Source organism: Massilia sp. Bi118 (assembly GCF_918697865.1).
Lineage (GTDB): Bacteria > Pseudomonadota > Gammaproteobacteria > Burkholderiales > Burkholderiaceae_D > Telluria.
On the sequence record NZ_CAKKMV010000018.1, the window covers coordinates 1 to 54,357 of the forward strand.

The 54,357-nt window shown below is 62.0% G+C and carries 62 protein-coding genes and 1 pseudogene (1 of these 63 only partly in view); 23 read left to right on the forward strand and 40 right to left on the reverse strand.

What is annotated here, in order from left to right:
- Window positions 1-81: 81 nt before the first annotated feature.
- Entirely contained in the window at window positions 82-639 is a 558-nt protein-coding gene (locus tag LQV39_RS22180; RefSeq protein WP_230029358.1) for an RDD family protein, read from the forward strand.
- Here LQV39_RS22180 and LQV39_RS22185 read toward each other — a convergent pair.
- The 4 genes from LQV39_RS22185 to maiA (LQV39_RS22200) are packed head-to-tail and all read right to left on the reverse strand — an operon-like array spanning window position 617 to window position 3,506.
- Window positions 617-1,108, reverse strand: coding sequence for a redoxin domain-containing protein (locus tag LQV39_RS22185; RefSeq protein WP_230029359.1), 492 nt, complete (start codon window positions 1,106-1,108; stop codon window positions 617-619). The two genes, LQV39_RS22180 and LQV39_RS22185, sit on opposite strands and share 23 nt — an antisense overlap.
- 1 nt (window position 1,109) lies before the next feature.
- Window positions 1,110-1,820: a cytochrome c biogenesis CcdA family protein gene (locus tag LQV39_RS22190; protein ID WP_230029360.1), complete on the reverse strand. Its 711-nt coding sequence runs from the start codon at window positions 1,818-1,820 to the stop codon at window positions 1,110-1,112.
- 10 nt (window positions 1,821-1,830) lie between these two features.
- Entirely contained in the window at window positions 1,831-2,853 is a 1,023-nt protein-coding gene (locus tag LQV39_RS22195; protein WP_230029361.1) for an alpha/beta fold hydrolase, read from the reverse strand.
- A gap of 17 nt (window positions 2,854-2,870) precedes the next feature.
- Window positions 2,871-3,506, reverse strand: a complete 636-nt coding sequence (gene maiA, locus LQV39_RS22200; protein WP_230029362.1) for a maleylacetoacetate isomerase — start codon at window positions 3,504-3,506, stop codon at window positions 2,871-2,873.
- A gap of 130 nt (window positions 3,507-3,636) precedes the next feature.
- Here maiA (LQV39_RS22200) and LQV39_RS22205 point away from each other — a divergent pair, with 130 nt between their 5' ends.
- Complete coding sequence (locus tag LQV39_RS22205; protein WP_230029363.1) at window positions 3,637-4,101, forward strand: MarR family winged helix-turn-helix transcriptional regulator; 465 nt, start codon at window positions 3,637-3,639, stop codon at window positions 4,099-4,101.
- A gap of 20 nt (window positions 4,102-4,121) precedes the next feature.
- Here LQV39_RS22205 and LQV39_RS22210 read toward each other — a convergent pair whose 3' ends face one another.
- The 12 genes from LQV39_RS22210 to LQV39_RS22265 all read right to left on the reverse strand — a co-directional run bounded on the left by LQV39_RS22210 (window position 4,122) and on the right by LQV39_RS22265 (window position 13,691).
- Window positions 4,122-4,823 (reverse strand): RNA pseudouridine synthase, encoded by a 702-nt coding sequence (locus LQV39_RS22210; protein ID WP_230029364.1) that lies wholly within the window; start codon window positions 4,821-4,823, stop codon window positions 4,122-4,124.
- Window positions 4,820-5,842 carry a low-specificity L-threonine aldolase gene (gene ltaE, locus LQV39_RS22215; protein ID WP_230029365.1) on the reverse strand — a complete coding sequence of 341 codons (1,023 nt, stop codon included), beginning with the start codon at window positions 5,840-5,842 and terminating at the stop codon, window positions 4,820-4,822. Before ltaE ends, LQV39_RS22210 begins: the two co-directional genes overlap by 4 nt.
- A gap of 21 nt (window positions 5,843-5,863) precedes the next feature.
- A complete protein-coding gene (locus LQV39_RS22220; protein WP_230029366.1) occupies window positions 5,864-6,757 on the reverse strand; it encodes an SAM-dependent methyltransferase in 894 nt (297 codons plus the stop codon).
- The gene (gene iscX, locus LQV39_RS22225) at window positions 6,744-6,938 is read right to left on the reverse strand and encodes a Fe-S cluster assembly protein IscX (RefSeq protein WP_230029367.1); all 195 of its coding nucleotides are present in this window, start codon (window positions 6,936-6,938) and stop codon (window positions 6,744-6,746) included. The genes LQV39_RS22220 and iscX overlap by 14 nt, the downstream gene beginning before the upstream one ends.
- Window positions 6,939-6,955: 17 nt before the next feature.
- Window positions 6,956-7,294: an ISC system 2Fe-2S type ferredoxin gene (gene fdx / locus LQV39_RS22230; protein ID WP_230029368.1), complete on the reverse strand. Its 339-nt coding sequence runs from the start codon at window positions 7,292-7,294 to the stop codon at window positions 6,956-6,958.
- 133 nt (window positions 7,295-7,427) lie between these two features.
- Window positions 7,428-9,317, reverse strand: a complete 1,890-nt coding sequence (hscA, locus tag LQV39_RS22235; RefSeq protein ID WP_230029369.1) for a Fe-S protein assembly chaperone HscA — start codon at window positions 9,315-9,317, stop codon at window positions 7,428-7,430.
- 105 nt (window positions 9,318-9,422) lie between these two features.
- A complete protein-coding gene (hscB, locus tag LQV39_RS22240) occupies window positions 9,423-9,938 on the reverse strand; it encodes a Fe-S protein assembly co-chaperone HscB (RefSeq protein WP_230029370.1) in 516 nt (171 codons plus the stop codon).
- A gap of 20 nt (window positions 9,939-9,958) precedes the next feature.
- On the reverse strand, window positions 9,959-10,282 hold the full coding sequence (gene iscA, locus LQV39_RS22245) for an iron-sulfur cluster assembly protein IscA (protein ID WP_230029371.1): 324 nt from the start codon (window positions 10,280-10,282) through the stop codon (window positions 9,959-9,961).
- Window positions 10,283-10,410: 128 nt separating this feature from the next.
- Entirely contained in the window at window positions 10,411-10,809 is a 399-nt protein-coding gene (gene iscU / locus LQV39_RS22250) for a Fe-S cluster assembly scaffold IscU (RefSeq protein ID WP_036168742.1), read from the reverse strand.
- A gap of 24 nt (window positions 10,810-10,833) precedes the next feature.
- Window positions 10,834-12,090 (reverse strand): IscS subfamily cysteine desulfurase, encoded by a 1,257-nt coding sequence (locus tag LQV39_RS22255; protein WP_230029372.1) that lies wholly within the window; start codon window positions 12,088-12,090, stop codon window positions 10,834-10,836.
- Window positions 12,090-12,605: a Fe-S cluster assembly transcriptional regulator IscR gene (gene iscR, locus LQV39_RS22260; RefSeq protein ID WP_230029373.1), complete on the reverse strand. Its 516-nt coding sequence runs from the start codon at window positions 12,603-12,605 to the stop codon at window positions 12,090-12,092. The genes LQV39_RS22255 and iscR overlap by 1 nt, the downstream gene beginning before the upstream one ends.
- A 318-nt stretch (window positions 12,606-12,923) precedes the next feature.
- Window positions 12,924-13,691 (reverse strand): uracil-DNA glycosylase, encoded by a 768-nt coding sequence (locus LQV39_RS22265; protein ID WP_230029460.1) that lies wholly within the window; start codon window positions 13,689-13,691, stop codon window positions 12,924-12,926.
- Window positions 13,692-13,855: 164 nt separating this feature from the next.
- Here LQV39_RS22265 and LQV39_RS22270 point away from each other — a divergent pair, with 164 nt between their 5' ends.
- A complete protein-coding gene (locus LQV39_RS22270) occupies window positions 13,856-14,314 on the forward strand; it encodes a CBS domain-containing protein (RefSeq protein ID WP_230029374.1) in 459 nt (152 codons plus the stop codon).
- Between the two features lie 25 nt (window positions 14,315-14,339).
- Here LQV39_RS22270 and maiA (LQV39_RS22275) read toward each other — a convergent pair whose 3' ends face one another.
- Complete coding sequence (maiA, locus tag LQV39_RS22275; protein ID WP_230029375.1) at window positions 14,340-14,984, reverse strand: maleylacetoacetate isomerase; 645 nt, start codon at window positions 14,982-14,984, stop codon at window positions 14,340-14,342.
- Window positions 14,981-16,006, reverse strand: a complete 1,026-nt coding sequence (locus LQV39_RS22280) for a fumarylacetoacetate hydrolase family protein (protein ID WP_230029376.1) — start codon at window positions 16,004-16,006, stop codon at window positions 14,981-14,983. Before LQV39_RS22280 ends, maiA (LQV39_RS22275) begins: the two co-directional genes overlap by 4 nt.
- Window positions 16,007-16,098: 92 nt before the next feature.
- Here LQV39_RS22280 and LQV39_RS22285 point away from each other — a divergent pair, with 92 nt between their 5' ends.
- From LQV39_RS22285 to LQV39_RS22295, 3 genes are read left to right on the forward strand one after another with little or no spacing between them, the layout of a single operon-like run.
- On the forward strand, window positions 16,099-17,028 hold the full coding sequence (locus tag LQV39_RS22285) for a LysR family transcriptional regulator (protein WP_230029377.1): 930 nt from the start codon (window positions 16,099-16,101) through the stop codon (window positions 17,026-17,028).
- Window positions 17,018-17,584, forward strand: coding sequence for a gamma-glutamylcyclotransferase (locus LQV39_RS22290; protein WP_230029378.1), 567 nt, complete (start codon window positions 17,018-17,020; stop codon window positions 17,582-17,584). The genes LQV39_RS22285 and LQV39_RS22290 overlap by 11 nt, the downstream gene beginning before the upstream one ends.
- A 31-nt stretch (window positions 17,585-17,615) precedes the next feature.
- Complete coding sequence (locus LQV39_RS22295; RefSeq protein ID WP_230029379.1) at window positions 17,616-18,152, forward strand: ankyrin repeat domain-containing protein; 537 nt, start codon at window positions 17,616-17,618, stop codon at window positions 18,150-18,152.
- Between the two features lie 6 nt (window positions 18,153-18,158).
- Here LQV39_RS22295 and LQV39_RS22300 read toward each other — a convergent pair whose 3' ends face one another.
- From LQV39_RS22300 to LQV39_RS22315, 4 genes are all read right to left on the reverse strand, one after another.
- Entirely contained in the window at window positions 18,159-19,484 is a 1,326-nt protein-coding gene (locus LQV39_RS22300; protein ID WP_230029380.1) for a GGDEF domain-containing protein, read from the reverse strand.
- Window positions 19,485-19,608: 124 nt separating this feature from the next.
- Window positions 19,609-20,175, reverse strand: coding sequence for an RNA 2'-phosphotransferase (locus tag LQV39_RS22305; protein ID WP_230029381.1), 567 nt, complete (start codon window positions 20,173-20,175; stop codon window positions 19,609-19,611).
- 9 nt (window positions 20,176-20,184) lie between these two features.
- Window positions 20,185-20,748 carry an AAA family ATPase gene (locus LQV39_RS22310; RefSeq protein WP_230029382.1) on the reverse strand — a complete coding sequence of 188 codons (564 nt, stop codon included), beginning with the start codon at window positions 20,746-20,748 and terminating at the stop codon, window positions 20,185-20,187.
- 100 nt (window positions 20,749-20,848) lie between these two features.
- Window positions 20,849-21,817 carry a PA0069 family radical SAM protein gene (locus tag LQV39_RS22315; protein WP_307727865.1) on the reverse strand — a complete coding sequence of 323 codons (969 nt, stop codon included), beginning with the start codon at window positions 21,815-21,817 and terminating at the stop codon, window positions 20,849-20,851.
- A gap of 405 nt (window positions 21,818-22,222) precedes the next feature.
- On the opposite strand from LQV39_RS22315, the gene LQV39_RS22320 reads away from it, so the two are divergent.
- Together LQV39_RS22320 and LQV39_RS22325 are read left to right on the forward strand one after the other, a co-directional pair.
- Window positions 22,223-24,355 carry an ATP-dependent endonuclease gene (locus LQV39_RS22320; protein ID WP_230029383.1) on the forward strand — a complete coding sequence of 711 codons (2,133 nt, stop codon included), beginning with the start codon at window positions 22,223-22,225 and terminating at the stop codon, window positions 24,353-24,355.
- A gap of 2 nt (window positions 24,356-24,357) precedes the next feature.
- Window positions 24,358-26,145 carry a UvrD-helicase domain-containing protein gene (locus LQV39_RS22325; RefSeq protein ID WP_230029384.1) on the forward strand — a complete coding sequence of 596 codons (1,788 nt, stop codon included), beginning with the start codon at window positions 24,358-24,360 and terminating at the stop codon, window positions 26,143-26,145.
- Between the two features lie 260 nt (window positions 26,146-26,405).
- Here the strand turns inward: LQV39_RS22325 and LQV39_RS22330 are convergent.
- Window positions 26,406-27,557: pseudogene (locus LQV39_RS22330) on the reverse strand (PA0069 family radical SAM protein); the annotation flags it as partial.
- A gap of 298 nt (window positions 27,558-27,855) precedes the next feature.
- Here LQV39_RS22330 and LQV39_RS22335 point away from each other — a divergent pair.
- Window positions 27,856-28,113 carry a GNAT family N-acetyltransferase gene (locus LQV39_RS22335; protein WP_230029461.1) on the forward strand — a complete coding sequence of 86 codons (258 nt, stop codon included), beginning with the start codon at window positions 27,856-27,858 and terminating at the stop codon, window positions 28,111-28,113.
- Between the two features lie 29 nt (window positions 28,114-28,142).
- Here LQV39_RS22335 and LQV39_RS22340 read toward each other — a convergent pair whose 3' ends face one another.
- Genes LQV39_RS22340 through LQV39_RS22350 form a run of 3 tightly spaced genes read right to left on the reverse strand, consistent with a single transcriptional unit; the run spans window position 28,143 to window position 31,173 of the window.
- Entirely contained in the window at window positions 28,143-28,460 is a 318-nt protein-coding gene (locus LQV39_RS22340) for a helix-turn-helix transcriptional regulator (protein WP_230029385.1), read from the reverse strand.
- Between the two features lie 37 nt (window positions 28,461-28,497).
- Window positions 28,498-29,712 (reverse strand): MFS transporter, encoded by a 1,215-nt coding sequence (locus tag LQV39_RS22345; protein ID WP_230029386.1) that lies wholly within the window; start codon window positions 29,710-29,712, stop codon window positions 28,498-28,500.
- 51 nt (window positions 29,713-29,763) lie between these two features.
- Window positions 29,764-31,173, reverse strand: coding sequence for an FAD-dependent oxidoreductase (locus tag LQV39_RS22350; RefSeq protein WP_230029387.1), 1,410 nt, complete (start codon window positions 31,171-31,173; stop codon window positions 29,764-29,766).
- A 232-nt stretch (window positions 31,174-31,405) separates the two neighbouring features.
- Between LQV39_RS22350 and LQV39_RS22355 the strand changes: the two genes are divergently transcribed.
- The 6 genes from LQV39_RS22355 to arsH all read left to right on the forward strand — a co-directional run bounded on the left by LQV39_RS22355 (window position 31,406) and on the right by arsH (window position 35,344).
- Window positions 31,406-31,918 carry an arsenate reductase ArsC gene (locus tag LQV39_RS22355; RefSeq protein WP_230029462.1) on the forward strand — a complete coding sequence of 171 codons (513 nt, stop codon included), beginning with the start codon at window positions 31,406-31,408 and terminating at the stop codon, window positions 31,916-31,918.
- A 61-nt stretch (window positions 31,919-31,979) separates the two neighbouring features.
- The gene (locus LQV39_RS22360; protein ID WP_230029388.1) at window positions 31,980-32,324 is read left to right on the forward strand and encodes a helix-turn-helix transcriptional regulator; all 345 of its coding nucleotides are present in this window, start codon (window positions 31,980-31,982) and stop codon (window positions 32,322-32,324) included.
- Between the two features lie 36 nt (window positions 32,325-32,360).
- Window positions 32,361-32,840 (forward strand): arsenate reductase ArsC, encoded by a 480-nt coding sequence (locus LQV39_RS22365; RefSeq protein ID WP_230029389.1) that lies wholly within the window; start codon window positions 32,361-32,363, stop codon window positions 32,838-32,840.
- Between the two features lie 74 nt (window positions 32,841-32,914).
- The gene (locus tag LQV39_RS22370; protein ID WP_230029390.1) at window positions 32,915-34,195 is read left to right on the forward strand and encodes an arsenic transporter; all 1,281 of its coding nucleotides are present in this window, start codon (window positions 32,915-32,917) and stop codon (window positions 34,193-34,195) included.
- Between the two features lie 13 nt (window positions 34,196-34,208).
- Window positions 34,209-34,631 (forward strand): arsenate reductase (glutaredoxin), encoded by a 423-nt coding sequence (arsC, locus tag LQV39_RS22375; protein ID WP_230029391.1) that lies wholly within the window; start codon window positions 34,209-34,211, stop codon window positions 34,629-34,631.
- On the forward strand, window positions 34,628-35,344 hold the full coding sequence (gene arsH, locus LQV39_RS22380) for an arsenical resistance protein ArsH (protein WP_230029392.1): 717 nt from the start codon (window positions 34,628-34,630) through the stop codon (window positions 35,342-35,344). Before arsC ends, arsH begins: the two co-directional genes overlap by 4 nt.
- 50 nt (window positions 35,345-35,394) lie before the next feature.
- Here arsH and LQV39_RS22385 read toward each other — a convergent pair whose 3' ends face one another.
- Together LQV39_RS22385 and merR are read right to left on the reverse strand one after the other, a co-directional pair.
- Complete coding sequence (locus tag LQV39_RS22385) at window positions 35,395-35,724, reverse strand: YnfA family protein (RefSeq protein WP_374199460.1); 330 nt, start codon at window positions 35,722-35,724, stop codon at window positions 35,395-35,397.
- Between the two features lie 153 nt (window positions 35,725-35,877).
- Window positions 35,878-36,276 carry an Hg(II)-responsive transcriptional regulator gene (gene merR / locus LQV39_RS22390; protein WP_230029393.1) on the reverse strand — a complete coding sequence of 133 codons (399 nt, stop codon included), beginning with the start codon at window positions 36,274-36,276 and terminating at the stop codon, window positions 35,878-35,880.
- A gap of 67 nt (window positions 36,277-36,343) precedes the next feature.
- Between merR and LQV39_RS22395 the strand changes: the two genes are divergently transcribed.
- From LQV39_RS22395 to LQV39_RS22405, 3 genes are read left to right on the forward strand one after another with little or no spacing between them, the layout of a single operon-like run.
- Entirely contained in the window at window positions 36,344-36,688 is a 345-nt protein-coding gene (locus LQV39_RS22395) for a mercuric transporter MerT family protein (protein ID WP_230029394.1), read from the forward strand.
- Between the two features lie 12 nt (window positions 36,689-36,700).
- Window positions 36,701-36,976 (forward strand): mercury resistance system periplasmic binding protein MerP, encoded by a 276-nt coding sequence (gene merP, locus LQV39_RS22400; protein ID WP_230029395.1) that lies wholly within the window; start codon window positions 36,701-36,703, stop codon window positions 36,974-36,976.
- Window positions 36,977-36,980: 4 nt separating this feature from the next.
- Window positions 36,981-37,193, forward strand: a complete 213-nt coding sequence (locus tag LQV39_RS22405; protein WP_230029396.1) for a GDCCVxC domain-containing (seleno)protein — start codon at window positions 36,981-36,983, stop codon at window positions 37,191-37,193.
- A gap of 235 nt (window positions 37,194-37,428) precedes the next feature.
- On the opposite strand, the gene LQV39_RS22410 is transcribed toward LQV39_RS22405, so the two are convergent.
- The 5 genes from LQV39_RS22410 to LQV39_RS22430 all read right to left on the reverse strand — a co-directional run bounded on the left by LQV39_RS22410 (window position 37,429) and on the right by LQV39_RS22430 (window position 45,347).
- Entirely contained in the window at window positions 37,429-38,364 is a 936-nt protein-coding gene (locus tag LQV39_RS22410; RefSeq protein WP_230029397.1) for a cation diffusion facilitator family transporter, read from the reverse strand.
- A 368-nt stretch (window positions 38,365-38,732) separates the two neighbouring features.
- The gene (locus tag LQV39_RS22415) at window positions 38,733-41,855 is read right to left on the reverse strand and encodes an efflux RND transporter permease subunit (RefSeq protein WP_230029398.1); all 3,123 of its coding nucleotides are present in this window, start codon (window positions 41,853-41,855) and stop codon (window positions 38,733-38,735) included.
- Window positions 41,856-41,866: 11 nt separating this feature from the next.
- On the reverse strand, window positions 41,867-43,090 hold the full coding sequence (locus tag LQV39_RS22420; protein ID WP_230029399.1) for an efflux RND transporter periplasmic adaptor subunit: 1,224 nt from the start codon (window positions 43,088-43,090) through the stop codon (window positions 41,867-41,869).
- Window positions 43,087-44,349, reverse strand: coding sequence for a TolC family protein (locus tag LQV39_RS22425; protein ID WP_230029400.1), 1,263 nt, complete (start codon window positions 44,347-44,349; stop codon window positions 43,087-43,089). Before LQV39_RS22425 ends, LQV39_RS22420 begins: the two co-directional genes overlap by 4 nt.
- 440 nt (window positions 44,350-44,789) lie before the next feature.
- A complete protein-coding gene (locus tag LQV39_RS22430; protein ID WP_307727866.1) occupies window positions 44,790-45,347 on the reverse strand; it encodes a cation transporter in 558 nt (185 codons plus the stop codon).
- A 143-nt stretch (window positions 45,348-45,490) separates the two neighbouring features.
- Here LQV39_RS22430 and cadR point away from each other — a divergent pair, with 143 nt between their 5' ends.
- A complete protein-coding gene (gene cadR, locus LQV39_RS22435; RefSeq protein ID WP_230029402.1) occupies window positions 45,491-45,922 on the forward strand; it encodes a Cd(II)/Pb(II)-responsive transcriptional regulator in 432 nt (143 codons plus the stop codon).
- 261 nt (window positions 45,923-46,183) lie between these two features.
- On the opposite strand, the gene LQV39_RS22440 is transcribed toward cadR, so the two are convergent.
- Together LQV39_RS22440 and LQV39_RS22445 are read right to left on the reverse strand one after the other, a co-directional pair.
- A complete protein-coding gene (locus tag LQV39_RS22440) occupies window positions 46,184-46,612 on the reverse strand; it encodes a DUF4440 domain-containing protein (protein WP_230029403.1) in 429 nt (142 codons plus the stop codon).
- A 122-nt stretch (window positions 46,613-46,734) separates the two neighbouring features.
- Entirely contained in the window at window positions 46,735-47,892 is a 1,158-nt protein-coding gene (locus tag LQV39_RS22445; RefSeq protein ID WP_230029404.1) for an acyltransferase, read from the reverse strand.
- A gap of 172 nt (window positions 47,893-48,064) precedes the next feature.
- Here LQV39_RS22445 and LQV39_RS22450 point away from each other — a divergent pair, with 172 nt between their 5' ends.
- The 4 genes from LQV39_RS22450 (at window position 48,065) to LQV39_RS22465 (ending at window position 51,593) form a co-directional block, all read left to right on the forward strand.
- Entirely contained in the window at window positions 48,065-48,445 is a 381-nt protein-coding gene (locus LQV39_RS22450; protein WP_230029405.1) for a hypothetical protein, read from the forward strand.
- Window positions 48,446-48,514: 69 nt separating this feature from the next.
- Window positions 48,515-48,838 (forward strand): hypothetical protein, encoded by a 324-nt coding sequence (locus LQV39_RS22455; RefSeq protein WP_230029406.1) that lies wholly within the window; start codon window positions 48,515-48,517, stop codon window positions 48,836-48,838.
- Window positions 48,835-50,205, forward strand: coding sequence for a TolC family protein (locus LQV39_RS22460; RefSeq protein WP_230029407.1), 1,371 nt, complete (start codon window positions 48,835-48,837; stop codon window positions 50,203-50,205). The genes LQV39_RS22455 and LQV39_RS22460 overlap by 4 nt, the downstream gene beginning before the upstream one ends.
- On the forward strand, window positions 50,202-51,593 hold the full coding sequence (locus LQV39_RS22465) for a copper oxidase (protein ID WP_230029408.1): 1,392 nt from the start codon (window positions 50,202-50,204) through the stop codon (window positions 51,591-51,593). Before LQV39_RS22460 ends, LQV39_RS22465 begins: the two co-directional genes overlap by 4 nt.
- Before the next feature lie 73 nt (window positions 51,594-51,666).
- Here the strand turns inward: LQV39_RS22465 and LQV39_RS22470 are convergent, their stop codons facing one another.
- From LQV39_RS22470 to LQV39_RS22490, 5 genes are all read right to left on the reverse strand, one after another.
- Window positions 51,667-52,161, reverse strand: coding sequence for a DUF305 domain-containing protein (locus tag LQV39_RS22470; protein ID WP_230029409.1), 495 nt, complete (start codon window positions 52,159-52,161; stop codon window positions 51,667-51,669).
- Window positions 52,162-52,248: 87 nt separating this feature from the next.
- Window positions 52,249-52,971 carry a DUF305 domain-containing protein gene (locus LQV39_RS22475; protein WP_230029410.1) on the reverse strand — a complete coding sequence of 241 codons (723 nt, stop codon included), beginning with the start codon at window positions 52,969-52,971 and terminating at the stop codon, window positions 52,249-52,251.
- Between the two features lie 31 nt (window positions 52,972-53,002).
- Complete coding sequence (locus tag LQV39_RS22480) at window positions 53,003-53,674, reverse strand: PEP-CTERM sorting domain-containing protein (protein ID WP_230029411.1); 672 nt, start codon at window positions 53,672-53,674, stop codon at window positions 53,003-53,005.
- 71 nt (window positions 53,675-53,745) lie between these two features.
- Window positions 53,746-54,084, reverse strand: coding sequence for a four-helix bundle copper-binding protein (locus LQV39_RS22485; RefSeq protein ID WP_230029412.1), 339 nt, complete (start codon window positions 54,082-54,084; stop codon window positions 53,746-53,748).
- Between the two features lie 85 nt (window positions 54,085-54,169).
- Window positions 54,170-54,357, reverse strand: partial view of a copper resistance protein B gene (locus tag LQV39_RS22490; RefSeq protein WP_230029413.1) — the end only. The gene runs 970 nt beyond the window's last position; the window shows 188 of its 1,158 coding nt (coding positions 971-1,158); the start codon falls outside the window, past its right edge; it ends in the stop codon at window positions 54,170-54,172.

Genomic DNA, 54,357 nt, shown 5'->3' on the forward strand with positions numbered 1-54,357 from the left:
AGCCGAAACCGCCCGAACAGGAAAAACCGGTGCCGGCCAACTGGGGCATCAGTCCGAACAACGCCTGAGTAAGAACAGACCATGCCGGAAACCGCATTTTCGCCAGCTTCCCTTGCCGCGTTGTCCGGCACTCCCAGCGTGAAGCGCCGCCTGCTGGCGATGGTGTACGAAGGCTTCCTGCTGCTGGCCGTGGCCGCGCTGACGACGGCGCTGTTCATGCTGGCCACCCAGAACCGCCACGGTCCGCTCTACCATTACGGTCAGATGGCCGTGCTGTTCCTGACCATCGGCGCCTACTTCGTCTATAACTGGACCAATAGCGGCCACACACTGGCGATGAAGACCTGGCGTCTCTGCCTGGTGTCCGGCGCCGACGCGCGCGTGCCGCTGCGCACAGCGGCCCTGCGCTACCTGTTGGCCTGGGGCTGGTTCGTGCCCGCGTTTGCCGTGCGTACGCTATTCGACCTGCACGGCAAGGGCGAGATCGCAGCCCTCTACGCCATCGGCATCCTGGGCTGGGCCCTCACCGCCTTCCTCGACAAGGACCGCCAGTTCCTGCACGACCGCCTGGCCGGCACCCGTCTGGTGCAGCTGCCGAAGGCCGGCGCCGCTGCCGCTACTGCGCCAGCAGCTTCCTGATCTGCGCTTCGGTCTGGGCATAGTCGCCCTCGCCGAAGTGGCTGTACACCAGCTCTCCTTTCTTGTCGACCAGGTAGAAGGCCGGCCAGAACCGGTTCTGGTACGCGCTCCAGGTCAGATAGCGGTTGTCCTGGGCCACCGGGAAAGCGATCCCGTTGCGCTTCACGGCCGTCTGCAGGCTGTCGAGCTTGCGCTCGAACGCATACTCGGGCGTGTGCACACCCACCACCACCAGCCCCTGGTCCTTGTACTTCTGGTGCCAGCCTTTCACATAGGGCAGCACGTTCAGGCAGTTGACGCAGTCGAAGGTCCAGAAGTCGACCAGCACCACCTTGCCGCGCAGCTGCTGCATGCTCAGCGGCGCGCTATTGATCCAGTTATCGATGCCCGCGAATTCCGGTGCGGGCGCTGCGTAGGCCGGCGCGCCGACGAAAGCCGCGGCGGCAATAATGGGGAGAGCAAAGCGCATGTCAGAGTCCTTTCACGACAGGGAAGAGAAAAGCGATACGGGCGACCAGCAGGCTGTCGTATTGCAGCCAGATGAGCGCGGCGCTGGCGATCACCAGCAGGCCGAACACGCGCTGCAGGGCCAGCGCATGCCGGGCCAGCGCCCGCACCCGCTGGGCCGCCACGCGGCCGCCATGGATCAGGCCCAGCATCGGGATGGCGGCGCCCAGCGCATACAAGGCGATCAGCGCGGCGGCCCGCTGCGGCTCGCGCGCCTGCACGACCAGCGCGAGGATCGAGGCCAGCACCGGGCCGGCGCAGGGCGTCCATACCGCGCCCAGCGACAGGCCGAGTACGAAACCACTACCCTGCCCTTCGCGTTCGACGGCCGCTGCGGATGTGCCGCGCAGCCGCTCCAGCACGCCGCGCGACCAGGCCACCAGCCGGTCCCAGGGTTCGGGCCACAGGCGCAGCAGGCCGGATAGCGCCAGCAGGGCCAACGCCAGGTTCCGCAGCGTGTCCTGCGCCAGCTGGGCGCTGCTCGACACCGCGCCCAGCGCGAGCGCGAAGCCGGAAAAGGAGACGACGAAACCGGCCACGATCAATAACGGACGGCTGCGCTCCCGCCCGCCGGCGCCGGCGCCCAGCAGGATGGGCAGCACCGGCAGCACGCAGGGCGAAGCGACGGTCGCCAGGCCGGCCAGCGCGGCCAGCGGGAATTCGATGGCGTTCATGGCGCCTCCTTCACAGACGGTCGGCGTCGATCACCGCGTCGGCGAATGCGCGAGGCGCTTCCTGCGGCAGGTTGTGGCCGGCGCCAGGCACGATGCGGTGGATACGCTTGCCGGTGAAGCGCGCGGCATAGGCCTTGCCGTCGGTGGCCGGGGTCACGCCGTCGGCATCGCCGTCGAGCGTAATCGTCGGCACCGCGATCGACGGTCCCGCCGCCAGTTTGCGCTCAATCTCGTCGTAGCGCGCTTCGCCCGGCGCGACGCCGAGCCGCCAGCGGTAGTTGTGGATGACGATGGCGACGTGGTCGGGATTGTCGAAGGACGCGGCACTGCGTTCATACGTGGCGTCGTCGAAGGCCCAGCGCGGCGAGTTGGTTTTCCAGATCACGCGGTTGAAGGCGCGGCGGTTGACCTCGTAGCCGGTGCGTCCGCGTTCGGTGGCGAAGTAGTACTGGTACCACCAGCCGCGCTCGGCCTCGGGCGCCAGCGGCAGGCGGTTGCGTTCGAGGTTGTTGATCAGGTAGCCGTTGACCGACACCAGGGCCTTGCAGCGCTCCGGCCACAGGGCAGCGATGATGTCGGCGGTGCGCGCGCCCCAGTCGAAGCCGGCCAGCACCGCCTTGTCGATCTTCAGCGCATCCATCAGCGCGATGATGTCGAGCGCCACCGCCGCCTGCTGGCCGTTGCGCAGCGTGTCATTCGACAGGAAGCGCGTCGTGCCGTGGCCGCGCAGGTGCGGCACGATCACGCGGTAGCCCTGGGACGCCAGCAGCGGCGCCACCTCGGCAAAGCTGTTGATGTCGTAGGGCCAGCCGTGCAGCAGGATCACCGGCTTGCCGTCCGCCGGCCCGACTTCGACGTAGCCGACGTCGAGCAAGCCGGCCTTGATCTGGTGGACCTTTCCGAAAGCGGCGGGCGCGGCGCCTTCACGTGCCTGGGCGCTACCCGGCAGGGCAGCCTGGCCTGCAGCGAGAGCGATGGCGAGGGCGCCCAGCGAGAGCAGGCGGCGGCGGAAGGTGTTGAAGGATTCGAGCATGGCGGACTCCGTTTCGGTTAGCGGGGGATGGCGGGTGCGTTGCCGGCAAAGGCCGGGATGGCGCGCAGGGCGTCGACGATGGCGGCGATGTGCGGCCAGCGCGCCAGCGCCAGCCCTGCCCGTTCGGCATTCACGGCTTGCGGGAACAGGAAGACGTCGGCCAGGGTCGGCATGTCGCCGCTGCTCAGGCGTCCGGCCGGACGGCGCGCCAGCAAGGCTTCGAGCGCATCCATTCCCTCCGCTGCCCAATGTCGCTTCCAGACGTCGATGTCTTCCGTGTCCAGCCCCTGCGCCGTGCGCAGCAGGCCGGCAACGCGCGGCGTCACCAGCGAATGGATCTCGGCAGCCACCGCCAGCGCGATCGCCCGTACCTGGGCACGGGCCGCCGGCTCACGCGGCAGCAGCGGCGGTTCGGGATAGCGCTCGTCGAGGTATTCGACGATGGCCAGCGACTGGGTCAGCCATTCGCCCTCGTCCGTCAGCAGGGCCGGCACCAGACCTTGCGGATTCACGGACAGGTAGCCGGCGCTGCGCTGCTCGGCCTTGGCGCCGAGGATGGCAACCGGGATACGTTCGGCAGTCACGCCCTTCAGGACCAGCGCGATGCGCACCCGGGATGCCGCCGATGAGATCTCGTTGTCGTAGAGCTTCATGCTTCGCTTCTCCTTTATTTATCAAGATAATCGTTATCGCGATAACTAATTGAGCTGAAGTCTAGCACCGCTTTTTGGCCTTTTCAAGTACGATAACGATTATTGCGATAAGTATTTTTACGGAGGGATGATGGCAGAGCAGAACGACAGCAGCGCCAAGGCGGCCCGGATGGCCGATTTCATGTGTTTTGCGGTGTATTCGACCAACCTGGCCTATTCGCGGGTCTACAAGCCGGTGCTGGACCAGCTCGGCCTGACCTATACCCAGTACCTGACCATCATCGCGCTGTGGGAGGAAGATGGCCAGACGGTGAAGAGCCTGAGCGACAAACTGTTCCTGGAACCGAGCACGGTCACGCCCATGCTCAAGCGCCTGGAAGCGATGGGCTACCTGACCCGCGCGCGCGACGCCAGGGACGAGCGCAACGTGCGCATCTCCCTGACCGAGGCCGGGCGGGCGCTGCGCGAAAAGGGATTGGGATTCGGGAAGATCACAGTGGAGGCTTCGGGCCTGACGCCCGAAGAGTTCCCGGTGCTGCAGAAGGCGATTGCGCGGCTGCGCGACAACCTGATCAAGGCTGCCGGTTCGGACTGAGGATCCTCAGAAACGCGCGCTCAGAACTTCTCGATATCGCGCAGGTAGCGCCACTGCCCTGCCGGCAGGCCGCTCAGTGCGACACGGCCGATGCGCAGGCGGCGCAGGCCGGTCACTTGCAAGCCCACCTTGGCGCACAGGGCTTCGATCTGGCCGGGCACGATGCCCTTGCCGGCGAAGCGCAGCCGCGCCTCGCTCTGCCAGCTGGCCTTGATCGGGGCCTTGGGGGTACCGCCCGCGTTCAGGCGCGCGAGACCATCCTCGGCGATCGCGCCCGAGACCTCGGCCACGTATTCCTGCTCGATACGGTCGCTGTCCTGCGTAAGCTTGCGCACCACGCGCCAGTCCTGGCTGAACACCACCAGGCCGCTGGCCATGACTTCCAGCGGCATCGCCGGCGTCAGCCTGCTCAGGTGGCGCTTGAGGAAGCGCTGGCCGTGCCCGGTCTGGAACAGCGTGTCGGCTTGCAGCGAGTCGAGCGCCGCCTTGCCGTGCAGGCCGGCCGGCTTGTGCAGCAGGATGGTGACCGGCTGCGGTTCCTCGGCCGTGGCGCCGGGGAGCAGCGCGACCTGCTGTGCAGGCAGCACGCGCGTGGCCGGCTCGTCGACGACTTCGCCATCGACGCTGACCCAGCCGCCGGCGATGTAGCGCTCGGCCTCAGCGCGCGAACACGCCGCGATGTCGGCCACGCGCTTGGCCAGGCGAATACCGTCGTCGCTCACTTGAAGAAATCCTTGAAGGCGGCGATGGTCTTCTGCACGTCGTCGCGGCTCACGTCCAGGTGGGTCACCAGGCGGGTGTGGGCGCCGATCGAAGCGCGGATGCCGTGTCTGGCCAGGTGCTCGCGCAGCGCGGCCACGGACGCCTCCGGGATTTCGACATAGAAGATGTTGGTCTGCGGCGCGGTCACGCTGAGCTGTTCGATCTGGGCCAGGCCGCTGGAGAGGTCAGCCGCATTTTGATGGTCTTCCGCCAGGCGCTCGACGTTGTTCTCCAGCGCGTACTGGGCCGCCGCGGCGATCACGCCGGCCTGGCGCATGCCGCCGCCCAGCATCTTGCGCCAGCGCTTGCCCTGCTCGATGAAGGCCTTGGGGCCGAGCAGCACGGAACCGACCGGCGCGCCCAGGCCTTTCGACAGGCAGACCGAGACGGTGTCGAAGCCGGCCACCTGCGCGCGCAGGCTGATGCCGTTCTTGACGGCGGCGTTGCAGACGCGCGCGCCGTCGAGGTGGGTCGCCAGGCCCTTGTCATGCGCCAGCTTCGTCGCGGCGAGCACGTAATCCTGCGGCAGCACGCGGCCGCCGATGGTATTTTCCAGGGCTAACAGGCGCGTGCGCGCGAAGTGCATGTCGTCCGGCTTGATATAGGCCGCGATGTCGGAAAGTAGAATGCTGCCGTCCGCCTGGTTGGCGATCGGCTGCGGCTGGATGCTGCCCAGCACCGCGGCGCCGCCGCCTTCGTACTTGTAGGTGTGCGCTTCCTGGCCGACCAGGTATTCGTCGCCGCGGCCGCAGTGGCCCAGCAGCGCGATCAGGTTGGTCTGGGTGCCCGAGGGTGCGAACAGGCCGGCCTCGAAGCCGAACAGCTCGGCCGCATAGTCCTGCAGGCGGTTGACGGTCGGGTCATCGGCATACACGTCGTCGCCGACGGGGGCCGCGGCCATGGCGGCGCGCATGGCAGCCGACGGTTGGGTGACGGTGTCGCTGCGCAGGTCGATCCAGTGTTCGTGTCGTTCGCTCATGGTCTCACTCAGTCTCGGTCTTCATACGTAAAAGCGCTCGGCCATCTCTTCCAGGCCGACTTCGGCCAGCACCTGCTGCAGGCGCTCGGCGGGCCGCTTGCGCGGCAGATTCTTCCAGGTGGCGACGATCAGCTCGTTCTTCATCGAGTGCTCCCAGCCCACCAGTTCCGTCACCGTCACCTGGTAGCCGTGCGCCTCCAGCTGCAGGCAGCGCAGCACGTTGGTGATCTGGCTGCCGAATTCGCGGGTGTGGATGGGGTGGCGCCAGATCTCGGTCAGCGCGCTGCGGCCCAGGTCCTTGCCCTTGTTCTTGCGCAGCACGGACGCCACTTCGGCCTGGCAGCAAGGCACCAGCACGATATGCTTCGCCTTCTTCTTCAGTGCGAAGTCGATTGCGTCGTCGGTCGCGGTATTACAGGCGTGCAGTGCGGTGACCACGTCGATGGTCGGCGGCAGCTTGCCCGAACCGGTGGACTCGGCCACCGACAGGTTCAGGAAGGACATGCCCTCGAAGCCCAGGCGCGCCGCCAGCTCGGTCGATTTCTGTACCAGCTCTTCGCGGGTCTCGATGCCGTAGATGTGGCCGCCCTCGCCTGCAGGCTTCCCTTTGAAGAGCAGGTCGTAGAGGATGAAGCCGAGGTAGGACTTGCCGGCGCCGTGGTCGACCAGGCTCACGCCCTGCTTCTGTTCTCCCTGCTGCGCCAGCACGTCGTTGACGAGCGGCTCGATGAACTGCACCAGGTGGTAGACCTGCTTCAGCTTGCGCCGGCTGTCCTGATTGAGCTTTCCCTCACGGGTGAGGATGTGCAGCTCCTTGAGCAGTTCGATCGACTGCCCGGGCTTCACTTCCGGCAGGAGTTCATACACGGTCGGCGCAGGCTTCTTGCCCGCGCTGTCTTTTTTAACTTGCTTCATCTATCCAGGCCGTTTGTATGGCTTCCAGCACGCGCTCGCCGCCGCGTGTACGGTCGTCGTCGAAGCCATCGAGTTCGACGACCCAGTTATGCAGGTCCACGAAGCGCACCGTTGTGGGGTCGACGTCCGGGTACTTCTCGACCAGTGCTTCGGCGATGGCGGTGACGTCGGTCCACTTCATGGTTCTACACTCCGTGATCAGTGATTCTCGGCTGCGTGGTTGATCGTGTATTTCGGGATCTCGACGACCAGGTCTTCATCGGCGATGATGGCCTGGCAGGACAGGCGCGAGTTCGGCTCCAGGCCCCAGGCCTTGTCCAGCATGTCCTCTTCCTTCTCTTCCTGCTCGTTCAGCGAATCGAAGCCTTCGCGCACGATCACGTGGCAGGTGGTGCAGGCGCACACGCGGTCGCAGGCGTGCTCGATCTCGATGTCGTTTTCCAGCAGGGTGTCGCAGATCGACTTGCCGGTCTGGCCATCGAGCACGGCGCCTTCGGGGCAGAAGACGGGATGGGGGAGGATGACGATTTGTGGCACTTCTTTACCTCGTTTATATTGTTTGCTCTTGCTTCGTCATTCCCGCGCAGGCGGGAATCCAAGTTTGCCGGCGTTTCGTCAGCTCTAGCAGAACTTGGATTCCGCCTTCGCGGGAATGACGGGCTTGTGGCCGTTACACCTGATCCAGCGATTTCCCTGCCAGGACCTTCCTGACGCTCTTGTCCATGCGCCGCGCCGCGAAATCCTCGGTGCCGTGGGCCAGCGCCTGCACCGCGTCGTGCAGCTTGTTCTGGCGCTCGTCGACGCCGACCGCATCGTCGTTCGAACGGGCCAGCGCGTCGCGCACGCCCTGCTCCAGCGTCGCCACGGCCGCGCGTTCTTCACCGCTCAGCAGCTCGGCGTCGGTATCCAGCGCCGACTGCGTGGCCAGCAGGATGCGCTCGGCCTCGACCTGCTCTTCGCGCAGCGCACGGGCGACCATGTCGACCTGCGCCGAGTTGTACGAATCCTGCAGCATGCGCGCGACTTCGTCGTCGCCCAGTCCGTAGGACGGCTTGACGGTGATGTGCGCCTCGACGCCCGAACGCGTCTCGCGCGCCGACACCGCCAGCAGGCCGTCCGCATCGACCTGGTAGGTCACGCGGATGCGCGCCGCGCCGGCCGCCATCGGCGGGATGCCGCGCAGCTCGAAGCGCGCCAGCGAACGGCAGTCGGACACCAGCTCGCGCTCGCCCTGCACGACGTGCACCGCCAGCGCGGTCTGCCCGTCCTTGAAGGTCGTGAACTCCTGCGCGCGTGCGCACGGAATGGTCGAGTTGCGCGGGATGATCTTCTCGACCAGGCCGCCCATGGTCTCAATGCCCAGCGACAGCGGGGTCACGTCCAGCAGCAGCCAGTCGTCGCCGGCGGCGCGGTTACCGGCCAGCAGATTCGCCTGGATCGCGGCGCCCAGCGCCACCACCTTGTCCGGGTCGATGTTCGCGTGCGGGATGGTCTTGAAATAGTCGCCCACTGCGCGGCGGATAGTCGGCATGCGGGTGGCGCCGCCGACCAGCACCACGCCGTCGACGTCTTCGACCGACACGTCGGCGTCGCGCATGGCCTTGCGGACCGCGTTCATGGTCTTGGCGACCAGCGGCTGCGTGATCTCGGCGAAGGTCTTCGCCTGAATCGTCACCTGCACGATTTCGCCCGACTTCAGAATCGCCTCGACCGTCGTCTCTTCGTTGGTCGACAGCAGTTCCTTGGCCTGGCGCGCCTTGACCATCAGGGTCGCAGTGTCCTCATCCGACAGCGGCGCGAGGCCGGCCTGCTGGGTGATGTGGCAGAACAGGCGCTGGTCGAAATCGTCGCCGCCCAGGGCCGAATCGCCGCCGGTCGACAGCACCTCGAAGACACCTTTGGACAACTTCAGGATCGAGATGTCGAAGGTGCCGCCGCCCAGGTCGTAGACCGCGTAGACGCCCTCTTTACCGTGATCGAGGCCATAGGCGATGGCGGCGGCGGTCGGCTCGGACAGCAGGCGCAGCACGTTCAGGCCGGCCAGCTGGGCAGCGTCCTTGGTCGCCTGGCGCTGGGCGTCGTCGAAGTAGGCAGGCACGGTGATCACGGCGCCGACCAGTTCGTCGCCGAGGGCGTCTTCCGCGGTCTGGCGCAGGGTCGCGAGGATTTGCGCGGAGACTTCGACCGGGCTCTTTACGCCGGCGACGGTCTTGACCTGGACCATACCCGGAGCGTCCACGAAATCGTAGGGCATGTTCTCGGCGTGCGCGATGTCCTTCAGGCCGCGGCCCATGAAGCGCTTGACGGAGACGATGGTGTTCTTCGGATCGGTGGTGCGGTGGGCTTGCGCCTTGTAGCCGATGTTGGCGTGGCCGTTCGGCAGGTAGCGCACGATCGATGGCAGCAGCGCGCGGCCGTCTTCGTCGCTCAGCACTTCGGGAATGCTGGAGCGGACGGTCGCGACGAGGGAATTGGTGGTGCCCAGGTCGATGCCCACCGCCAGCCGGTGCTGGTGCGGCGCGGTCGACATGCCGGGTTCGGAAATCTGCAGTAGTGCCATGGTCGTGTTACCTGGGTTGTTTTTATTGTCGCGTGGGCACAGTGTGCCCACCCTACGAACGGCGGCGTTTCCCGTAGGGTGGGCACCCCGTGCCCACCAAAGCCGTCAATTTTCCAGCGCTTCGAACGCGTAGTGCAGCTCGTCCGCGAACTTATCGAGGAACATCAGCGCCCGCACGCCCTGCGCCGCCTGGGTGAAATCGCCGGCGTCGAGCAACTTGCCGACCTGCGCCAGCCGGCTTTTCTTCTCGCCGCGCACCTGCGCATCCAACTCGTCGAGCGCCTCGGCGTCCTTGGACGCGCGCGCATCGGACAGCGCCTCGCGCAGTTCCATCTGCTGCATCAGGAAGTCCATCGGCATCGCCGTGTTGGACTCGGTCTGCAGATCGACGCCATTCAGCTCGCACAGGTAGCGCGCGCGCAGCATCGGGTTGCGCAGGGTCTGGTAAGCCTCGTTGGCGCGGGTCGCCCACTGCATCGCGACGCGCTTTTCGGCGTCGCTGGCGTTGACGAAGCGGTCCGGGTGCACGCGGCCCTGGACTTCGCGATAGGCTGCGTCCAGCGCGTCCTGGTCGACGTCGAATTGGGCGGGCAGCTGGAACAGCTCGAAGTGATTCTGCATCGTACCGGCTTTACTGAGCGTCAGATGCGGAAGGATTCGCCGCAGCCGCAGTTGTCCTTGACGTTCGGGTTATTGAAGCGGAAGCCTTCGTTCAGGCCTTCGCGCGCGAAGTCCAGCTCGGTGCCGTCGATGTAGGCGAGGCTCTTCGGGTCGACGAAGACCTTCACGCCGTGCGACTCGAAGATATTGTCTTCAGCCGCCGGCTCGTCGACGTACTCCAGCTTGTAGGCCAGGCCGGAGCAGCCGGTCGTGCGCACACCGAAACGCAAGCCGACACCCTTGCCCCGGCGTTCGAGGTAGCGGGTGATGTGACGCGCGGCTTTTTCGGTCAGGGTGATTGCCATGTTCAGTTCTCTCCAGCTGTTTCGGTTGCTACGGTTTGCTACATCGTAGGGTGGGCACCCTGTGCCCACGCGCGACGCCCGATATGACGCGAACGTTGTGCGTGGGCTCGGGGAGCCCACCCTACGAATTACGCGGCTTTTTCTTCGGCTGCGTGCTTGTGCTTGTAATCGGCCACAGCCGCCTTGATCGCATCCTCTGCCAGGATCGAGCAGTGGATCTTCACCGGCGGCAGCGCCAGTTCTTCGGCGATCTGGGTGTTCTTGATGGACAGCGCTTCGTCCAGCGACTTGCCCTTCACCCATTCGGTCACCAGCGAGCTCGAAGCGATCGCCGAGCCGCAGCCGTAGGTCTTGAATTTCGCGTCTTCGATCACGCCGGCTTCGTTCACCTTGATCTGCAGCTTCATCACGTCGCCGCAGGCCGGGGCGCCGACCATGCCGGTGCCGACGTCGTCGGAGTTCTTGTCGAACGAGCCGACGTTGCGCGGGTTTTCGTAGTGGTCGAGGACTTTGTCGGAATATGCCATGGTGGTTCTCCTAGAATTCGTAAATTAGTGTGCGGCCCATTGGATCGAATTCAGGTCGATCCCGTCCTTGTGCATTTCCCACAGCGGCGACAGTTCGCGCAGCTTGCCGACTTTCGATTTCAGTAGGTTGATCGCGAAGTCGATGTCTTCCTCGGTGGTGAAGCGGCCGATGGTGAAGCGGATCGAGCTGTGCGCCAGTTCGTCGCTGCGGCCCAGTGCGCGCAGCACGTAGGACGGCTCCAGCGAAGCCGAGGTGCAGGCCGAACCCGACGACACCGCCAGGTCCTTGACCGCCATGATCAGCGATTCGCCTTCGACGAAGTTGAAGGACACGTTCAGGTTGTGCGGCACGCGGTGTTCCATGTCGCCGTTGATGTAGACCTCTTCGATCTCCATCAGGCCCTTGGCCAGGCGGTCGCGCAGCGCCTTCACTTTCGCGATCTCGGCGTCCATCTCTTCCCTGGCGATGCGGAAGGCTTCGCCCATGCCCACGATCTGGTGGGTCGGCAGCGTGCCCGAACGCAGGCCGCGCTCGTGGCCGCCGCCGTGCATCTGCGCTTCCAGGCGCACGCGCGGCTTGCGGCGCACGTACAGGGCGCCGACGCCTTTCGGGCCATAGGTCTTGTGGGCGGTGAAGGTCATCAGGTCGACCTTCAGCGCTTCCAGGTTGATGTGGACCTTGCCGGTGGCCTGGGCGGCGTCGCAGTGGAAGATCACGCCCTTCTTGCGGCACAGCTCACCGATTTCGGCGATCGGCTGGATCACGCCGATCTCGTTATTCACCAGCATCACGGAGACCAGGATGGTGTCCGGGCGGATCGCCGCTTCCAGCTGTTCCAGCGAGACCAGGCCGTTGTCCTGCGGCTCGAGGTAGGTCGCCTCGAAGCCGACGCGTTCCAGCTCGCGCACGGTGTCGAGCACCGACTTGTGCTCGGTCTTCACGGTGATGATGTGCTTGCCCTTCGTTTTATAGAAGTTGGCGGCACCCTTCAGGGCCAGGTTGTTCGATTCGGTCGCGCCCGAGGTCCAGATGATCTCGCGCGGATCGGCGCCGACCAGGGCGGCGACATTGGCGCGCGCTTCCTCGACGGCGGCTTCGGCGCTCCAGCCGTAGGCGTGGCTGCGCGAGGCCGGATTGCCGAACTGCTCGCGCAGGAAGGGAATCATCGCATCGGCGACACGCGGATCGATCGGCGTGGTGGCCGAGTAGTCCATGTAGATCGGGAAGTGCGGTGCAGTCTGGAAGCTCTGCTCGATTTTTTTGTCCAGGGGCGCGTTCATCAGTTCACTCCATTCAATATGCTGTGCGTTGCTTCGGTATTCTCGGCCGGCGCGTGGCGGTGCATCACCACCACGTTCTGTTCCTTCTGCTCTTTCTGTTTCTGCTGCTCGACCAGGTCATGCAGGGTGACCGAATCGAGGTAATCGACCATCTTCGCGTTCAGCGTGGCCCACAGCTCGTGGGTCATGCAGCGCGTGCCGCTGGCGGCATCGGCGCCGTGGCAGTTTTCCTTGCCGCCGCACTGGGTGGCGTCGAGCGGCTCATCGACGGCGATGATGATGTCGGCCACAGTCACCTTGTCGGCGCTGCGCGCCAGGCTGTAACCGCCACCCGGGCCACGCACCGATTCGACGATCTCGTGCCGGCGCAGCTTGCCGAACAGTTGCTCCAGATAGGACAGCGAAATGGCCTGGCGCTGGCTGATGCCCGACAGCGTGACGGGACCCTTGCCCTGGCGCAGGGCAAGATCGATCATCGCAGTAACAGCAAAACGGCCTTTGGTGGTCAGACGCATCACAACCCCGGGTTGGTTTCCAGACAGTGGTAAAATCTTGCTTCTCTTCAACGTCTTCAAGTGCATTTCCTGCATGAGCAAGAACTAAAACCTGATTAGTTGATTGAATTAGTCAAGTATAGCGCATCCGACGGGGTTTGTCTTGGAGGCCCCAAAAGTGGCCAGCTCTCCAAATTCGGGGTCAGAGCACTTTTTTGTGCAATAGCCGCTGCACAAGTTTCGCCCTGCCCATCACCTGTCTTCCCTCTGCCGCCATGCCAGCTGTTCATGACATGCTTCCGAGGATCAATTGATCAAAAAAGTGGTCTGACCCCGAATTTAGGGTTGCAGCAGTTGCATCGGGCCGAAGAGTTTGTGCATGCCCTGGTGGCCGATGAAGCTGAGGTTGTAGGGGTGTTCTGCGTGGATTTGCGGGAAGCCGTCGGTTTCGGGGACTTTTTTCAGTTGTTCGGCGATCTTGCCCCACAGGACCAGGGTCGGCTTTTCCTTGCACTCCCCCAGGGCCGCGAAGATGTCGCGCTGGAAGGGTAGCCAGGCGCGGGCGTCGACTACCGGGGCAACGTGCTTGCGGAATACCAGCGAGGCGTTCAACAGCAGGAAGCCTTGCGCGATGAGCTTGTCCTGCAGCGCCGGCAGGGTCTGGATGAATGCGCCTTCGCGCGCCGCCCTGGCGATCGGCGCCATGGCCGCGCCGCCGGTATCGGCTACGTTCAATCGGCCGTCGGCCACCAGCAGCATCTTCATGAAGTTGCGCAGCGAGGTCGCGCGGTTGACCGGCTTCGACAGGCCCGTGTCCGACCACAAATCGCCCACCGCGCCGTCCATGAAGCACACGCCGGTCGCGCTTTCCGGGCGCGGATACGGCCCCTCCCCCACCAGCACGTAGCGGACCTGTTGCAGCGGCAAGGAAAACGCCGCGAACAGGCGCCCGCCGTTCGGCAGGTAATCGTCGACGGCCAGCGCCGGCAGGTAGGCCGGGTCGGCCTCCATCATGGCGCGCAGGCCGGCTTCCAGATGCGGCCGCCAGGAGGCATCGGCCAGGTCCAGGGCATCGAGGATGGGAGCGGGGATCGAGGTATTCGGCATGGCTGGAATGGCAAGCTGAAAAGGACGCAGATTGTAGCCGACCGGGCCGTCCGCAAGGCCGCGCACGGGCTTTTTTTGCGGACTGTTCCGCGCGTCAAACTGGCGTCCGGCTTTCGCGAATCGGTGCATCATCAGCCGCATCTTGCAACCGACAGGAGACCCTCATGCAAACGATCCAGGATGTGATGACCCGCGACGTGCAAAGCATCTCGCCGCAGGAAACGATACAGCGCGCCGCCCAGATGATGGATGAGCTGAACGTCGGCTCCATCCCCGTGCTCGATGGCCAGAAGCTGGTCGGCATGATCACCGACCGCGACATCACCGTGCGCGCCACCGCCGCCGGCCAGGCCCCGGGCAGCACCCGCGTCGGCGACGTGATGAGCACCGACGTGCGCACCTGCTCGCCCAACCAGACCGTCGACGAGGTGCTGGGCCAGATGGGCGACGTGCAGATCCGCCGCGTGCCGGTCGTCGACGAGCAGTCGCAGGAAGTGGTCGGCATCGTCTCGATGGGCGACATGGCGACCAAGCACTCGGCCGGCATCGACCACGCGCTCGAAGAGGTGTCGACGCCGTCGGAGCCGGACCGCTCGATGATCGGCTCGCAGACCCGTCACTGATCACGCCAGCCAGCCCGGGCGCAGATTACTCGGCGTCCGGCTGGTTCGAAGGATGCGCCGCGACGAAGGCCGGCATCGCGATGCAGGCCGCGTTGATGCGCGCAATCGCCGGATAGACGGCGATATCGATGCCATTGCGCTGCGCATTGAAAACCTGCGGCACCAGGCAGCAGTCGGCGATGGTCGGCGTGTCGCCGTGGCAGAACGCGCCGCCGGCGGGGTCGCGCGCCAGGTGCTGCTCCAGCGCCTCCAGGCCGCCGACCAGCCAGTGGCGGTACCACTCGGTCTTCTGCTCTTCCGACAGTCCCAGATCGCGCACCAGGTAACGCAGCACGCGCAGGTTGTTCACCGGGTGGATGTCGCAGGCGATGATCTGCGCCAGCTCGCGCACGCGGGCGCGCCCGATGGCGTCCGCCGGCATGATCGGCGTTTTCGGGTAGGCTTCTTCCAGGTACTCGAGAATGGCGACCGACTGCGTCAGCGTCATGCCGGCGTCCTCGAAGCTTGGAACCAGGCCGCTCGGATTGATCGCGCGGTAGGATTCCTGTAATTGCTCGCCGCCGCCGCGCAGCAGGTGCACCGGCACCGCCTCATACGTCAAACCCTTCAGGTTCAGCGCGATGCGGACGCGGTAGGCGGCCGAGCTGCGGAAATAGGTATAGAGCTTCATTTCTGCGCCCCGTGGTAGTGGACCACTTCCTGATCGATGGTCCCGAAGATGCTCGCGCCACTGGCATCCAGCATCTCGATGCGGACCGTATCGCCGTAGCGCAGGAAGGAGGTCTGCGGCGCGCCCTGCTCGATGGTCTCGTACATCCGCACTTCGGCCAGGCAGCAGTAGCCGACGCCGCCGTTGGCGATGCTCGAGCCGTGCAGGCCGCCCTGCTTGTTCGATACCGTGCCCGAGCCGATGATGCTGCCGGCCGCCAGCTCGCGCGTCCTGGCGGCGTGCGCGACCAGCTGGGCGAAGCTGAAGGTCATGTCGTCACCGGCGTTGGGCCGGCCGAAGGGCGCGTCGTTGAGCGTGACCTGCAGCGGCAGGCACAGCTTGCTGTCGCGCCAGGCATCGCCCAGCTCGTCCGGCGTCACCGCCACCGGAGAAAAGGCGCTGGCCGGCTTCGACTGGAAGAAACCAAAACCCTTTTCCAGCTCCTTCGGGATCAGGTTGCGCAGCGAGACATCGTTCACCAGCATCACCAGGCGGATCGCCTGCGCCGCCTGCTCGGGGCTCGCGCCCATGGGCACGTCGCCGGTGACGACCGCCACTTCCGCTTCGAGATCGACGCCCCAGTCCTCGGACAGCACCGCGATCGGGTCGCGCGGGCCGACGAAGGAATCCGAGCCGCCCTGGTACATCAGCGGATCCTGGTAGAAGGACGGCGGCACCTGGGCGCCGCGCGCTTTACGGACCAGCTCGACGTGGTTGATGTAGGCCGAGCCATCGGCCCACTGGTAGGCGCGCGGCAGCGGCGAGGCGCACTCTTCTTCCAGGAAGGAGTCGGCGTCCTGGGCCAGGCCCTGGTTCAGCTGTTCGTACACCTGCTGCAGCTGCGGCGCGATGCGGTCCCAGTCGTCCAGCGCGGCCTGCAGGGTGCGCGCGATATTCGGTACAGCCTGGCAGGTGACGAGATCGCGGCTGACGACGACCAGGGTGCCGTCGCGGCCGCCGGCTTTCAGGGTGGCGAGTTTCATGAATTCCTCAGCGATTGAATGATGCCCCAATTAAAAATGAAAACGGACTATCATACAAACAGTTTTTTTCGCCTCATTTATCGGATTATCTGATGAATCCAACCTTGCGCCAGATGCGCGCCTTCATCGCCGTGGCCAAGACCGGTAACTTTACGCTTGCGGCGCAGTTCCTGCACGTCACACAATCCGCATTGTCCGGTTTGATCAAGGAGCTTGAGCAAACGCTGGGCGCCCGCGTGATCGATCGCAGTACGCGCCGGATTGCCCTGACGGATATGGGTAACGAGCTCTATCCCCTATTCAACCAGATGATCGACGATCTCGACCGCGCGCTGGCCAACGTCGCCGACCATGCGCAGCTGCGCACGGGCATCGTGCGGGTCGCCGCGCCCCAGCTGATGGCCTGCACCCTGCTGCCGCAGGCGATCGCCGCCTGGCGCGAGCGCCACCCGGACGTCAAGGTCAGCCTGGCCGACAGCGGCGTCGAGAACGTCACCGCGCGGGTGCTGTCCGGCGAAGTCGACTGCGGCATCGCCCCCGAGCGCGACGAGACGCCTGAGCTCGAGGCGCGCCTGTTATTGGATATGCCCTTCGAGGCCGTGATCCCGCCCGGCCATCCGCTGGCGGGCCGCGACCGCCTGGCCTGGGGCGACCTGGCCGGCTATCCCTTCATCTCGCTGCGCGGCCAGTTCACCGAGCGCCTGCTGGCCGACATGGGCGAAGCCCCGCGCGAAGCCACCCTGAAACCGGAACACGAAGTCAATTTCATGACCACCGCGCTGGCGATGGTGGCGGCCGGGCTCGGGGTCACGGTCAGCATGCCCTACGCGGCGGCGCTGGTGCAGCGCTATGGCCTCTTGAGCCGGCCGCTGGTGGACCCGGTACTGACGCGCCGTTTCTTCGTCTACACGCGCGGCCAGCGTTCGCTGTCACCGGCGGCCGAGGCTTTTGTTGCCTTCCTGGCCGAGTACGTCGGCAGCGGACTGCCGCGCCAGCCGCTAGAATATGGGCATGTCCCATAACACCATCGATATCAACCGGGCCATGGGCCGCTTCGACAGCCACGCCAGCGTCTGGCTGTTCGGCTACGGCTCCCTGATCTTCAAGGCCGATTTCCCCTTCCTCGAGCGCCGTCCTGCCCACATCGGCGGCTGGAGCCGGCGCTTCTGGCAAGGCTCGCACGACCACCGCGGCACCGAGACCGCGCCCGGCCGCGTCGTGACCCTGGTCCCGGAAACCGATGCCGTCTGCCACGGCATGGCCTACCTGGTCACGCCCGAGGAATTCGCCCACCTCGACTACCGCGAAAAGAACGGCTACCTGCGCCTGGCGACAAGCATCCATTTCGAGGACGGCAGCGCGGCCGAGGGCCTGGTCTACATCGCCACCCACGAGAACGCGGCCTACCTGGGCCCGGCCAGCGAGCGCGACATTGCGCGCCAGATCGCGTCGTCCTGCGGCCCGAGCGGCCCGAACAGCGAATACCTGCTGGAACTGGCCAAGGCCTTGCGCGAACTGGGCAAGTTCGACGCGCACGTGTTCGAGATCGAGCGCCATCTGGCTGCGTTCTTGCGCTAAGCTGGTCTCCGGATTCGATTCGGAGACCAGGATGCAGGAAGCGCCCCGCCCGCCCTCGGCTGGCGACCTCGACGACGACACGCTGGCCTTCGTGCGCCGCGTATTCGGCTACGCGCGCGCCGGCGAGGCCGGCGAACTGGCTACCCTGCTGTGCCAAGGCCTGCCGCCCAACCTGCGCAACGAACGCGGCGACAGTCTCTTGATGCTGGCCTGCTACCACGGACACCATGACGCGGCGAAAGTTCTGCTCGAACATGGCGCCGATCCGGCAATCATGAACGACGCCGGCCAGGCTCCGTTGCACGGCGCCGCCTTCAAAGGGGATTTGCAGATCGCCACCCTGCTGCTCGAGCACGGCGCCCAGGTGGATGCTGCCGGCCCGAACGGCAAGACGGCGCTGATGTTCGCCGCCATGTTCAACCGCACCGACATCGCGCAACTGCTGCTGGCGCGCGGCGCCGATCCCTTCCGCCTGGATGCCGACGGCAACTCGATGCTGGATGCCGCCCGCAAGATGGGGGCGGCGGACACCATGGAACTGCTGGCAGCCGTGACGAACGAACGCTGAGAAGAATTAAGCTGCCGCCTGGGCGACCGGCGGCGGGCAGATGCGGTCGCGCCCGCCCTGCTTGGCTTCGTAGAGCATGGCGTCGGCCCGCAGGAAGAGCGCATTCTCCGTTTGGCAGGCCGGATAGGCGGCCATGCCGCCGCTGAAGGAAAAGCGCCGCACGTCGCCGGCGCGGACTTCGAAAGGCAAGGCGCCGAAGGCACGCCGCATCGCATCCAGCCGGGCCCAGCCCTCCTCCACCGTGCAATCCCAGAACACGACCACGAATTCCTCGCCGCCGAAGCGGCTGAGGAGGTCGCGCTCGCCCAGGTGGGAGGCCAGGCAGACCGCCAGGCGCTTCAGCACGATATCGCCAAAATAATGGCCCCAGGTATCGTTGATGGTCTTGAACTTGTCGATGTCGATCACGCCATAGGCCAGCGGCCGCTCCTCGCGCGCCGCCTGGCGGATCAGTTCCTGGGCCTTTTGCTGCAGGCCGACCTTGTTGAGCAGGCCGGTCGCGCGGTCTTTCGAAATCAAATCCTTGCTGACGCGGATCTTGCTGGCCCGGTTGATCAGCTGGGCGCACAGCAGCTCGGCGTCACCGGCCGGCAGCACGGCGTCGAAACCGTTCGCCAGCGCGCGCTGCATCAGGGCCGCATCGGGCTGGCGCTGCAGCAGGACGATTTCGCGCACCGGATCGGCTTCGATGTTCTTCTTGAGCACCCACGCCAGCGACTCGGTGCGCGCGAACTCCGCATCGCTGACCAGCACCAGGTCGGGCTGCAGCTCGCGCACCCGCAGGTGCAGGGTCTGGGCCTGGTCATGTTCAATTAACTCGATCCGCGCCTTGTGCAGGCAGGCCTCGTCCATGCCGCTCATGTCGCCCAGATGCATCAGGCGCACCAGGTCGCCGCGTTTCTGCTGGACAAAGAGCTTGAACAGCTTGTCGACCAGCACGTCGTTGGCGATCGGCTTTTCGGCATAGGCCAGGCAGTGGCAATCGACCAGCTTCTGCTGCAGCAGGTAGCGCCCGCCCTGGCGGCTGCTCTGCAGGTAGACGTATTCCTTGCCGGCCGGCAGGCGCTGCAGCAGCTCGCCCAGCATCAGGGTCTTGCGGCTGTCGAGCATGTCCGACTGCATGTTGTGCAGGGCGTCCAGGTCGATCACGAACAGGCCGTTGCCGGTATCGCCCTCCACCGCCGCCACGAACTGGCTGACTTCGCTGAAGAAAGCCATGTCGAAGTCGTATTTGTGCGCGTGCAGGCGCAGCTCGGCCGCGTTGTCCTTGATGAAGAAACTCTGCGACAGGAGCAGCGCGCGATATTTATAGAGCGGGACAGGGCTGGGCATCTTGCAGGGTCCGTCGGATGCTGATTTGCACGGCTAACATACAAGGATATTGCCCTGAAAGGTATAAAAAATGGAAACTTTTTTTGATGCCATGTGCTGACATGGCGCAACAACAACACCCGGACTATCCGGTGCGGGTAGGCAAAGGAGCCTGGCTGAGGTATTTCGGCTTCACGCCGGCAGTGAGCCAGACGCCGTTGTCCGACTGGTAGAAAGCGATGCCGTCCGCATGCATCCGCGCCGCATCGACGCGCAGCACGACTGGGAAGCCATGGCGGGCGCCGACGCGGGTGGCGGTCTGCAGATCGGCGGACAGATGGACGTGGTGGCGCGCCCCGGCCTTCAGCCCGGACGCCAGGATGGCCTTCAGGAAGCGGCTGGCCGTGCCGTGGTAGAGCACGGCGGGCGGCTCCGCCTCTCTCAGCTGCAGGTCGACGGCGATGGAATGGCCCTGGCTGGCGCGGATGCGGCTGCCGTCCTCGCTGAGGGCGAAGCGCTGCTTGTCGTTATCGGCGACCACGCGCTCGAGCAGCGCCCGCTCGACCGGCTTGCCATGCGCCGCCAGGCAGGCCAGCAGTTCGCCGGTGTCGGCCCAGCCGTGGGCGTCCAGCGCCAGCCCGATACTGTCGGGGCGGTGGCGCAGCACGTAGCTGAGCAGCTTGCTGGTGGCGACGATGAGGTCCTGGGGCATGCCCCCAGCTTACACGACGCCCTCGATCACGCGCCGCACCTGCAGCGCGCGCTCCTCGACGCTGCCGCTGACCAGGGTATAGGGGATGCCGCGCGCCTCCAGGTCTTTCAGCACCAGCTGGTGGATGCGGGCGCGCCAGGCTTCGTTCTCGCGCGCCGATTGTTCTTCGTAGGGGATGTCGTCCGCGCAGACGAAGGTATGGGCGTAGCGCTCGCGGCACTCTTCGGCGCAGCGCAGCAGCTCGGCTGGTACCGGCTCGGTGACCTGGCCGAATTCCAGGCCCAGCAGCAGTGTGGTCAGCGCATTCGTATCGACGAACAGGTAGCGCCGGGCATAGGGCATCTGCTCGTCCTCGGCCTCGCGGTGGCGCAGGGCGATGTCGACGTAGTCCTCGGCGTTCAGCTGGCCCTGCTTGTCTTCCCAGATGTAGCGGCCGATCTCGGGGACGGCGACGCTGCCGTACTGGCGCGCGAGATATTCGCACAAGGTCGACTTGCCCGTCGATTCCGCGCCGACGAAGACAACCCGCTTGACCTGCCCTGCTGTGCTGCTGCCCTGCTCTTCCATATGCATCCCGTGATCGAAAAACCTGCCATCCAGAAAGATGAGAGCGCCATCCTAGCCGACGGCGGCGCCGGCTACAAGACACTGCCGGCGCCGGAGCACCGGACCGTCAAAACAAATCCAGCTGCGGACTTGCCTTGGTCTTCCTGCTGGCCGGCTTGCCGCCACCCTCGACCGCCGGCGCGCCGCCGAACAGGTCCAGCTGGGTCACGTCCTCGTCCCGGCGCTGGCAGGCGGCGGCCGAGGGAACGACCAGCGGCCGGCGGAACTGCGCGCCGTCCATCTTGCTGAAGCGGCCATTGAAGCCGTCCATACCCAGCCGCTTCACCGCCTTCGTGAAGCGCTGGCGGATAAGGTCGGCCCACACGCCTTCGCCGCTCATGCGCTTGCCGAAGTCGCTGTCGTATTCCTTACCGGCATGCATATCTTTCATGCGGTTCAGCACGCGTTGCGCACGGTCTGGAAAATGAGCGTACAACCATTGATGGAACAAGGGGTTGACCTCCCACGGCATGCGCAACACCGTGTAATGGGCGCCGACGGCGCCGGCGTCCCTGGCAGCCTCGAGAATGCGCTCGATTTCCGGTTCCGTGATGAGGGGAATGATGGGCGCCACGCTGACGCTGACCGGGATACCGGCCTCGGTCAGGGTGCGGATCGCGCGCAGGCGGCGCGCGGGCGCGGCCGCGCGTGGCTCCAGCGTACGGGCGATCTCCCCGTCCAGGGTCGTGAGCGTGATGGCCGCTGCCGCCAGGCCCTTCTCCGCCATCGGCGCGATCAGGTCGATGTCGCGCTCGATCAGCGCCGACTTGGTGATCAGGCCATACGGATGATTGCACTCACCCAGCACCTGCAGCACTTCGCGCGTGATGCCGCGCTCGCGCTCGCAGGGTTGATAGGCGTCCGTGTTCACACCGATCGCGATGCTCTCGGGCACGTAGCCGGGCTTGGCCAGTTCGCGGCGCAGCAGGTCGGCCGCATTTACCTTGGCGAACAGGCGGCTTTCGAAGTCCAGCCCCGGTGACAGGCCGAGGTAGCTGTGCGACGGACGGGCGAAGCAATAGATGCAGCCGCGCATTATGTCGCCTCGCTTTGTTCGCAGCTACTCTACTTCCTCTTTATATACATGAACTTAAGTCAATATTATATCCGACCTACTGTTCATGAACAATTGCGTTCGACATAGAGCCTGCCAGCAGCAAGACACTTGCCGTCACCCTCGCTCCCCGGCGCTCCACCGAACAGGTCTGGCTGGGTCATATCGTCATTTCTGTGCTGGCACGCGGCTGCCGGTGCACGACCAGTGGCCGGCGGAACTGTAAGCGTTCGGCTTGCCAAAGCGACCGGTATAGCCATCCATACGTCTTCTTCTCTCACATGTGACCCCGCTGAAAAGTAGACAAGAAAATTTCCAAAAAACAACTTAAAAGGTTGCAAGATATGCCATAATTTCATTACAACAATCAGTGAAAGAGGCCCACCAATGCACATTTCAAGACTGCAACTGGTGAACTACCGAAATTTTGCATGCGCAAATTTTCACTTCAACAAGAACTTAAATACAATCATCGGCGAAAATGGTTCGGGTAAAACCAATGTGTTTCGCGCAATTCGACTGCTACTTGACGAGAATATGGCTCGCTCTGCTCTGAGATTGGAAGAGCGCGACTTCAACCGCGGACTTGTCGACTGGCGTGGCCATTGGATCATTATCAGCCTGCAGTTCGACGAAGTGTCTGATGATGAGGCGATTCAGGCATTATTCGTGCACCAAACTGGCGTGCTAGGGGAGGACCCGGTGGAGCGAGCGACCTTGAACCTGATCTTCCGGCCAAAAGCATCAGTAAGACAAGCATTCGCTGAGTTGGCGGCCGGCGACCAAGATGCGCTTCTCCAATTGCGGGAATCAATCACGGTCCTCGACTATGAGCCAATCCTCACCGGAAAAAGCATAGCCGACTTTACCGACCCGGCGGTGTATCGCGCTCTAGTTGGCAATTTTGATACGGTAGAGTTCCCACCAGTTTTAGAGGCTCCGGCAATCGGTGTTAGGTTACCCCACAGCCTCGCCATCCAGCGGGAAGTCTGCTTTACATACGTTCAGGCGCTTCGAGATGTGGTTGCCGAATTTCACAATACTAGGACGAATCCACTTTTTGCGTTACTCCGTTCCAAAACTGGGGAAATCGACCATGCCGAATTCGATCCTATCGTGACACAAGTAACGCAGCTCAACGAGTCGATCGAACTCCTGACTGAAGTCAAGGCCATGCGTTCCGACATTCATGGCACCATCAATGATGCAGCTGGTGACGCCTATGCGCCGGCGTCTCTCTCAATCCGATCAGACCTTCCGGCCGAGGCGGAAAAACTTTTTCAATCCCTGAAACTCTTCGTTGGCGAAACCGATGCAGCCCATGAAGATGCCATTCATGAACTAAGCCTCGGTGGCGCAAATCTTATCTTCTTGACTCTTAAGCTTCTTCAGTTCAAGTATCAGCGCGACAAGCAATCTTTTGCCAACTTCTTGCTCATCGAAGAACCTGAGGCACACATTCATACGCATATTCAAAAAACGCTATTTGATCGCCTCAAGTATCCAGACACACAGGTCATATTCTCCACGCACTCGACGCAAATTTCCGAGGTAAGCAACATCCGCAATGTCAATATCCTGGGAAGGACCGGTAACTATTGTGAGGTGTATCAGCCAGCACACGGGCTAACGATAAAGCAACAGGATGCCGTCCAACGCTACTTGGATGCAGTCCGATGCAGTTTGCTGTTCGCGAAGAGTGTTGTACTCGTCGAGGGCGATGCTGAAGAGATTCTCATACCGATCCTTGTCAAAGCAGTGTTTGGACTTAGTCTCGATGAGCTTGGAGTGAGTCTAATCAATATTCGCAGTACGGGCTTCGAGAATGTGGCCAATCTCTTCCATGTCAACAGAATTCGTAAGCGCTGTAGCATTATCACCGATCGTGATGCGACTTTCTTCGACGTCACGCCCAATCCCGCTGATGACCCGGAATTGGCAAAAACTAAGCGAGACGCGATTGCATCGGCCGAAGACGGGAATCGACGATTCGACCGACTTACCGGATTCGCTGCAGGTAACCCGTATGTCGAGCTTTTCTTCGCGCCACACACATTTGAAGTTGACTTTGTGGCTGCTGGGAACAGGCAGCCCATAGTCCGCGCGTTACCCGAGATATATCATCAGCAAGCTGCTATCGAACGTTGGACCGACTGGATTGAAGAGCCACATCTCGCAATTTCTGGATGGGCTGCGCTGGAATTAGCTAAAAAAACGAAGAAAGGATGGTTCGCTATTCTGCTCGGACGATACATCGATCACGAAGTTGTCATTCCTGAGTACATCGCAGACGCAATCCTGTTCGCACATGGCACGCCCAGCCGTAATGTGCTTGCCAAAATCTTGCGGTATCGCGCCAAGTGCTCCTTAGACCCTAATTTAGAGGCCGCGGAACTCACGTCCCTCACGAGCAGTATTTCTCAATACGAGGAAGGCGTGATCGATCTCGCGGGACTGCGTACAGAGGTACTTGGGAAACTGCCGAATGATGCAATCTTGCCAATCCTAGCTAAGGTCTAGCCATGTTTGTATGGAATTCGGGAGATCTCAACCCTGAGCAGGAAGCCGCAGTCTTAGCACCAGGAAATATTTTTCTGACAGCCTGCCCTGGCAGCGGGAAAACGCGAACCTTAACATATAAAATCGCTTATGAATTGAGTCGAATGACAAGTGACAAGCAACGGATCGTTGCAATCACCTATACCAACCGCGCAGCAGATGAAATTCGTGACAGGATCGAGAGCCTAGGGGTTGATACACAGCACTTATGGATCGGCACAATTCATGCGTTCTGCCTTGAATGGATACTCAGACCATATGCTATCTATCATCCACTTCTAGCGCATGGTTTTGGCGTAATCAGTCCCCACGATGGGGAAACCATTCTAGAGGAATTGCTGCGTGATCAGAACCGCGGCGTGACCATCTATGACTGCAACTATTTCTATACGTCAGAGGCTTTGCAAGTTTCGTGCGACCCACATAAGAGAATTCATGTTGCTGATGTTGTCGCAAGATACCAGGCTAGACTCGCGGAGCGTCGCCTAATCGACTTCGAACTAATCTTGAAATGTGCATGTGAGCTCATTACTACCCAGCCATCGATTGCCAAGATACTAAGTTCCATTTTCTCCCTAATCTTAGTAGATGAGTACCAAGACACTAAAGAAATTCAGTACGTCATTATTGGAACTATTTTGCGCGCCGGTTATGGTGAAGTTCGCTCCTTTGTGGTTGGCGACCCCAATCAGGCGATCTATAGCTCGCTAGGTGGCTATTCGATCACCCCTGAGGATTTCGCCAATCTCACAGGGCTGACGTTGGATTTGAGAGCCCTCGCCGGCAACTATCGCAGTTCGGCGCGCATTGTTACTTACTTTGAAAACTACAACCTGCACCGGACTCAAATCTCTGCTGTTGGCCCAGGCCGGGATTTTTCAAGTTTGGTTACCTATGATTTCCTGACGACGCAAGCGAACCTTCTTGATAAGATCACACGGCTAGTGACGCACAGCATTGAGGACGCCGGTATTCGTCAGCACGAGATTTGCATTCTAGCGCCACAATGGATGCCTTTGGCGTCACTGACACGTCGGCTAATCGCCGCCATGCCGCAATATGAATTTGACGGCCCTGGTATGGTTCCCTTTGCGCGCGACCCCGAAAATTTTTGGTACAAGCTCGCGCGCGTTGGCTTAACTCAGGCATCTCCTAGAATGTATGTCAAGCGGCTACGCTGGGCAAACGAAGTGCTTCGGGACCTTAACGTCGCCGGAGCTCCAACATCGACAATTTGTGCCAAGGCGTTGTTACGAGCGTCCAATGCGTTTCATTCGTCGCAAAACGACGGGTTGCGCTACTTGTCCGAGTATTTTGATGCGATCATCGCTTGGTTGGAGATTGACTATCGCCTACTCCAAACGCTGGCCGAACATCATCAGGCGTTCTTTGAAAGTTCAGAGGCACGCATCGACAGGATCGCGCAACAAGGAGCCGAGTCGATTCGGGACATCGAGACTTTTAGAAAGGTGTTTGCGGAGCGCAGTGGCATCACAATTTCGACAATTCACGGCGTTAAGGGGGGCGAATTCGATGTTGTAGTTGCCTACGGACTTTTGCAAGGCATGGTTCCCCATTTCAACGACCCGGAACAGCATGAAAGCGCCACAAAATTGCTTTATGTAACCTGCTCTCGTGCACGCAAACATCTACATCTTATTTCAGAACGCGAGCGGCCGCGCGGAAGGTACAACACCTATGCACCTACGGCGGCCTTGACAAACATTCAATTTGACTATGACGAAATCTAGCTCGTGTTCAAAGGCTTAGTATGCGTAGACACTACAAGAGAAAAACGACGGAACGCGAACCTGAGCAACGGTGTAGATGCTCGTCTTCTCCCGCAGTATCTATCCGCACTGCCTTCTCGGCCAAAAATCCACTGAGCACTAATGCCCAACACGTACTGGCCTAATATAGCGGTCCCGGTTCAGAACAAATCCAGCTGCGGGCTCGCCTTGGTCTTGCGGCTGGCTGGCTTGCCGCCGCCCTCGACCGCCGGCGCGCCGCCGAACAAGTCCAACTGGGTCACATCCTCATCCCGGCGCTGACATGCGGCTGCCGACGGCACCACCAGCGGGCGGCGGAACTGTGCGCCGTCCATCTTGCTGAAGCGGCCATTGAAGCCATCCAGGCCCAATCGCTTGACGGCCTTAGTGAAGCGCTGACGGATCAAATCGGCCCACACGCCCTCGCCGCTCATGCGCTTGCCGAAGTCGCTGTCGTACTCCTTGCCAGCGTGCATGTCCTTCATGCGGTTCAGCACTCGCTGGGCACGCTCTGGGAAGTGGGCATACAGCCACTGGTGGAACAGCGGATTCACTTCCCAAGGCATGCGCAAGACCGTGTAGTGCGCGCCGACGGCGCCGGCGTCCTTGGCGGCTTCGAGAATGCGTTCGATTTCCGGTTCTGTGATAAACGGGATAATCGGCGCCACACTGACGCTGACGGGGATGCCGGCCTCGGTCAGGGTGCGGATCGCGCGCAGGCGGCGCGCTGGCGCTGCCGCGCGTGGCTCGAGCGTGCGCGCGATTTCGCCATCAAGCGTAGTGATGGTGATAGCCGCTCCGGCCAGCCCCTTCTCCGCCATTGGCGCGATCAGATCAATGTCGCGCTCGATCAGCGCGGACTTGGTAATCAGGCCATACGGGTGGTTACACTCGCCCAGCACCTCAAGCACTTCGCGCGTGATGCGGCGATCGCGCTCGCATGGCTGGTAGGCGTCGGTGTTGACGCCGATGGCGATGCTTTCGGGCACGTAGCCCGGCTTGGCCAGCTCGCGGCGCAATAGATCAGCGGCGTTCACCTTGGCGAAAATGCGGCTTTCGAAGTCCAACCCGGGCGATAGGCCAAGGTAGCTATGCGAGGGCCTAGCAAAGCAATAAATACAGCCATGCTCACATCCCCTATATGGATTCAAAGAAACATTGAATGGGATGTCAGGAGAAGAGTTGCGGGAAAGAATGCTCTTAGCAAATTCCGTAGTAACCTCTGTCTTGAGCCGACGGTCTTCAGACGAATCCGTACCTTCTGTAGCCCAGCCGTCGTAAAAGCGCTCTCGTTTTTCTACCTCGTACCGTCCCTGGAGGTTGCTTGTAGCCCCTCGCCCCTTCACTAGATGAATCGGTTGCAGTCGAACTTCGCTGAAATTTGCCATGTTCATAGCGCTAGCTCCAAAGTACTGTATATCCATACAGTTATACGGTGGAGTGTAGCTAACTCGTACAGTGAACGCAACCACCTTTAGCACTACGTGTGCGAAGTCAACGACAAAACGAACATGAATTTTCGATTTGTCAAGACCATGGAGATAGATTCGGTGCTCGGTTCGACAGCTCGGGGGGGCAAAGCGCTGACGTTCGCGCTGCCGGTCTGCCTTGGCTGATTCTGGAAGTCGATGGCAAGATCGTGGGTTATATGCCTACGCCACCAAGTGGCGGACCCGGCCGGCGTACCGCTATTTGGTAGAGAGTACGATCTACCTGGACCAGGCATTCACTGGGCGAGGACTGGGTCACATGTTCTACAACGCGCTATTGGATGAACTGCGCCAACGCGAACTTCACCTGGTGATTGGCGGTATCGCGTTACCGGACGAGGATAGCATCGCGCTGCACGAAAAGCTGGGACTCTACAAGGCCTCCCACTTCTGCGAGGTCGGCATGAAGTTCGAGCGCTGGATCGACGTGGGATACTGGGAACTCAAGCTCAGCAAGTAAGAGCAAGAGGAGGCACGTTCTCCCCTACCCTACAGCTCTCCGATCGCAAGCTTCAGTTGCTGCAGCCGCTCCTGATTGACACAGTAGCAGACTCGCTGCACATCCGACGAGCCCTCGATAAGGCCGGCTTCCTTCAGGATCGTGACATGCTGGGAAATCGTCGACGGCGCCAGCGGCAATACATCCGTCAGCTTCCCGAAGTAGCACTCGCCATAATCGATCAGGTGGCGGAGCAGCTGGATACGTGCAGGATGCGCGAGTGCCTTGCACATGCGTGCCAGGTCATCAGCATCGATTTCCGTATCACGTGCGCGAGGAGTAGTTGGCGGACAGCAGGGTTTGGACATAGGGTTTGTTCGTTGTTTGGCGAACGCAGAATAGACGTCAGGAGACACTCTTGTCAAAAGCTTTGGCGTACTGCCGCGATGGTTCGGCGGCGACCGCTCGAAGGTAGAACGCAAGCGAAGCGACAGACATGGCAAGCAGCACGAACAGCAATACCAAAGGACCGCTGTCGTATCGCAGGATTGCTGCCGCGGCCAGGGGCCCAGCCGCCTTCGAAAGGAGCGACGGGCCTGCCATCGCACCGGAGATTGCGCCATAGTTCTCGCGGCCGAACAGCGCTTGAGGAACCGAGCCACGCACGATGGTCAGGATGCCGTTACTCAAACCGTAAAGCACGCAGAAAGAGGCGGCCGCCCAAGCCTGCGAACCAAACAGCACGAGGACTAGCAAGGCGGCGGGGAGCATGGAGAACGTCAACTTGCCGACCGTTTGCGGCGGTGTATTCCGCCCGAGCGTCATCTCTCCAATACGCCCAGCAACCTGCATCGGACCGATCAGCGTGGCCAGCATGACCGCCAGCGTCGCGGATGCGCCCAGGTGCCCGAGCAACGGGATCAGGTGGACCGACATGGCCGAGAAAATGAATGCATTGGCCGAGAATGCCAGTGCCAGCATCCAGAACGCTTGGTGCCGCAAAGCTTCCGCCAGGGTATGGCTCCGGGGCGCACCTTCTGGATCCCTCAACTTGCCGCGGGTGGGATCGGTGCCTAGCCAGAGATGCAGCGGCACGCAAATTACAAGCTGTATGACCCCATACCAGAGGTAGGTGTCGCGCCAGCCGAGCATCGTATGCAGTTTGGCGGTCAATGGCCAGAACACTGTGCTGGCGAAACCGCCAAACAGCGTCAAGGTCGAAATCGCTTTTCTGGACCCCGTCTCGAGCTTGCGGTTGAGCGTGGCGAAAGCGGCCTCGTACAGCGTGAGCGCCATCGCCACGCCAATCAGCGTCCAGGCGACATAGTAGGATGCGACACCGGTGCAGCGGCTGAGCCAAACCAGTCCGAGAGTACACAGGACCGAACCAGTCGCCATCACGTAGCGTCCGCCATAGCGGTCCAGCAGCATGCCCGTTGGCGTTGAGGCCAATCCCGCAACGAGCAAGGCCCAGGAAAAGGCGCCGAACACGAGTTCCGGCGCGAGCGCCAGGTCACGCTGGATGCCGGGTGCCAGGATGGTGAAGGCGTAGTAAAGCGATCCCCAGGACACGATCTGGGTGACGGCGAGGATGCCGATAGTCTTCGAGGACTGATGCACGTGAGGCTCCAGGTTCGCGCCGCCGGCTCGCACCGGCGGCAGTTCATTCGATCAGGCGCAGCAGCTGGTTTTGGCCGGCGCACTGCAGCCACAAGCGCCGGACGGAGACGGTGCTGGGACGCAGCAGCTAGCGGCCTGAGCCTCCGGGACACCGCAACAGGATACTGCCGACTCGGATGCGCCATCTTCGTACGCCAGCCGTGTCTTGCACACGCCCGTTTCCGGCAGGTCGAGTTGCACGTCGTCGGCCGCAGCCATATCGCCAACAAGCGCTGCAACCACGGAGCGAACCTGCTCGTAACCTGTCGCCATCAAGAAATTAGGGGCGCGGCCATAGCTCTTCGCACCGACGGCGTAGTAGCCGGGTTCCGGGTGGGCCAGCTCGTTGTGTCCGTGCGGACGAACGGTGCCGCAGCTGTGCTCGTTCGGATCGATCAGGGGCGCCAGCGCATCGGTGCTCTCGAGCCATGGATCATGACGCAGGCGTAGTTCGCGAGTCAGCGCGAGGTCTGGTCGGGCCCCGGCCGCGCAGATAATGCGGTCGATCCCGTCGATCACCGGCGTGGCGCCACTGACCGGCTCTCCGGTCACACGGATCCGGCCGTCGACTTCTTCCAGTTGTTCGATCCGGAAGTTCTGGCGCAACTCCAGCCCGCCGGAGTTGCGCAGGGCCTTTAAACGCATCCCGAGCTGGCCACGTGCCTGCAGGCCATCGGCTTCGCCGCCGCCGAACACCCGGCTAAGGTTGCTGCCGCGGGTTGCCCACACGATGCTGGTCTTCGGATATTCCTCGGCTAGTTGCGCGAGCGCGAGCAAGCTTCCGGCTGCGGAGTGCCCGGCCCCGACGACCAGCACGCGCCGGCCCGCGAAGCGTTCGCGCGCGCTGCCCAGCACATCGGGCATGCCGTAGTCGATTCGCGCCCCCAATGCCGTTTCGCCAAGCGCGGGGATGCCATCGGCACCCAAGGGATTCTGGTGCGACCAGGTGCCGGTAGCGTCGATGACGGCACTGGCCAGGTACTGCCGTGTCCCGTCCGCCGTTTCTGTGCGGATCAAGAAGGGTGCGGCCTCACGGCCCTTGGTCTTGACCTTGTCGAAGCCGACGCGTGTGACGGCAATGACGCGCTGCCCCAGCAGCAGCTTGGCCGCAATTGCAGGCATCGCTGCGAGCGGAGCGAGGTAAGCGTCAAGTAGTTCGCCGGCGGTCGGCAGCCCGTCGTCCGGCGGCGCAGTCCAACCGTGCTGCTGCAGGAGGCGGCGGGCCGCCTTGTCGACGTTGTATTGCCAGGGCGAGAACAAGCGCACATGGCGGTAGGTGGCGAGGTTGGCGCCCACCTCGGGACCAGCTTCGAGAATCAGCGGCGTCAGACCCCGCTCGATCAAGTGCGCAGCCGCCGCAAGGCCTACGGGGCCAGCTCCAAGCACCGCCACAGGCAGTTGTTGTTCTTCGTTGCTATTCATTCTTGTTCTCCTCATCTAGTCAGGCAAAGTTCTATTGGTCCGCAGCCAAACCTCGGCATTCCTATTTCGTCGAATTACGAATGAGCAGGCGCAACGATAGATCCGGACGCGCTCCTCAACCGCTAATTCGTTAATCGACGAATATAGAATATCTCTCATGTCATCAAACGGTCAAGATATTTCGATATATTTGGAAGTGTCGTATCAATCAACCGAACAGGTCGAGACCACCATGACTGAAAGCAGGGTTTTCAACGTACTATTTCTTTGCACCGGTAACTCCTCGCGCAGCATTATTGCCGAGGCAATTCTCAACGCGACCAGTGCGGCCCGGTTTCGTGCCTACAGCGCAGGAAGCCATCCAGGCAGCGCGGTGCATCCCTTTGCGATCGAGCAGATTGAACGGCTCGGCTTCCCCGTCGACGGCCTGCGCAGCAAGAGCTGGAATGAGTACGCAGTTGCCGATGCTCCGCACATGGACTTCGTGATCACGGTATGCGACAAGGCCGCTGGCGAGGCGTGTCCCCGCTGGCCAGGGCACCCGATCACGGCGCATTGGAGCTTCGAAGATCCAGCAGCATTCGTGGGGAGCGACCAGGAGCATCGCCAAGTCTTTGCCCGCACATGCCGCGAGATCAAGAATCGCCTCGACATCTTTTCGATGCTTCCATTTGCGACCCTGTCGCGCCTGGCGATCCAGAACGAGCTGGCTGCCATCGGTCGCTTGGAAGTGCCGCTCTTGTGAAGGCTTGCCGTGTAGGCATCAATTCCACTATACTGGAATTATCAAATATTTGGATGAGATCATGGATACGAAACCCGCACTTGCCGCGCTTGCCGCCCTCGCCCAGGAATCAAGGCTGGCAACCTTTCGCTTGCTCGTGCAGGCTGGCCCTGCAGGACTTTCCGCAACCAAGATTGCCGAGGCACTCGGCACGCCTCCCTCATCGCTGTCCTTTCATCTGAAAGAACTTACCCACGCCAACCTGGTGATTCCGCGCCAGGAAGGCCGTTTCATCATTTACGCAGCGAACTTCGACACGATGAATCAGCTGCTGGGCTTCCTGACCGAGAACTGCTGTGGCGGCAATCCTTGTTCGCCAACGAATGGCTCGGGATGCGAGTCCATCGCTTCCAGCCAGACAAGCTAATTTCTACGCTTATTTCCTCTAAACCAAAGGTCTACCGTGAACGTACTTTTTCTTTGCACCGGCAATTCGTGCCGCTCGCTCATCAGTGAAGCCGTCTTCAACCATCTGGCTCCAACTGGCTGGCACGCCATCAGCGCAGGCAGCCAACCGACCGGCAAGTTGAACGACAAGGCGCTTGCCCTCCTGGCCAGCAAAGGCATTTCCACGGAAGGCTACTACAGCAAGTCCTGGGATAATCTGCCCGTCACCCCTGACCTCGTGGTAACGGTGTGTGCCAGCGCTGCCGGCGAAACCTGCCCGGCCTACCTCGGCCCGGTGCTTCGTACGCATTGGGGTGTCGAAGACCCGAGCCACGTCGTCGGTACCGAAGAGGAAATCGACGCCGCCTTCGAAAAGGCCTACGCGATCCTCCGCGCACGTATCGAAGCCTTCCTCGCCCTGCCGCTCGAGGAGTTGAAATCCGACCGCGCGAAGTTCAAGACCGAACTCGACCGCATCGGCCAACTCGGCGCCTGAACGCCACCTTCCGTTACGTCAGCCGGGCCATTGCCCGGCTTGTCCTTGTGCCTGTCGCTCCCTGAAAGACTTCCGTGCTGATCGCTTTTCTCATCTTCCTGATAACCCTCACCTTCGTCATCTGGCAGCCTCGCGGCCTCGGTATCGGCTGGAGCGCCGCCGCGGGCGCAGCCGTGGCCCTGCTCGCGGGCGTCATCCATGTCAGCGACATCCCGACCGTCTGGCATATCGTCTGGAATGCCACCGGTGCGTTCGTGGCCGTCATCATCATCAGCCTCCTGCTCGACAAGGCAGGCTTCTTCGAGTGGGCTGCGCTGCACGTGGCGCGTTGGGGCGGCGGTAGCGGCCGGCGCCTGTTTGTGCTTCTTGTCTTGCTGGGTGCGGCCGTGGCCGCGCTGTTCGCGAACGACGGCGCCGCGCTGATCCTGACGCCCATCGTCATCGCCATGCTGGTCGCTTTGCGGTTTTCGCCGAAAGCCACGCTGGCATTCGTAATGGCGGCCGGCTTCATTGCCGACACTGCTAGCCTGCCGCTGGTCGTGTCGAACCTCGTGAATATCGTCTCGGCCGACTATTTCAATATTGGCTTTGCGCGCTACGCCGCAGTGATGGTGCCGGTGAACCTGGTGTCAGTGGCCGCGACACTTGCCGCGCTGGTCTGGTTCTTCCGCAAGGACATTCCCGCTGATTACGACCTGACGCAATTGAAACGCCCCGAGGAGGCCATCCACGACCGTGCCACCTTCGTCACCGGCTGGTGGGTGCTGGGCATGCTGCTGGTCGGTTTCTTCTGGCTTGACGAAGCCGGCATCCCGATCAGCGCCGTGGCCGCGGTTGGCGCAGTGCTGCTGCTGGCTGTCGCTGCGCGCGGGCACCGGATCTCCACCCGTGAAGTGCTGCGCGGCGCCCCATGGCAGGTCGTCGTATTCTCGCTGGGGATGTACCTAGTGGTCTACGGATTGCGTAACGCCGGCCTGACGGACTACCTGACTGCCCTGCTCAACCGCTGCGCTGAACACGGCATCTGGGGCGCAGCGCTCGGCACCGGCTTCATCACTGCCATCCTGTCGTCGATCATGAATAATATGCCGACCGTGCTCGTGGGCGCGCTGGCAATCGACGCCACGACGGCACAGGGCGTTGTGCGTGAGGCGATGGTGTATGCGAACGTGATCGGCGCCGACCTCGGCCCGAAGATCACCCCGATTGGTAGCCTCGCCACGCTGTTGTGGCTGCACGTGCTGTCGGCGAAGAATATCCAGATCTCCTGGGGCTACTACTTCCGGATCGGTATCCTGCTGACCCTGCCGATCCTCCTGGTGACCCTGAGCGCGCTCGCCCTGCGCCTGAGCTGAGAAAGGACCGAACATGGACAAGGCACTAGACGTCACGATCTATCACAACCCCGATTGCGGAACCTCGCGCAACACGCTGGCACTCATCCGCAATGCCAGCATCGAGCCGACCGTGATCGAATACTTGAAGAACGCGCCCGACCGAGCAACACTGGTGGACCTGGTTCAGCGCGCGGGCCTGCCGGTTCGCGGCGCCGTACGCGAAAAAGGCACGCCATTCATGGAGCTCGGCCTGAATGATCCCGCGACGACGGACGAGCAGCTGATCGACGCAATGCTCGCGCATCCGATTCTCATCAACAGGCCTTTCGTCGGTGTCCGCCTGTGCCGCCCGTCTGAAGTCGTGCTGGACATCCTGCCGGCGCCTCAACGTGCTGCGTTCTCGAAAGAGGACGGTGAAGCTGTCGTCGACGAACAAGGAAAGCGAATCAAATGAGCAAAATCCCTAATCTCCCCAATATCAAGCCGGAGCTCCTGGACCAGCCTGCGCTCGAGAAGCTCGCGCCGGTGGGCGACCTGAGCCACCCGCCTCGTATCCTGATGCTGTACGGCTCGCTGCGCGAACGCTCCTTCAGCCGCTTCCTCACCGAAGAAGCCGCGCGCATCCTTGAGCACTTCGGCGCCGAGGTAAAGATCTTCGATCCGATGGAACTGCCGATAGTGGGGAGTGTTCCGGAAACGCATCCGAAGGTCGTCGAGCTGCGCGAACTCTGCCTGTGGTCGGAAGGCCAGGTGTGGTGCAGCCCGGAGCGTCATGGCGCGATCACGGCGGTGATGAAGAACCAGATCGACTGGATCCCGCTGGAGATGGGCGCAATCCGGCCGAGCCAGGGACGCACGCTAGCGGTGATGCAGGTCTGCGGCGGTTCGCAATCCTTCAACGTGGTGAACACCCTGCGTCTGCTGGGGCGCTGGATGCGCATGTTCACGATCCCGAACCAGTCCTCGGTGCCGATGGCGTACAAGGAATTCGACGACGAAGGCCGGATGCGGCCGTCGGGGTACTATGATCGGGTGGTCGACGTAATGGAGGAACTATTCAAGATCACGCTGCTGATGCGAGGACGAACCGATTATCTGACCGACCGCTACAGCGAGCGGAACGAGCGTGCGCTCAAGGCGATCAACCGGCAGATCGAAAAAATTTGAACTGCTGGGGCCGGGTTGGCGCCGGCAGAGCTCTTATCTGCGGCCGAGCCTCATCCTCTAGACCAGCCGGAGACAATAATCGCCATGCCAAACAAGGCGATTGCTGCGCCGGCCCAGTCCATGGTCGATAGCTTCACCCCGTCGACCACGCGTAGCCAGACCAGTGCAGTGGCAACGTAGACGCCGCCATATGCCGCATACACGCGGCCGCTGGCTGCCGGGTGCAAAGTCAGCAGCCCCACGAAGAGCGCCAGGCTTGCCGCCGCCGGGACAAGTAGCCAGATCGGGCCGTTCTTACGGAGCCATAAATACGGCAGAAAACAGCCGACAATTTCCGCGATAGCTGTAGCAATGAACAACAGGCCGGTCTTCCAAATCATTGATGTTTTCTTCCGTTTATCTGGACTCTTCAGCCTTGCATGCCCAGTACTAAGCAAGGTCGCAGAGTCCTTTCAGCAAATGTCGAGCCTCGACAAAGACGAGTAAGCCTCGCCGCAGCACCGTGGTCGGCTTCCAATTGATTCCAGCAGAAATCAGTCATCGATCAGTGCCTGGATTATTGGGCAACTTGCACTCGGTTGCTCGCTGTCACAGCGCGATACCATCGTTGCGAGCGCCGTTTTCATTGCGAGCAGATCGCTTAATTTAGCTTCTACCATAGCGAGCTTCATTGCTGCCAGGTCGCGGGTACTGGCACAGGCCTGCGAGCCTTCCAGCTTGAGCAGGCTCGCGATTTCATCGAGCGTAAAGCCAAGGAGCTGTGCCCGTTTGATGAATCGAATCCGGCGTACATCTTCGCTCCCATAGGTGCGGTAGCCACTGTACGGCCGCGCCGGCTCATCGATCAGTCCACTTCGCTGATAGAACCGGACCGTCTCCACATTCACACCGGCGGCGCCTGCTAATCGGCTGATGGTCATTTTCTCTGTCATGCACTTGACTCCGTATATGTGTACGGAGTTTATCCTGTTTTTTGAGTAAAACCTGTTTGGAGCGAGCATGGCAATTGGAACGAAGGGATCGTTGGCTGCAGGAGTGTTGGCGGCGCTTGGCGCCTCGGCATGTTGCGCCGGTCCGCTCATCTTCCTGCTGCTCGGCATCGGCGGCGGCTGGGCATCTAACCTGATTGCGTTCGAGCCCTATAGCCCCTACCTCACCGCGCTGACAGTATTGTTTTTAGGAGCTGCATTCTACAACTTGTACCTGCGTCGGCGCGCTTGCGCGCCTGGGGACGCCTGCGCCGCCGACCGTGTCCTCAGGAACCAGCGCATCATGTTCTGGCTCGTTGCCGCCCCCGTCGTACTACTGCTGGCGTTTCCCTTGTACGCCCCACTGTTCTATTAAATGGATTTCCCGATGCGTATTTCTACATTCGTCGTATCCGTGTTACTGAGCGGATCGGCTTTCGCCGGCACTTCAGAAATGCTTACCCTTAACGTGCAAAACATGACCTGTGCCGCGTGCCCGATTACGGTCAAGAAGGCGCTTGAACAAGTTCCTGGCGTAAGTGAGGTGAAAATCGATTTCGAGCACAAGACGGCCACCGTGCACCTGGATACGGACAAAGCCAACGTCGCCATGCTGACCAAAGCGACGGCTGACGCAGGATTCCCTTCGACTGTCAGGAAGTGACGCGATGACCGAGGCAATTTTAGAGTCGACCCTGACCTGTCCGGACTGCGGGCACAGCAAACGAGAAACCATGCCGACTGATGCATGCCAGTTCTACTACGAGTGCGAAGGCTGTGCCGTCGTTCTGCGGCCAAAGGCTGGTGACTGCTGCGTCTTTTGCTCATACGGCACGGTCAAGTGCCCGCCGATTCAACTGGAGCGCCCCTGCTGTGGCTAACGTACGGCTTTTTTGAACATCGGTGTTGCTGATGACAACACTTTCCTAGAGTTCCGAAGGCGGTTGACCTTGGCCAGCACCTCCGGCAGGATGCGCTCGCTGAGGCCCCCGAAGGTGAGATAGTTAGAACAGCCCACGTTTGGGTCTTGCTTGCCTGGCCCGCAAGCCAGCAATCGGGCCAGAATCAGCTATACGCTCCTCGAAGCCCGATTCGCACCGATAAAGGCTCAAATAATCAATGAGCATGTCCAGCCACAGCCACTTCCGCACCATACGTGTGTCCCTCCCTCGCTTGCTCACATGGCGTGTCTTCGATTTGCACAGTGCTGTGGTGAATGTCGAACTTCTCCTCGAGAACATCACGAATCCTATCGAGTAGCGCAGGCCACGATGCAGGGTTTTCGCTACCCACGACATGCACAGTGAGGCTCGGCTTACCGCTCGTAATCGCCCATACATGCAGGTCATGAATCGATGCGACGCCTTGAACCGACAGAATCGCCGCCTGTACATCCGCCAGTTTGACTCCCTCAGGCACTCCCTCGAGCAGGACGTTCATGCTGGCCTTAAGCAGCGTCCAGGTGCGCGGCAGCACCCAGAGACCAATTGCGACAGCGATTGCCGAGTCAACCCAGCCCCATCCGGTATAACGAATGACGATCGCCCCGATGATGACGCCGATGGAGCCCAGCATGTCGCTCCACACCTCAAGGTAAGCCCCTTTGACGTTCAAACTATGTTCCTGGCCACCGCTGAGCATACGCATGCTGATCAGATTGATGGCCAGGCCCAGCACAGCGATGCCCAGCATCATGCCCGACTGGATCTCCGGCGGATGCCGCAGGCGCTGGTAGCCCTCGTACAAGATGTAGATCGCGACCAGAAATAGCAGGATGGCGTTAAACGCCGCGGCCAGGATCTCGAAGCGGTAGTAGCCGAAAGTGCGCAGCTTGTCAGCCGGCCGTTTGCCGATACGGATCGCCGCCAGCGATATCCCCAGAGCCGCTGTATCGGTGAACATGTGCGCCGCATCCGAGAGTAGCGCCAGGCTATTGGTCAGGAGCCCGCCGATTACCTCGGCGATGAGAAAGACCGTCGTCAGCCCCAAGGCGACCCATAGTGGCCGTTCGCTCTGCCCCACGTTGACGGCGTGCGAGTGTCCAGAACCCATCATTTGCTCCTTCCGTTGTTATCACTACCCTCGCCGTCCAATCAATCGATCGGGCTAGCGGCGTTGCTTCCTTCGAGCCAATGAAGACTTCTTGTCTGCTCGGCCCCTGCCGTGATGCTTACGTTTTCTGTTACGGCCCAGCCATGCAAGAAACACAAGAAATGCACCCACACCGCAGACCGCGACAACAATTGAAACGATGAGCAGTTGCCCATGAAAGTCTTCCGGCTGGCCCATCAATCTCCTCCACTAGGATTAGCTGCAGGATCGCCCAACTCTACCAAGCCCAAGCCGGACGCTCTGTTTCTGATCTCTCGTATATCTGCAATTGTTCAGGGCCGGTTATGCGAGCCGGCCCCGAACAAAACTCATGCCTTCGTGCGCCTATAGGCCCAGGTATAAAGCGCCGGCAGGATCAGTAGCGTCAGCGCCGTCGACGACAGGATGCCGCCAATGACCACCGTCGCCAGCGGCCGCTGGACTTCCGCACCGGTACTCGTCGCCAAAGCCATTGGCAGGAACCCGAGCGAAGCAACCAGTGCCGTCATCAAGACCGCCCTTAGCCGCACCTGAGCCCCCTCGTGCATGGCATGCTCTGGCGTATAGCCCTGCTCCCTGAGCGAGCGCACGAACGAGATCATGACCAACCCGTTCAGTACGGCCACACCGGACAGCGCGATAAAGCCGATCGCAGCGGAGATCGACAGCGGCAACCCTCGCAGCCACAAGGCGAGTACGCCGCCGCTCATGGCGAACGGGATGCCGCTGAACACGAGCAATCCATCCCTGATGCTGTTGAACATCAGGTACAGCAGCGCGAACACGATCGCCAGCGCGGCGGGAATGACGAGGGCAAGACGCTGGCTCGCCGCCTGCAGATTCTCGAACTGGCCGCCCAAGTTGATCCAGATTCCCGCCGGCAGTTTTACCTTCCCCAGACTGGACTTGAGTTCAGTAACAAAGGAGCCCAGGTCGCGCCCTCGCACGTTGGCGGTGACGACGATCCGTCGCTTGCCATTCTCTCGGCTGATCTGGTTCGCTTCCGGGACGAAACTCAGGGTGGCTATCTCGGACAACGGGATACTGGCTGCCCGGCCTTCCTGCGGTGGCAGCGAGATCGGCAACTGCTTCAAGCTGTCGATGTCGTTCCGTACGCCTTCCGGCAAGCGCACCGTGATGGCAAAACGCCTGTCGCCCTCGAACATCATGCCGACGTCGCGGCCGCCTACAAGCGTACTGAAAGCCTCCTGGACGTCGGCGACGTTCAGCCCATAACGCGCCGCCTTGATCCGGTCGACCGACAGGGTCAGCGCCGGCAATCCTTCCGTTTGCTCGACCTTGACCTCGGCCGCCCCCTGCAGCTTGCTCACCACCTGGGCGACCTGCTGCGCGGTTGCCGTCAGGGTTTCCGTGTCGTCGCCGAACACCTTGACGGCGATATCGCTGCGAACACCCGAGATAAGCTCGTTGAAGCGAAGCTGGATCGGCTGCGAGAACTCGTAGTTATTGCCGGGAACCTTGTTGGCCGCTTCGGTAATCGCCTCTACCAGCTCGGCATGCGACTTGCGCGGCGCCGGCCACTGGTTCTCAGGGCGCAGGATGATGTAGCTGTCGGCGGCATTGGGCGGCATTGGGTCCGTCGCCACCTCGGACGTGCCCACGCGCGCGAACATCCGCTCGATCTCGGGGAATTGCTTGAGCAGCGTGCTTTCGAGGTGCTGCTGCATCGTCACCGACTGCTGCAGGCTGGTCCCGGGGATGCGCATAGTGAGCACCGCCAGGTCCCCTTCGTTCAGGTTCGGCGCGAACTCTGTTCCCAGCCGGGTCGCGAGCAGGCCGGATAGAAGCACGCTCAGCGCCGCAAACGTGAGGGCAACGTGCCGGTTACGAAGCACCCATTCCAGCATCGGCCGATACAGGTCACGCGCCTTATGCATGATCTTGTTTTCATGCTCGGCGGCTTGCTTGCTGACGAACAGTGCGACTGCCGCCGGAACGAAGGTCACCGACAGGATCATCGCCGCGACCAGTGCCATCACCACCGTGATCGCCATCGGGTGGAACATCTTCCCTTCGACACCTGACAAGGCGAAGATCGGCAGATACACCGTCATGATGATCAGCTGGCCAAACAGCAGGGGGCGCCGGGCTTCGGCCGCGGCGGCGGCTACCTCGGCAAAGCGTTCTTCCCGGGTCAGCTCTCTTCCAACGGCGGTGTGAGCGAGGCTGAGCCGGCGAATACAGTTCTCGACGATGACGACGGCGCCATCGATGATGATGCCGAAATCGAGTGCACCAAGGCTCATTAGGTTCGCACTGACCCCGGCCTTGACCATGCCCGTGAACACCATCAGCATGGTCAGCGGAATTACCAGTGCCGTGATCAGGGCGGCGCGCAGGTTACCGAGGAACAGGAACAGGATCGCGATGACGAGCAAGGCGCCTTCGACCAGGTTCTTGCGGACCGTGGCGATCGCCTTGTTCACCAGCACCGAGCGGTCGTACACCGGCAGCGCCTGTATGCCGGCGGGAAGCGAACGATTCACCTCTTCCAGCTTGCGGCGCGCGTTCTCCGCCACCGCCCGGCTGTTTTCGCCGATGAGCATGAAGACCGCGCCCAGCACGACTTCGCGCCCGTTCTCGGTTGCGGCGCCGGTGCGTAACTCGCGGCCGGGTTCCACATCGGCGACGTCGCGCACCCTGATCGGTGCGCCCTGCACGACGTCGAGCACGATGTTGCGGATCTCTTCGATCGATTTCACCTGGCCTGGCGTGCGCACGACGAATTGCTCGCCGCCCCGTTCGATGTAGCCGGCGCCCGCGTTGGCGTTGTTGCGGTCGATCGCATTGACCAGTGTGGCGAGCGACAAGCCATGGCTCGTCAGCCTGGCCATGTCCGGCGCAACCTGGTATTCCTTCAGGTAGCCGCCGATGGTATTGACTTCGGTGACGCCGGCAACGCTGCGCAGCTGTGGCGCCACGATCCAGTCCTGGATCTCGCGCAGGTCCGCGGGCGTGTACAGGCTGCCGTCCGGCTTGAGGGCGCCTTCCTTCGTTTCAACCGTCCAGTAGAAAATCTCGCCAAGTCCAGTAGCGGTCGGGCCCATGGATGGCTCGACGTTGGCCGGCAGCCTGGCCTTGGCCTCCTGCAGCCGCTCGCTCACGAGCTGGCGCGCAAAGTAGATGTCGGTGCCTTCCTTGAACACGACGGTGACCTGAGACAGTCCGTACTTGGACAGCGATCGGGTCTGCTCAAGCCGTGGCAAGCCGTTCATCACGGTCTCGATCGGGAAGGTGATGCGCTGCTCGACCTCCAGCGGCGAATACCCCGCCGCGCTAGTGTTGATCTGCACCTGGACGTTGGTAATGTCCGGCACGGCGTCGATTGGCAGGCGCTGGTAACTGTAGACGCCCAGTCCGGCCAGGCAGAACACGGCGAAGACGATGAGCCAGCGGCGAGCGATGGCAAGTTCGATGAGTTTCTGGAACATGTTTGCCCTGCTCAGTCGTCGTGCTCGGCTTCGGCCTTGCCGAGATCAGCCTTGAGAAGGAAGCTGCCACCGGCTGCGTAGCTGGTGCCAGCCGGCAGTCCCTTCACGATCTCGGTCCGCTTGCCGTCCGAGCGCCCGATGGTAACGTCCTGCGCCCGGAAACCTGTGCTGGTGCGGACGAACACGACGTTGTGCTCATGGATAGTCTGGACGGCGTCACTGGCAACCGTCACGGGAACGCTCGATTGCGGTCCCATCAGGTCGACGGTGGCAAGCATGCCGGGGCGCAGCCGCAGTCCCTGGTTGGGCAGCGACATCCTGGCCGTGGCCATGCGCGTGGTTTCGCCGAGGATGGGGCCGACGAACGACACCGTTCCATCGAGCGCGTTCGACAGCGTATTGACGCTGACCTTCGCCGGCATGCCAGTACCGATTTGCGGCAGGCTGTCCGCAGGAACAGCGGCCTCGACCCAAACATGGGACAGGTCGGCAATCGTGAGCAGTGGTTTGGTTTCGTCGACTGCCAGACCAGCCACGGCCGGTCTTTCGACCACGACACCATCCAGCGGTGCGCGGACGGTCACGATGCTCGACACCCCTTCTTCCTGCACCGCGATGCCGAGGGCGCTCAGCCGCTGCCGCGCCGCCTGTACAGCGATCTCTGCTTCCTTCAGCGCCGTCTGCGCGGCATCGAGATCCTGGCGTGCGGAGATCCGCTCTTCCCACAAGGTTTTTTCGCGTTGGTAGGTGGTCCTGGCCAGGTTCAGGCGTTGCTGGGCGCTGCCCAGCTCTGCGCGCCACTGCGCCACGGTTGGACTCTGGATCGCGACAAGCGCCTGTCCCTTCTTGACCGTAGCACCTGGCGACACCAGTACCGACTGCACGATACCTTGCGCAGGCGCCGCCAGCGCGACGGTCCGCTCCGCGTTGACCTTGATCTGCGCGGGCAGGTGCAGGCGTTCCTGGATCATGGCTGGCTTGGCAGTGTCGATGGCGATACCGTTGGCTTTGATCTGTGCCTCGGTCATCGCAATACTGCGCTCATCCTTGGCATCAGCCGGCGCCTCGTTTTCTTCGGCATGCCTGTCGTCATGGCCATGCGAATCCTTGTGTTCCTTGTGTTCCGCAGTCTCCTGCGCGGCCGGGGCTGCCGGCTGTCGCCACAGCATCAGGCCGGCAAGGACGGCAGCGATCACGCACATCAGCGCGATCGACAGTTTCTGTTTCTTGGTCATTTCGTATCTCGGTTATCTTGTTCCGCGGTGCCGGCGATTCGTTCGATGTCGGCATAGGCGCGATAGGCCTCTAGCATGCTGTTCCACTGGCGTGATTGCGCCTGGAACCACGTGCGCTGCGCATCGAGCACCTCCAGGAAGGGAAACTTGCCGTACTCGAAGCCCTTGAGCGTCAGCTCGTAGGCGGACCTGGCATTGGGGATCACGTCCTGCCGCAGCAGCATGGCCTCGTTCCTTGCCACTTCGTAGCGGGTGTAGGCGGTAGCGAGCTCCGATGAGGCGTTTACTTGAGCGGCCGCGAGTTCTTCTCGCGCCTTGTCGGTACGCCGTAGCGCCGCCCTGAGGTTGCCCTCGTTACGGTTGAAGAGCGGCAGCGGTACTGACAGGCCAACGACGGCCTGGCGCCGGCCGACCTGGTCATCGCGCTGGCTGCCCACGGACAGCGTCAGGTCAGGCACGCGCGCCGCACGCTCCACGCTGGTTTGCGCCTCCTGGGCCGCAAGCTGGCTGCGGGCACGTTGGACCGACGTGGCATCCTTGGCTTGAGAAAGCAACGTTTCGAGCGGCTTCACCTGAGGGAGCTGGTCCGCCGGCTCCCTCAGGATGACCGATTCGGCTGGCCTGCCAATCAAGGCACCCAGCTTTGTCCTGGCAACGACAAGCTGCGCCGTGGCCTGGTTCAGTTCAGTGGCCGCATCGACCGCGGCAAGGCGAGCCTTGGTCTCATCGATTGGGGAGATCTTTCCAGCCGCGACGCGCTTGCCGGCAACCTCGACGCTCTTGCGGGCCAGTTCGCTCAGGGCGCGTGCAAGCTCCTGTCTTTGTTGAGCGACCAGCACCTCGTAATAGCTTGCGATGACGTCGGACCGCACCTGCTGGCGCAGTACCATCTGCTCGCTTTTTGCCAGACCTACTGCGCCCTGGGCCAGTGCGACGCGGGCCTGGCGCTTGCCCCCAAGTTCGATTGGCTGGTTGATCTGGACGGTGGTCGTCCGCGTCCCGGCCTGCTGGCCTTCACGAAGATATTCCAGCTCCGGATTCGGCAAGCGGCCAGCCTGGTCGACCGTCGCTTCGCTCGCCGACACCTCGTGGGCGGCAGCTCGCACCGCCGGCTGATCGAGGGCTAGACGGATCGCCGTCGGTAGATCGATAGATGATGGTGTGCCTGGGGCCACGCGCATGGGCTCGGCTGCGCTGCAGCTCCATGCCAATGCGGCCGCAACGACCAGGGCACATAGTCGTTTGGGTTGGATAGTCATTCCTGCTCCTGAAAATGGTGAGATCAGGCGCGCAGGGACACGCGAGCCACCCGGCTCGCTTGTGGAAAATCTGCGCGCTAGTTAGCGGCGGCAGACCATTTGGGCCGTTCGAGCCGGGCGACTGGCGGAGCAGTCAGGAATGGAGGGTCGAACGCGATCGTCGAAGCGTGGTGACGCTCACCAGGTATGACGACGGAATCCGACGGAAGGTAAAGAACGTGTCCGAACATGCAGGCTGGGCAGTGAGGGTCTGCCAAGGCCGATCTGTCGTCGTCGGCTACGAATATGGGTTCAGCAGCGATGGCGCCGGCCTGCCCGTCGCTGTGATGGGTAACGCCCGCGGGTGTCGTCACGCAGCACTTGTCCGCCGCTGCTAGGGCGACCTGGAGCGGATAGACAAGAAGCAGGATGATGATGACCCAGCGGCGCATGTGATGGTCTTATGACGTTGAAGTGCTCAAGCCACGCAATTCGGAACGGGCGCGCCCGATGATATCGCGCGCTCCCGAAAGGCCGAGCACAGCCATGATACTGGCAACTGCGATATCGGGCCACCCAGCTTTGGTGCCGAAGACCCCGATCGCCGCCAGCAGCACAGCCAGGTTGGCGATCATGTCGTTACGCGTGCAAAGCCAGACCGAACGCATGTTGGCATCAGCATTTCGGAAGGCATACAGCAAAAACGCGACCACACCGTTTGCGGCAAGAGCCAGGATGCCGATCATGCCCATGGTTTCTGCTTCCGGCACGTGGCTGCCTAGGCCAATCCAGAGTGCCCGCGCCAGCACGAGCACGCCGAATGCGCCCATGACAATGCCTTTGACGTACGCAGCACGCGAACGCCAGATCGTGGCCATCCCGAGCACGAACAGCGAGACAGCATAGTTGCCGGCATCCGCAAGGAAGTCGGCAGAGTCCGCCAGCAGGGATACGGAACCCGACTTCAGGCTGCTTACCAGCTCGACGCCGAACATCAGAAAGTTAATGAGCAGCGCCACCCAGAGAACCTTGCGATAGCGGTTGTCGGGTGGCGGCGATTGGGAACTGCACGATCCAGAACAGCAAGACGACATAAGCACCTCCACATCTATGCCCCGTATTAGAATCCCTGTAGCTACTACAAGGTCAAGCGGAGATGTACATGAACATGCGAATTGGTGAGCTGGCGAAGCTGACGGGGTGTCAGCCGGAGACTGTACGGTTCTATGAGCAAAAAGGGTTGCTCCCCCCGCCACTCAGGTCACAGGCAAACTATCGGATATATGATGCCGCCCATGCCGAGCGCCTGCACTTCATCAGGCGCTGCCGCTCCTTGGGAATGTCGCTGGATGAAGTGCAGACTTTGCTCGGCTTTCAAGATCACCCGGATCAGCCCTGCGGCGGGGTGAATGACTTGGTTGATCGACATATGCTCTCGATTAACGGGCAGATTGCCGAGCTGCAAGCTCTGCACGATCAGCTTTCCAAGCTGCGGCAGACATGCGACTCGGCGCGCCCTGCGGGACAGTGCGAAATCCTGAAGCAGCTCAGCGATACAACCCCACCGTTACCAGCGAATGAATCCATCGTCTAGCCGAAGGAACTGCCGAAACCGCAGCTGTCCCCTCGAACGGAAGCCGAATAAAAAGTTCCTCCTCTAGCTCCGCCGATTCTTCCGTACCGGACGAGTCAGCTTTCGCTGACCTCCGTCCTTGCGAGGTTTGCGCTTATCGCTCCATCGAAGCCATGCAAGGAAAGATAGCACCGCGACCAGAACGCAAGCAGATGCAACGAACGCAAGAAGAATTGTCAGGCTGTCGAAATCTCCTGGCGCATGCATTTGTAGCCATTTCCCCTATTTTGCCTTGCGCGACGACCAATGGAAGTGGGTGACTGCCCAGGTGTCGCCTTTTTTCTCGAGCACTGCGGTCTCGGTTCCAAACAAACGAACCGCCGAACCTTTATACGTGCCTTGCGTCTCGGTTTCCTGAATGACGACGGCCATGTCGCCAGCAATCCGCTCGCTTCCCTTTACCACCTTTCGGCTTGTGTTCTTTGCGAATGCGACATCGGCGGGAAGATGGTGCCCTGCGTACTCGTCCTTGGACTGCTCGACATGACCACTCTCGAAGATCTGGACTGCGGGACTGAGTAGCGACAGCGCCTTTGCGGTATCACCGCTGGCGACCGCTGCATGGTACTCCCCAACGACCTCGGTCGGACTGGTGGCGAAGACGGGAAGTGATGTCATAGCAAAAAAGGCGAGGCAGAACAGTCGGCGCATCGAGGCTCCTTATAGATCGAAATTACAAGCCCGACATTACACCAGAGATGGGCAAGCACCTCAAGATTTTCGCCAGTCCTACCTCGATACTTTGGCGTCATGGACGGCAACTGGATTCCCAATCACGTCCGAACTGCACGAACACGTGCAAATAGCTGCATCTTCAGCCACTGACGCACACGTGGCGTGTTCGACTCAAAAGGCAGATAGAACAGGTAAGCGCCGACAACAAGCACCAAATACATGCTGGCATACATGAGGTAATGGGACAGCCGGTAAGGAGAGAGCTGGCCGAGACCCAACATTGACGCGAGCAGATGCCCCATCAACAGGATCAGTGGCACGTGCAGCACGTACAAGGTGAATGAAAAGTTCGCGAAGAACCGTCCGGTCCGGTCCAGCCAGTCCAGCTTGGGCCCCAGGCGGCGATTGAACTGCATGCTCGACAGGAACAGTACGAACAGCAGGCTGAAAACTAGATACTGCGGAAAGCCTTCCGGCGTGATATCGGTTTTACCCTTCAGCCGGATGACGACGGCGCTGCCGACGAACAGGAACAGCAAGGCCCAGCGCCATAGCGGGCCCGCCTCGATCTTCACCCGTGAGAACGCAGCGCCTAACAGCCATATCGAAAAATAAATCAATATGCCGCCGTGCACCAACTGGAAAATGGCCCCGATCGCCAACACCGCCGCGGCCCGCGTCGCGATCGTCCTGCCTCGAAACACCAGCACTAGAAGCGGGAACAGCACGTAGTACCAGGTTTCATTGGCCAGGCTCCATAATGGGAAGTTGCCGCCGAATGGAGGAACGACAATTGTCTGCAGCCCAATCATGTTCCCGAAAAAGGCGCTCATCGAGTACGGCTCGGACGTCGAAAACGACACGCGCGCCGTATCGAGGGCGCCGACGGCAGCACCTGCAAGCAACATGACCAGGAAAGTCGGCACAAGCACGACCCACAGCCGCGAGACCCTGTCGATAGTGTAATTCTGGAACGCCCGGTCCGAGTCCAGTTTGTTGAGAAAGCTTCCGCCGACCAGCCAGCCACTGAGCACGAAAAAGACAATCACGGCCAGGTAAGCAAATCCGGCGCCGAAAGCCAGGCCCTGAAACAGCAATGGCGGATTCGCCACTTCGCTGAAGCCGGGATACATCTGGGCACGCAGATGTGCTGCGGCCACTACTAGCGCTGCGAGTCCCCTCAACAGGGAGATCAACATCGAGTGCCAACAGTCTTCCTGCAAATTCGTCTTTTCGAGAATGGTGATTTTCGGCATGACAGCCTCGCTGTGTGAACAAACCCAAATAACGATATAACCCAACCATTGTTGATGTCCTGACTAGTCCCAAGTGCAGTTGACGCCTGCAGGGCCTTGTTGGTCTTATCCGGTCCGAAGCGCCAAAAGCGCTGCCTTGATGCATTCTCTTGATTTGCGGTACCATGCTTGGATGATGCGCACGATCTTTCGCCTTCTGCTGTGGCTTTCGATCACGGTGCTGTCCCTGCAGGGCGGCGCTGCGATGGCGGTCGGGCAGCCTGAACAGACCGCGCACGAAACGGTGGTCACGACCGGCCACCAGCACCATCGGGCCGCCGTGCAAGCAGATGGAGAGCACTGCACTGAGGCTGACTCCAAGACAGTGGTTTCGTCACACGCCAAGTGCGCCGCTTGCGCAAGTTGCTGCGTTGGCGCCGGCGCGCCTCCAGGACTACTGCCGACCTTCCACGCACCGCCGTTCTCTTCCTCGCTGCACGCTCTTGCGGAAGCCGCGATGACGTCCTTCGTCCCTCCCGCCCTCGAGCGACCACCTCGCTTCAATCTCGTTTGATTTTCCGAGCGCGCTGACGGCGCGCATCCGGGCTGCCTGGTGCGGCCCTCAATCAACACGATACAAACCATGAAATTTTCAAACCTGCTGCTGTTCGCAGCTGGCGTGTCGCTGCTCGCTTGCGCGCAAGCGCAGCAGACCTTGCCGTCCGCCGCCGACGCGAATACGCCTGTCGCGCCCCTGCAGTACCAATCCGTCTTCGCCAATGTCGTCGCGTCGAAGGAAGCGCCGCAACCGCCCGATAAACGCTGGGCTCGCGCTAACCGCGTGGTCCTCGGCGAGGAAGCAGAAGCTCCCGTATCCGGCGAACAGTCCACTGCTGGCGTATCCCAGAAGGTCTCCGCGCCGGCACCGATGCACGGCAACCACGAACACAAAGGAGCGCACCAGTGAACTCACCTGTACGACGTGACCTGCGTCGATTGGCCGCAGCGGTTAGCGCCGCGCTGCTCGCAGGCTGCGCGAGCTTTTCCCAGGATGGCGGACTCGATGATTTCGCCCGGATGACGCAGGAACGCATCGCCCAGCCGGCACCGTTGAAGCGGGACCAAGACTCGCGGGCCGAAGTGACCGTCCTGCTTTCCAAGCCGCTCACCGCCGACGCCGCGGTACGCATTGCCCTGCTCAACAACCAGGGCCTGCAGGCGTCCCTGGCCGAGCTCGCGATCGCCGAAGCCGACTTCGTCCAGGCTGGGCGTCTGCCGAACCCGGGCTTCAGCTTTGGTCGGGTGCGCGGGGGTGGCGAGACCGAAATCGACCGTGGGCTGTCCTTCGACCTGGCAGCGCTCGTGACCCTGCCGGCCCGCACCCGCATCGAACGCCGGCGCTTCGAACAAGCCAAGCTGCAGGCGGCAATGCAGGCTGTGAACCTGGCGGCCGACACGCGCAAGGCGTATTACTCGGCCGTGGCTGCGGCGCAGGCAGCGGGCTTCGCGGACAAGGTACGTGGATCGGCCGAGGCGGCCGCCGAGCTTGCCGCGCGCATGCGCGCCACGGGCAACTGGAGCACCCTCGACGCCGCGCGTGAGCGCGCCTTCTACCAGGACGCGTTGACCCAGCAGGCACAAGCGCGCCTGCAGGCCACGACCGCACGCGAGGAGCTGGTCCGCCTGCTGGGCCTGTGGGGCCCTTCCCTCGCATTCACCCTGCCTGACCGGCTGCCTGAGCTGCCCGCGCAGCCAGACCAGCCGGCCAATGCCGAAGCGACCGCGCTGTCGCAGCGGCTCGACGTCCTCATCGCGCGCCAGGATGCGCAGGCGACGGCACAGGCGCTCGGCCTGACCAAAGCGACCGGTTTCATCAACGTGTTCGATGCGGGTTACGCCAACAAGAGCACGACCGGCGCGCCCCGCGAGAACGGCTACGAGGTATCGCTCGAGTTGCCGCTGTTCGACTGGGGCGGCGCGCGCGTGGCGCGGGCACAGGCAAGGTACATGCAGGCGGTCCACCGTACCGACGACATCGCCGTGAAAGCGCGCTCCGAAGTGCGCCAGGCCTATGCGAGCTATCGCACTGCCTACGACATCGCCCGCCACTACCGCGACGAGGTCGTCCCTCTTCGCAAGCAGATCGCCGACGAGGTGCTGCTGCGGTACAACGGCATGCTCGCGAGCACCTTTGAACTGCTTGCCGAATCGCGCGAACAGCTTGCGGCCGTCAACGCCTCCATCGCGGCGCAGCGCGATTTCTGGATCGCCGACACCAATCTTCAGACCGCCATGAATGCAGGCGGCAATACTGATTCAAGGACAGCACAATGATTTCCCGTCGAGATTTTTTCAAAGGCGCCGGCGCCGTCGCGGTGAGCACTGCCGCAGTCAGCCGTGTGGGCGCAGCATCGCTGCCCGAAGCGATGGTCATGGACAATGCAAAGACCCATGTGCCGCCGCCACCCGCCACCGGGCGTCCGTTCAACCCGGTCGTGACCCTGAACGGCTGGTCCCTGCCCTGGCGGATGAACAACGGCGTAAAGGAGTTCCACCTGGTTGCCGAACCGGTGGTGCGCGAGTTCGCTCCCGGCATGAAGGTCAATTTGTGGGGCTACAACGGCCAGTCCCCGGGCCCGACCATCGAGGTCGTCGAGGGTGACCGGGTGCGCATTTTCGTGACCAATAAACTCCCCGAGCACACCAGCGTGCACTGGCACGGCCAGCGCCTGCCGAACGGCATGGATGGCGTGACCGGTCTCACCCAGCCGGGTATCGCGCCGGGCAAGACCTTCGTCTACGAGTTCGTGGCGAAGCGCCCGGGTACCTTCATGTATCACCCCCACGCCGACGAGATGACCCAGATGGCGATGGGCATGATGGGATTCTGGGTGACGCACCCGAAGGACATCGGGCGCTTTGCCGTCGACCGCGACTTCGTGTTCCTGCTCAGCGCCTACGACATTGAGCCGGGCAGCTATACGCCGAAGGTCAACACGATGCTCGACCATAACCTCTGGACCTTCAACAGCCGGGTTTTCCCGGGTATCGACACGATGCCGGTACGCCAGGGCGAACGTGTGCGCATCCGTGTCGGCAACCTGACGATGACGAACCACCCGATCCATCTTCACGGCCATGAGTTCGAGGTGACCGGCACCGATGGAGGCTGGACGCCGCCCGGCTCGCGCTGGCCGGAGGTGACCACGGACGTCGCCGTCGGCCAGATGCGGGCGATCGAGTTCATCGCCACCGACCCGGGCGACTGGGCATTCCACTGCCACAAGTCACACCACACGATGAATGCGATGGGCCATAGCGTGCCGACGCTGATCGGCGTGGATCACCGCGGCATCGCCGAAAAGATCAGCAAGATCGTGCCGGACTACATGGTCATGGGCGACAAGGGAGGGTCGATGGGCGGCATGGAAATGCCGATCCCGGAGAACACCCTGCCGATGATGACAGGTGACGGGCCGTTCGGCGGCGTCGAGATGGGCGGCATGTTCACCGTGCTGAAGGTGCGCAAGGACCAGAAGCGTGGCGACTACTCGGATCCCGGCTGGTACAAGCATCCGGCGGGTACGGTCGCCTACGAATGGACTGGTCAGTTGCCTGAGCCTGCACGCAACAGCGACGCCGGACGCAGCCTGATGCCGGCCACCAGCAAGCCCGACGTCGAGCTGCAGGTGCGCAAACCTGTAGGGCATTCGGAACACTAGGACAAGGCACAGGGACAGTATGGCGGAGCGCCGACGTAATTCGCCTGTTGGCGCGCCGTCCACGCCGGCCGCCTCAGTGTTTTGTTTCCAGATCCCGGATGTACTCCTTCATTTCACCGATTTCCTTCTTTTGTGCGGCGATGATGCCGTCTGCCAGCTTGCGAACCCTCGGGTCGGTGATGTTTGCGCGCTCGCTGGTCAGGATGGCGATGGAGTGATGCGGAATCATGGCGCGCATATAGGCCACGTCGCCCACCGTCGCCTGGCTGCGCACCAGCCATAGCGACACAAGGAATACTGCGAGGCTTCCCACGAGAATACCCAAATTGACCCGTTTGTTCGGATACATCTTCCACATAAACGCGAGCATTACGATCGCCATCGTGGCGCCCATGATGAGCGCCATGAATGCCCGTGTTTCACTGAAGAAGATATGGTCGATCGAATAGGTGTTCAGATACATCAGACCGAACATGATGATCGTTCCCGCCCCGATCATCTGGGCGAATGTCGTGTACTTCATTGTTGCCATTGCATGATCTTGTCGATGTGGGTGCGATTCATCCATGGGTTTCTCCTTTTGAACTGATTGATGTAAGCAGCGCCGGAGACATTGCCCGGCGCTGCATGCTGCCGCCGACCAGAAACGAGTGCTTCAAAAATCCTGATCCTTCCGTCTGTCTCCGGTAGCTGGCACGAAACCACAATCGCCAAACTTTTTGCAGAGCATTTCCCTCATATCGTTGATTCCGTTCTTCTGGGCCACCACGATGTTCTCGCAGTAACGATGCAGGGGAGTGTGCGCGATATCGCTTTTGACCTGGCAGTGCAGGCTTGGCGCCAACGCGCTCAGGTGGTGATTGCTGAAGGTGCGCAGGAATACCTGGTTGAACTGCGCGCCGGCCGGCGTACTCTCGAGATTTGCAATCATCCTTTGACCATCCGCGGTGAGCTGGGGCTGGTGTTGCATTCCGTACCAATCCTGAAGAAAGCGTTGTGCCTTCATGATTTCTTCGCGCTGCGTACGGTTGGCCTGGCGCGACATTGAGCGTATTTGGTCATCGCTCGCCTTGGCCACGGTGGCGCCGTAGCCAGGTGTCGGCGAGGTCCCTTCGCCAGGATTGCTGACAGGCGCATTGCGCTGAGTATCCGTGCCAGCTGCGAGCTCGGTCATCCGCAATGCCGAATAATGGTGGTCGATGATAAAGACGAGATAGTTCTTCTCGAACGTTGCGGTCGAGCCGCGGCCCGGGCCGTCCGCAGACGCCGTGCCCGTGATCGCCACGAGCGCCAAACCCGCGAGTGCACGCGTGGCCAGGGTGCGGCAGCGCGATACCGGCATTGCAGGGTGCGTGAAATACAGATTAGTGCGTTTCATCTTTCTCTCCTGTGTGGTTGTGATGCGAGGCTCAAGCCACAGTCTTTGCCTGCTTCAATGTGAGGCTGCGCCGGCGAGCCAAGGCAGCAACGCCCAGTCCGCCCAACAGCATCGACCACGTCGCCGGCTCGGGCACGGCCAGAACGACATTGTTGGCCGCTGCCCAGTACACGGTGCCGTCGTCCTCCATGTTCTGGAAGGACACCGAGGTGAGCGGACGATCCGACAGGAAGGCGACGAACGAGTCCTGTGAAGCATTCGACAGCGTGAATGTCTCGCTGTCCGCACCGGACACCGCGCTCAGCACGATGGTGCGGTCCGGCATGAAGGCGCCGAATGAATCGGTTCCGAAAAAGTCTCCACCGAAGCCGAAGACCCCGGACGAGAACGCGTTGAAGGTGATGACGTCGCTGGACATCGTTCCGCTCAGCCAGATATCGCTGCCACTTCCAGAGGGGTAAAAGCCGCCGTCGCCAAGTCCTGCACTTACCTGGTAGGTGTAGCCGCCGGCCAGGCGGCTCAGGGGGCTGTCGGTTTCCGTCATGGCCAGGTCGTCGAAGGTGTCGGTGGCCGAGCCAGACACCGCGTTGAGAAAGGCAGCGCGGTCGGTGAAGACCGTGATGTCTGCATGTGCGGCGGAAGCCGCCATCGTCACGGCGCATGCGGCAAGCAGCTTCCGTGTGAGGGACAGACTGGATTTCATCTTGCAGTTCCTTTCGTATGCGCCTTTCCCGCGTCCTGCGGGAAAGGCATTGTTATCGCGAACGCAAATCCTCAAGCCGCCGCGGCCGATCCCATCCGGCGGCACTCCTCGGCGCAGCGCCGGCAAGCGGCCGCGCAATCCTGGCAATGCTGCATCTGATGCTTGGCGCACTCGTCACCGCACGCCTGGCAGACCTGGGCGCAAAGCTGGCAGAGCGCGCCGGCGAATTCGCTGCCACGGGCCATGAAGGCGGCAGCCAGCCGGCAGATCTGTGCGCAGTCCATGTCGAGTGCGATGCAGCGCGCCATCATCTTGACGTCGTCCTCCTGCAGGCAGGCCGTCGAACACATGTCGCAGGCGTCGGCGCAGGCGTTGCAGGCATCGATACATGATTGATACTGTTGTTGCATGACGTTCTCCTTGAATGGTTGAAAATACCCTTTCAAGACGTCCCTATGGATAGTGCGGGATGGTCATGGCCGCCCCGCTTAGTGATCAGAACCAGATCCGCACGCCGGCAACGATCTGCGTGCTCTTGTTTCGTTCTCCCCTCGCCCGCGCATAGTCGGCGGTGTCGCCGAAGTTGCGCGCCCAGGTCACGCCGACATACGGGGCGAACTGGCGCCGGATCTCGTAGCGCAGGCGCAGGCCAAGTTCGAGATCGGACAGCCCGCTGCCCACGC

Coding starts and splice junctions, on each gene's coding strand:
- LQV39_RS22180 (WP_230029358.1), top strand. CDS start 82: ATGCCGGAAACCGCATTTTCGCCAGCTTCCCTTGCCGCGTTGTCCGGC.
- LQV39_RS22185 (WP_230029359.1), bottom strand. CDS start 1,108: ATGCGCTTTGCTCTCCCCATTATTGCCGCCGCGGCTTTCGTCGGCGCG.
- LQV39_RS22190 (WP_230029360.1), bottom strand. CDS start 1,820: ATGAACGCCATCGAATTCCCGCTGGCCGCGCTGGCCGGCCTGGCGACC.
- LQV39_RS22195 (WP_230029361.1), bottom strand. CDS start 2,853: ATGCTCGAATCCTTCAACACCTTCCGCCGCCGCCTGCTCTCGCTGGGC.
- maiA (WP_230029362.1), bottom strand. CDS start 3,506: ATGAAGCTCTACGACAACGAGATCTCATCGGCGGCATCCCGGGTGCGC.
- LQV39_RS22205 (WP_230029363.1), top strand. CDS start 3,637: ATGGCAGAGCAGAACGACAGCAGCGCCAAGGCGGCCCGGATGGCCGAT.
- ltaE (WP_230029365.1), bottom strand. CDS start 5,842: ATGAGCGAACGACACGAACACTGGATCGACCTGCGCAGCGACACCGTC.
- LQV39_RS22220 (WP_230029366.1), bottom strand. CDS start 6,757: ATGAAGCAAGTTAAAAAAGACAGCGCGGGCAAGAAGCCTGCGCCGACC.
- iscX (WP_230029367.1), bottom strand. CDS start 6,938: ATGAAGTGGACCGACGTCACCGCCATCGCCGAAGCACTGGTCGAGAAG.
- hscA (WP_230029369.1), bottom strand. CDS start 9,317: ATGGCACTACTGCAGATTTCCGAACCCGGCATGTCGACCGCGCCGCAC.
- hscB (WP_230029370.1), bottom strand. CDS start 9,938: ATGCAGAATCACTTCGAGCTGTTCCAGCTGCCCGCCCAATTCGACGTC.
- iscA (WP_230029371.1), bottom strand. CDS start 10,282: ATGGCAATCACCCTGACCGAAAAAGCCGCGCGTCACATCACCCGCTAC.
- iscU (WP_036168742.1), bottom strand. CDS start 10,809: ATGGCATATTCCGACAAAGTCCTCGACCACTACGAAAACCCGCGCAAC.
- LQV39_RS22255 (WP_230029372.1), bottom strand. CDS start 12,090: ATGAACGCGCCCCTGGACAAAAAAATCGAGCAGAGCTTCCAGACTGCA.
- iscR (WP_230029373.1), bottom strand. CDS start 12,605: ATGCGTCTGACCACCAAAGGCCGTTTTGCTGTTACTGCGATGATCGAT.
- LQV39_RS22265 (WP_230029460.1), bottom strand. CDS start 13,691: ATGCCGAATACCTCGATCCCCGCTCCCATCCTCGATGCCCTGGACCTG.
- LQV39_RS22270 (WP_230029374.1), top strand. CDS start 13,856: ATGCAAACGATCCAGGATGTGATGACCCGCGACGTGCAAAGCATCTCG.
- maiA (WP_230029375.1), bottom strand. CDS start 14,984: ATGAAGCTCTATACCTATTTCCGCAGCTCGGCCGCCTACCGCGTCCGC.
- LQV39_RS22280 (WP_230029376.1), bottom strand. CDS start 16,006: ATGAAACTCGCCACCCTGAAAGCCGGCGGCCGCGACGGCACCCTGGTC.
- LQV39_RS22285 (WP_230029377.1), top strand. CDS start 16,099: ATGAATCCAACCTTGCGCCAGATGCGCGCCTTCATCGCCGTGGCCAAG.
- LQV39_RS22290 (WP_230029378.1), top strand. CDS start 17,018: ATGTCCCATAACACCATCGATATCAACCGGGCCATGGGCCGCTTCGAC.
- LQV39_RS22295 (WP_230029379.1), top strand. CDS start 17,616: ATGCAGGAAGCGCCCCGCCCGCCCTCGGCTGGCGACCTCGACGACGAC.
- LQV39_RS22300 (WP_230029380.1), bottom strand. CDS start 19,484: ATGCCCAGCCCTGTCCCGCTCTATAAATATCGCGCGCTGCTCCTGTCG.
- LQV39_RS22305 (WP_230029381.1), bottom strand. CDS start 20,175: ATGCCCCAGGACCTCATCGTCGCCACCAGCAAGCTGCTCAGCTACGTG.
- LQV39_RS22310 (WP_230029382.1), bottom strand. CDS start 20,748: ATGCATATGGAAGAGCAGGGCAGCAGCACAGCAGGGCAGGTCAAGCGG.
- LQV39_RS22315 (WP_307727865.1), bottom strand. CDS start 21,817: ATGCGCGGCTGCATCTATTGCTTCGCCCGTCCGTCGCACAGCTACCTC.
- LQV39_RS22320 (WP_230029383.1), top strand. CDS start 22,223: ATGCACATTTCAAGACTGCAACTGGTGAACTACCGAAATTTTGCATGC.
- LQV39_RS22325 (WP_230029384.1), top strand. CDS start 24,358: ATGTTTGTATGGAATTCGGGAGATCTCAACCCTGAGCAGGAAGCCGCA.
- LQV39_RS22340 (WP_230029385.1), bottom strand. CDS start 28,460: ATGTCCAAACCCTGCTGTCCGCCAACTACTCCTCGCGCACGTGATACG.
- LQV39_RS22350 (WP_230029387.1), bottom strand. CDS start 31,173: ATGAATAGCAACGAAGAACAACAACTGCCTGTGGCGGTGCTTGGAGCT.
- LQV39_RS22355 (WP_230029462.1), top strand. CDS start 31,406: ATGACTGAAAGCAGGGTTTTCAACGTACTATTTCTTTGCACCGGTAAC.
- LQV39_RS22360 (WP_230029388.1), top strand. CDS start 31,980: ATGGATACGAAACCCGCACTTGCCGCGCTTGCCGCCCTCGCCCAGGAA.
- arsC (WP_230029391.1), top strand. CDS start 34,209: ATGGACAAGGCACTAGACGTCACGATCTATCACAACCCCGATTGCGGA.
- arsH (WP_230029392.1), top strand. CDS start 34,628: ATGAGCAAAATCCCTAATCTCCCCAATATCAAGCCGGAGCTCCTGGAC.
- LQV39_RS22385 (WP_374199460.1), bottom strand. CDS start 35,724: ATGATTTGGAAGACCGGCCTGTTGTTCATTGCTACAGCTATCGCGGAA.
- merR (WP_230029393.1), bottom strand. CDS start 36,276: ATGACAGAGAAAATGACCATCAGCCGATTAGCAGGCGCCGCCGGTGTG.
- LQV39_RS22395 (WP_230029394.1), top strand. CDS start 36,344: ATGGCAATTGGAACGAAGGGATCGTTGGCTGCAGGAGTGTTGGCGGCG.
- merP (WP_230029395.1), top strand. CDS start 36,701: ATGCGTATTTCTACATTCGTCGTATCCGTGTTACTGAGCGGATCGGCT.
- LQV39_RS22405 (WP_230029396.1), top strand. CDS start 36,981: ATGACCGAGGCAATTTTAGAGTCGACCCTGACCTGTCCGGACTGCGGG.
- LQV39_RS22410 (WP_230029397.1), bottom strand. CDS start 38,364: ATGGGTTCTGGACACTCGCACGCCGTCAACGTGGGGCAGAGCGAACGG.
- LQV39_RS22415 (WP_230029398.1), bottom strand. CDS start 41,855: ATGTTCCAGAAACTCATCGAACTTGCCATCGCTCGCCGCTGGCTCATC.
- LQV39_RS22420 (WP_230029399.1), bottom strand. CDS start 43,090: ATGACCAAGAAACAGAAACTGTCGATCGCGCTGATGTGCGTGATCGCT.
- LQV39_RS22425 (WP_230029400.1), bottom strand. CDS start 44,349: ATGACTATCCAACCCAAACGACTATGTGCCCTGGTCGTTGCGGCCGCA.
- cadR (WP_230029402.1), top strand. CDS start 45,491: ATGAACATGCGAATTGGTGAGCTGGCGAAGCTGACGGGGTGTCAGCCG.
- LQV39_RS22440 (WP_230029403.1), bottom strand. CDS start 46,612: ATGCGCCGACTGTTCTGCCTCGCCTTTTTTGCTATGACATCACTTCCC.
- LQV39_RS22445 (WP_230029404.1), bottom strand. CDS start 47,892: ATGCCGAAAATCACCATTCTCGAAAAGACGAATTTGCAGGAAGACTGT.
- LQV39_RS22450 (WP_230029405.1), top strand. CDS start 48,065: ATGATGCGCACGATCTTTCGCCTTCTGCTGTGGCTTTCGATCACGGTG.
- LQV39_RS22455 (WP_230029406.1), top strand. CDS start 48,515: ATGAAATTTTCAAACCTGCTGCTGTTCGCAGCTGGCGTGTCGCTGCTC.
- LQV39_RS22465 (WP_230029408.1), top strand. CDS start 50,202: ATGATTTCCCGTCGAGATTTTTTCAAAGGCGCCGGCGCCGTCGCGGTG.
- LQV39_RS22470 (WP_230029409.1), bottom strand. CDS start 52,161: ATGGATGAATCGCACCCACATCGACAAGATCATGCAATGGCAACAATG.
- LQV39_RS22475 (WP_230029410.1), bottom strand. CDS start 52,971: ATGAAACGCACTAATCTGTATTTCACGCACCCTGCAATGCCGGTATCG.
- LQV39_RS22480 (WP_230029411.1), bottom strand. CDS start 53,674: ATGAAATCCAGTCTGTCCCTCACACGGAAGCTGCTTGCCGCATGCGCC.
- LQV39_RS22485 (WP_230029412.1), bottom strand. CDS start 54,084: ATGCAACAACAGTATCAATCATGTATCGATGCCTGCAACGCCTGCGCC.